The organism is Bacillus sp. V5-8f, assembly GCF_002863565.1.
In the GTDB taxonomy this organism is placed as follows: domain Bacteria; phylum Bacillota; class Bacilli; order Bacillales; family DSM-1321; genus Peribacillus.
On sequence record NZ_PGUW01000024.1, the window covers coordinates 1 to 56,850 of the forward strand.

Consider the following 56,850-nt stretch of genomic DNA (forward strand, 5'->3'; position numbering starts at 1 on the left):
CGGGTTCGAATCCCGTAGGGGTCATCCCAAAAAGGAGACAGTATATTACTTATACTGTCTCCTTTTTCTTTTAATCTATATCTGTTCATTATTTGTGCCGGTTTCGGCGTTCGTTCTTTACGTAACCATCTGATTGTTTAAAAGGAATATCTCCTAATTGAGACTCAATCCCTTCTTCGTCCAATCTGTCTTCGTATTCTTCTTGCTCCTTCGACCTGAACATTTTCGGGTTCTTACCGTCCATATCATTCCCAAGAAAGCTCTCATAATCTTCAGGGAAGGCATCATTTTCATTTTCAGTTTTATATAATGTATCATAGGACTGATGGTCGCCAGTGTAATCCGCTGGAGTCTCTGATGTGCCGAACCGGGCCAGTTCTCCGAAACTGTCTTCTTTATCGTTTATTTCACTGCCATCGCGACGGTTTTCAAAATGATCTCCAAGAGAAGGCTTGAGTACTTGTTCCTCAACTGGACGATCAACTATACGAAGATTTTCAGGTGTGTGTTCCACACAGTATAATGTAGAGGGCACAGCCTGTAGCCGGTCGTAAGGAATTTCCTCACCACATGTTCTGCACGTGCCATATGTTCCATCTTCTATTGCATTCAGGGCGTTATCAACTTTTTCAATTTCCGCCTCCGCATGCTCGTCAATAGCCATATTTCGTCCACGTTCGTATAGCTCCGTTCCCATATCTGCTGGATGATTATCGTATGAACTCAGTTCCCCAACGGATTCGGTTTGACTTGTATTGAACCAGCTTTCTTCATCTTGCTTAATTCTATTTTGGAGCTGCTTCTTTTCATTAAGTAGTTCTTGTTTTAATGTATGAATTTGTTCATTGGTAGCCATCATATGCACTCCTTACCTTTTTATTAAATTCTTGTCTGGAATATAAGTTAAATACCCGAACACGCAGTAAAGGAAACTATGCAAATTTTGCAAGGCTCCAACCATATATGGAATAAAAAATACCCTTGCCTACTGGCAAGGGTATTTACTACTAGATGAAATAGCTGATAAACAGACCGACTGATAAAAGGAAACCAAAAATGGTATTCGTTTGGGCGGTTGCTTTCATCGCAGGCATCATTTGAATTGGGACTGTCTTTCCGATAAATCCTTTTGTTGCCTTAACGGCTTTTGGAATGCTTAGGAACACCAATAGGACCCACGGGGAAACCGTTTCGGTAGCGGTTAGCCCTATCATCCATAAATATGAAACAGAAAACATTATACCGAGTAAGAATACCGCTTTTTTTCGTCCAATTAATATAGCAAGTGTTTTTCTCCCATTTGCCTTATCTCCATCCAAATCACGGATGTTATTGGACAAATTAATCAAGCCAACCAGAATTCCTATAGGTATTGCCACTAGAATGGATAATCTAGATACATTCCCTGCTTGGATGAAAAAAGAAATTAAAATGATTAGAAAGCCCATAAAGAAACCCGCGAAGAGCTCTCCGAACGGTGTAGACGATATAGGAAGTGGACCGCCGGTATATAAGTAGCCAATAGCCATGCATAATAAGCCTATAACAGCAAGCCACCAGGATGATTCTATGCAAATATACACTCCTAGAAGTGTGGCAATTGCGTAAAGAGCAAGCGCCAGTTTTAGCACAGTTTTTGGGGCCATTCCGTCCCTAACGATTGCGCCACCGATGCCAATTGATTCTTCCGTATCCAAACCCCGCTTAAAGTCATAATACTCGTTAAACATATTGGTGGCAGCTTGGATCAGCAAGCTAGCAACAAGCATAGCAATGAACAAAAGGCCATTAATGTCATTGGATTGCATAGCCAAAGCGGTGCCAATTAAGACCGGAATAAAACCGGCAGTCAATGTATGCGGCCGAGTGAGCTGCCAAAGAACCTTCCAGTTGCGTTTAGAATCCTGGAGGAGTGGAGCCGATTCAGTGTGAGTTCTCATTTGCATTGATTCTCTCCCCTGATAATGTATTTCTATTTTGACTGCAACAGATTAAATGTGTACAAATCGTTACAGATTAAGTGTAGAAAAACAAGAGGTTGGTGTCAATGCTTTTTAGGATAAACTCCCCAGATTACCTGCTGATTGCACGTGATTATTCGTAGAAAATGTATATTATTATATAATAAGGAAAAAAGTTGGTTTATCATATATGTAGAATGTTTGAATGTTTGACATAGGGATAAATCGGGGTGTATCTTTAAATAAGTTTGCTAAAGCTTTTTAAAGGAAAGGACAGGGGGATTTTGTTTTGGCCATCTCACACGAAAGTGAGCTGATTGAAGGGCTTCAAAAGGCACTTTCAGAAGCAAAAAGAAAACAGCATAAAGTCCTCTTCAGCGAAGTTGTGGAAGTTGATATTATCAACCCCCTTTCATTTTATCGGGCAGGAAGAGAAAATTATCTCGGTGAACGTTTTTTTTGGCAAGATCCTGCGAAAGAATTGATCATTGCCGGGTTGGGAAAAGCTGAGACAATCCAGGCCGAAGCACGTGGCTCACGGTTTAGGGATGTTGAACATAACTGGTTGGCCCTTATTGGTGATGCAGTTAAAACAGGGATCCTTCAAAAGGCTGGAACAGGGCCATTGTTATTTGGCGGATTTTCTTTTGACCACAAAAAGAGCGATTCCATTTTATGGGATCAATTTGGAGATAATTTATTCTATATTCCTACATTCATGTTGTCTATCGTGAATGGACAAGGCTTTTTAACAACTAATTTAATTTGTTCGCCTGAAGACCATATACAGCTCTTCATGAAAAAGATAAATGAACGGGATACGCTGTTGAACGGAGCGGCGAGTTTGGAGCCTGGAAAACAGGTACTGTTGGAACAAAGGGAAATCTCACCTGACCAATGGAAAGATACCGTTGCGACAACTATAAATGAAATAAAGGAAACAGATTTGGAAAAATTGGTTCTTGCGAGGGAGATGCGGCTTGTTTTTAAAGACCCCGTTTATTCGGAGCGGGTTTTGGAAAACTTATCCCGTGAACAGAAGGCAAGTTTTATATTTAGTTTGGAAGTCGGAAGCGACTGCTTTATAGGAGCGTCTCCTGAACGGTTAATCAAGAAGACTGGCGGGGAGATGTTTTCGACATGCCTTGCAGGTTCGATTGCAAGAGGTAAGGACAAGCAGGATGATGATATGCTAGGGCATATGCTGCTGCATGACCAGAAAAATCTGATCGAACATAAATATGTCGTGTCCATGATCGAACAAGCAATAAAATCTGTTTGCCATTCAGTGGATATACCTAAAAACCCCATTTTAATGAAAAACAGGCACATCCAGCATTTATATACTCCTGTTAAGGGTATTTGCGATGAATTTGTTTCTATCTTCGATGTAATGGATAAGCTTCACCCAACACCCGCACTTGGCGGATTGCCGAAAGAAAAAGCGGTAATCAGGATTCGTGAATTAGAACAACTTGAACGCGGTTTTTATGCTGGGCCAATTGGATGGGCGGATTCTTATGGAAACGGTGAATTTGCGGTAGCTATCCGGTCAGCATTATTGCAGGGGAAAGAAGCGTCCCTTTTTGCGGGATGTGGGATTGTAGAAAGTTCGACGCCTGAAAGCGAATATATTGAAACTTCAATCAAATTTAAGCCAATGCTAAGTGCCCTAGGAGGAATGCTGCATGAATGACAGAAAAGCGTTAACAGCATACACGGCATCATTTATTGATGAACTTGCCTTGAATCATGTGAAACATGTTGTTGTGAGTCCAGGATCAAGGTCAACCCCTCTGGCACTGATGCTTGCTGAACATCCGGATATTACGGTACACATAAATATAGATGAACGGTCAGCTGGTTTTTTTGCTCTTGGACTGGCAAAGGCACTCCGTGAACCTGTAGGTATGGTGTGTACGTCGGGAACGGCGACTGCGAACTATTATCCGGCTATTATCGAGGCCTATTATTCAAGGGTGCCTTTAATTGTACTAACAGCAGACCGGCCTCATGAACTTCGGGATGTAGGAGCGCCGCAAGCCATTAACCAAATTCATTTATATGGAAAACATGTGAAGTGGTTTGTGGAAATGGCTCTCCCTGAAGAATCTGAAGAAATGGTGAGGTACTCAAGAACAATTGGGTCAAGGGCAGTGGCCACAGCTACACAGGAGCCGGCCGGACCGGTACACTTGAACTTTCCGTTTCGTGAACCTCTTGTTCCATTTATGGACGAGGCCAAAAAATTTAGGGAAGGACAGCAAGTTAGTACTTCTACTGTAAATGTACATGGCGGTGAACTTGTGCTGTCTCCTGAAGCATTACACTCTGTTGTTAAGTTAATTGAAGGCTCCAGGCAGGGAATTATCGTATGTGGTGAGCTAGAGAGTGATGAGAAAAGGGCGGCCATTATTTCTTTATCGAAAATGCTTTCTTTTCCGATACTGGCCGATCCATTATCACAATTAAGAAGTGGAAGCCAGAATGTTAACAACATCATTGACTGTTATGATACGTTTTTGCGAGATGAACATGCTTCAAAGCTTCTAGCGCCAGATTTGGTTCTGCGTTTTGGTCCAATGCCTGTTTCAAAATCATTGTTATTATTTTTAAAAAAGCATAAAGGGGCCAAGCATCTTGTAGTAGATAGCGGTGGAGGATGGAGAGAACCTGCTGGTTTAGTATCTGACATGATATATAGCAATGAAGTTTTGTTTAGTAAGGGTGTTTGCGCTGCCATTCAAACAAAAGGAAATACCTCTTGGCTTGAACGATGGAAAAAGCTAAACGTTGCAACGAAGGGAGCCCTTCAAACCATCCTCGATGAAGACGAATTAAGTGAAGGCAAGCTCTTTTTGATTCTTCAGGATTTAATGCCGAATTCATCTCATCTATTCGTTGGAAACAGCATGCCGATTCGGGATTTGGATACATTCTTTTTTACGGGCAAAAAGAAAATCAGGACATTTGCCAACCGAGGTGCCAATGGCATTGATGGTGTAGTATCCACAGCTCTCGGTGTTAGTACGGTATTAGACAACACTGTCTTAGTCATTGGAGACTTGAGTTTTTTCCATGACATGAACGGACTGATGGCAGCCAAGCTGCAAAAGGCCAATATAACCATCTTACTTATCAATAATGATGGAGGCGGTATTTTTTCTTTCTTGCCTCAGGCTTCCGAAAAGGAATACTTTGAAACATTATTTGGGACTCCCCACGGTCTTGATTTTTCCCATGCAGTTGCGTTATATGGAGGAAATTACACAAAAGCCGAGTCTTGGAGCGAATTTGCTTATGCCTTTACGAATTCGTTTGCTATACCCGGTTTGAAGGTTATTGAGGTGCAAACTGTAAGAGATTCTAATGTCGTAAAACACAGAGAATTGTGGAGTTTTGTTTCCCAGGAAATAAAACAGTCATTGTTTGAGGAAAAATAATGAAAATAATCAGTAACGGTGTCGAATATCACATTGAGATAAAGGGGGAAGGAGAGCCTTTGCTCCTTCTTCATGGTTTTACAGGCAACCTGAAAACCTGGCTCCCTCTCGTTCAAATCTTAGAATCCAAGTATCGATTCATCATGGTGGACTTGATTGGCCATGGTAAGACGGACTCACCGGAAGATTATAAGAGGTATTCGATGGAAAAGGCTGCTAAAGATTTGAAAAATATTTTAGAGACTATTGACGTGAAAAAAACAAATGTTCTTGGTTACTCCATGGGTGGCCGCCTTGCTTTAAGTTTTGCTAGATCTTATCCAGAATATGTTGAGAGACTTATTCTCGAAAGTGCATCGCCTGGACTTAGGACAGAAGAAGAAAGAAGCATTCGACAAGAAAGTGACCGAAAGTTGGCCGGACGGATCTTAGAAAAAGGCATTGCCGATTTTATCGATTATTGGGAATCCATTCCACTTTTTGAAAGCCAGAAAAACCTGCCGCTTCAGAAGAAACTAGAAATTCGAAGGCAGCGTCTATTAAACTCGGAAACCGGCCTGGCGGGCAGCCTGCAAGGGATGGGGACGGGATCCCAGCCTTCCTGGTGGGATCAGTTGCAGCACATTGACTTTCCAGTCCTGCTTGTCACAGGGGAACTTGATCAGAAGTTCTGTAATATCGCGGACCAAATGAAAAACGATATAAAAAATTGTGAATGGATAATAATAAAAGGTGCTGGACATGCGATTCATGTGGAAGTTGTCGAGAAGTTTGGTAAAATAGTAAGTGAGTTTTTACAAAGGTATAAAGGAGGAGAAATGAATGGCAATTGAATGGGCAACAGTCAGGGAATATGAAGATATTCTTTATCAAAGCTATAATGGAATTGCACGCATTTCCATCAATCGTCCTGAGGTACATAATGCATTCCGTCCAAAAACGGTAATGGAATTAATTGATGCCTTCTCGAGGGCAAGAGATGATTCTAGTATAGGAGTCATCATTCTTACGGGAGAAGGTGGGAAGGCATTCTGTTCCGGCGGAGATCAAAAGGTTCGCGGCCACGGCGGTTATGTAGGGGAAGATGAAATTCCTCGTTTGAATGTTTTAGATCTACAAAGGTTAATTCGTGTTATTCCTAAGCCAGTTGTAGCAATGGTAGCAGGATATGCCATTGGCGGGGGACACGTGCTTCATGTTGTCTGCGATTTAACAATTGCGGCGGACAACGCTGTATTTGGACAAACAGGACCAAAAGTAGGAAGCTTTGATGCAGGATACGGTTCTGGTTATCTTGCACGTATCGTCGGCCATAAAAAAGCCCGTGAAATTTGGTACTTGTGCCGACAATATAACGCCCAGGAAGCGCTTGATATGGGACTCGTCAATACGGTAGTACCTTTAGACGAGCTTGAAGCAGAGACGGTTAAATGGTGCGAAGAGATGCTTGAAAAGAGCCCTACAGCTCTTCGCTTCCTGAAAGCAGCCATGAACGCTGATACTGACGGGCTTGCCGGCTTGCAGCAGATGGCAGGGGATGCAACCCTTCTTTACTATACAACCGATGAAGCAAAAGAAGGCCGCGATGCGTTCAAAGAGAAGCGCAAACCGGATTTCGGGCAGTTCCCTCGCTTTCCGTGATTAATGTGCACATAGGCAATACTGAAACTAAAACAGCTTGACGGATTTCCGTCGAGCTGTTTTTATACCATTAAACATTAGAAATTCTCTTAAAAGGAGAAAGATAAAAGATGATAACGGGAGAAAGACTTCCAAATTGGCTGAAAAAAAGAGCTGAAATTACCCCTGAGAGGGTTGCTATTGAATTTCGAGATAGACAATATACATTTCGCGAGCTTGATAAATTGGCGGAGGAAAATGCAAGGAGGCTTGTCTCCCTTGGTCTCCAGAAAGGAGATACTTGCGCCTTTTTATTAAGAAACCATATTGATAGTGTGATTATGATTCATGCGCTGTTCAATTTAGGGATTACCATTGTCATGTTGAACAGCAGATTAACAGCTAAAGAATTAAGCTGGCAAATCGCAGACAGCGAGTCTAAGTGGTTAATAACAGAGGGGGGCTTCTCTGACAAGCTTGAAGGGATTGCAGCGGAACTCCCACGGGTCCAAATCTTAATAAAAGAAGAAGTAATGTTGCTTCCTGCTAAGTCCAAGTCATATACCGAGGAAGAATTTGTACTCACAGATGCTGCGACAATCATGTACACATCAGGTACAACCGGAAAGCCTAAGGGTGTGATCCAGACGTTCGGGAATCATTGGTGGAGTGCCATGGGATCTGTTCTAAATCTCGGACTTACAGAAGAAGATTGTTGGTTTTGCGCCGTTCCCATTTTTCACATCAGCGGTCTTTCAATCCTGATGAGAAATGTGGTTTACGGAATGAAGATCATCCTTGTAGAGACATTTAATGAGGAAGAAGCAAATGAAATGATCATGAAAAAAGGGGTTACTATCATATCGGTTGTTGCAGCGATGTTAAACCGGATGTTGCTTGCCCTGGGTGAGCAGCGCTATCCTGACCATTTCCGCTGTATGCTTCTAGGCGGGGGGCCGGCATCTAAACATCTTCTGGAGGAAAGTAAAAGAAAGCGGATTCCGGTTTATCAAACGTATGGTATGACCGAAACATCTTCTCAAATTGTCACCCTTGCGCCCGAGTACAGCATGAAGAAAATTGGTTCTGCAGGGAAGCCATTGTTTCCTTCACAACTGAAAATTGAGGTTGATGGCCGCACTGCATCACCAGATGAACCAGGTGAAATTGTAGTGGCGGGTCCAAATGTAACCAAGGGCTATTTAAACAGGGAGGAAGAAACGAGCCGGGCGATAAAGAATGGCTGGCTGTATACTGGGGATATAGGATATTTAGACAGTGAAGGGTTTTTATACGTAATGGACCGCCGATCGGATTTGATTATTTCTGGCGGAGAGAATGTGTATCCTGCAGAAATAGAGTCGGTTTTAAGCTTGCATCCTGCAGTTTTTGAAGCAGGTGTCTCGTCGATGAGTGACATGAAGTGGGGGCAAATACCGGTTGCGTTTGTTGTCCCGTATCCTGACATGAAGCCGGCTGAAGCTGAGCTTATTGAATTTTGTAGAGATCAGTTAGCACCCTACAAGGTTCCGGGGGAGATCGTTTTCTGCGAGTCTTTGCCGCGGAATGCATCAAATAAACTGCTGCGTCGTGAGCTGAAAAAGCGGCTGGAGGAACGTGGATAACAGTCTGTATTGAACCTAGAAAAGGATAGGTGAAAGGCAATTTTTAAAGCCCCTATTTTTTATAAAATAGGCGAATGTCGCTTTTTTCGGCTGGATGGAACTCTGTATAATATAATTAATCACCATCAGTATAACACCAGAGGCAGGGAGCTGAAGATTTATGAAAAAGCCTTACCTTATAGCTGAAATTCTTTTAAAAAGAGGAATGCCTATTACTGTTGTGAAGGAGATTACTAATCTGGCCGATCATGAAATCCGGCGCTTAAAGATCAGTTCTACTGAGCCGAACACTGCTTTATAATTTATAGACAAACAAAGGACCGGGATTAAGGTGTGAAATAGCGCCGGTTTCCGGTCCTTTTTACGCAGCGCATTTTTATCGCTGCCTTTTCATGATATATTTATTAATCGGCCTGCCAATTCCGCCATATTGAACATCTAAATCCAAAATTCCTGCACCTTTGAGATAATCGAGGTAGCGTCTCGCTGTAACACGGGCAATTCCGATTCCGTCCGCCACCTCCTCAGCGGATAACGGAACCGTCTGGTTATTCAAAAATTCCTTAATCTGGGTAAGCGTGGCTGCATTCAGTCCCTTTGGAAGATTTTCCTGAATAACAACGTATCCATCCTCTTTGGCTGAATCCTTTTGAAACATGATTTTGTCAAGTTCTGTCTGTGATAAAAGGGCATCCTCACTTTGCTGTATACTATATATATAATACTTTTCTAATGTCAATTTAAGCCTGTCAAATTTAAATGGTTTGATCAAATAATCAAAGGCGCCATTCTGCATCATTTTTCGAATGGTTTTCTGGTCATTCGCTGCCGAAATTACAATCACATCGACATCTGTCTGTTGCTTTCTAATTTGATGGATGGTCTCTACGCCATCCAGAATGGGCATAAAGATATCCATGATCACTAGGTCAGGGGTTAAATCCCGGATTTTTTGCAATCCATCCTTACCGTTTGAAGCAACGCCAATTACTTCAAAGCCATCTACCTGCTCGATAAATTGCCGATTCACTTCTTGTACCATTGGATCATCCTCAATAAGAAGAACCTTTATTTTTTCCTTTTCCAAATCGGATCCTCCTTACGTTTTTTCATAGGGAACTTTAAATAAAAAGCAGTTCCTTCATCGGGGCCTGAAGTAACCTGGATTTCCCCGCGCCCTTTTTCTACGATTTGGGCGATCAGGTACAAGCCGATGCCGGATCCGTCCGCTCCTTTGGTTGTATATCCATAATCAAATATGTGCTCTTTAATAGGACCTGGAATACCGCTTCCGTTATCCTCCACAACGATTTCACAACTGTATTCATCCTGGTTTATATATAAATAGACTTGTTTCTTTTCTTGGTTTTCCTCTTTCAAAGCAGCAAAGGAGTTTTCAATCAAATTGCCTAAGATAAGGACGAAATCATGATGGTCAAGATCATCGGGAAAGCGGTCCAAGCTTGTATGCTTGTCGATGAGCAACTCAATTCCTAGTTCTTTTCCTCTAGACACCTTACTGATGAGCAGGCCAGCAAGGCTATCATGATGGATATGTTTGCTCAAAAACCTGGTCAGTTCTTCCTGCTCCTCTGTAACCTGAAAAACATATGCCAGTGCTTCATCAAGCTTTCCGAGCTGGATCAAACCAGAAATTGTATGCAGTTTATTCATGTGCTCATGGTTTTGGACTCTTAAGGCCTCTACAAAAGTCTTCACCCCGGTCAGCTCTTCCGCCAGCTTTGTGGCATCTGTCCGGTCCTGGAAGATTGCGACTGCACCGATCGTACGATTCTCAAGTTTAATTGGCACCCGGTTGGAGACAATGTTTCGATGCTGGACCGAGATCTCTTGATTATAGATGGGATCGGACCGTTTCAAAACTTCAGGCAGCCTCGTGTCATGAATCACTTCTTTTATTTGCTTGCCGATCACATCCCCACTGATTCCAAATAGCTGCATCGCCTTTTTATTAAAAATAGTGATTCGTTCCCGGTTATCGATAGCGATTACACCTTCGTGCATGGCGTTGAACGCGGCTGTCCTCTCAACGAGCATTCTAGAAATCTGATGGGGCTCCAGTTCAAAGGTTTCCTTTTTTATATGCCTTGCCAGGATCCAGGAACCGCATGCTCCAAACAGCAGCGTCAGGAATAAAAGAACGTAAATATCCTCTTTGGATTGTCCTAGTATTTCCGTGAAGGTGGGAAGGATGTTACCTACGAGTACAACCCCTACCTGTTTATTTTCCTTATTCAAAATCGGTACGAAGGCCCGTACCGATGTCCCAAGTTCACCGGTAGCTTTTGATAGGTATTCATGCTCTGCAAAAGCCGCGCTTTCATCTCTGCCATGTGAAACCGTACCTAATTTTTCGTAAACGGGATGGGAGTAGCGGATTTTTTCCTGATTCATAACAACGATATAATCTGCAGCATGAATAACACGCAGGTTTTCGATGACTGGCTGCAGGGAATGCCAGCCTTCAGGTTCTTGAACATAGATTTGAACTTCTGGTAGCTCGGCGATTGTGTGGGCAGTGATCATCGAACGCTTACCGAATTCTTCTTCCTTAAGGGATACAGCATTGCCGAGTAAAATTATGCCGCCTATCAGAATGGAAAAGGCAACAATCCCGAATGAAAGCAACGTGATTTTCCATTGAATTGGCATGTGTCCGGATTTTTTCATGATGCTCTCCTCCAAAATTTCTACAATAATTTTATCATGAAAAAAACGCTGTGATACAATAGATTTATAGATACCCTCAGGGAAGGAGAGGGAAGAATGCGTTCCTTTTTGACCCCTTTATTATTCATATTAATCGGATTGGGAATCGCCTCAGTGATAGCGTTCCAATCGTTCTCGTTAGAAAAGCAGCTGCCTGAAGATGATGAACAACAGGGGCTTAACGGCCAGGTTATTATCAAATTCAGCCATGTGGTGGCGGAAAACACCCCAAAAGGATTGGCTGCCCAACGGTTTGCCAGCCTTGTGGAGAAATATTCGGACCAAAAGGTAAGGGTAGAGGTGTATCCGAACCAATCCCTGTATAGCGACGGGGAAGAGATAGAGGCATTGCAAAGGAATGAGGTGCAAATGATAGCTCCTGCTGCATCGAAATTAACAGAGTTGTCACCAAAATGGCAGCTGCTGGACCTTCCTTTCATTTTCCCGAACCATGATGCGCTAAAGGACGCCTTGGGAGGAGATATAGGAAAAGAGCTGTTGGGCGCGTTGGAAGAGCAAGATATTAAGGGTTTGTCGTTCTGGTCCAATAATTTTAAGCAGATTACCAGCAATTCACCAATCAGGCATCCATCTGATTTTAAGGGAAAGAATTTTCGGATCATGAAGAGCCGTGTGTTGGAAGAACAGTTCCGCCATTTTGGGGCAACTACCTCCATGACTGCCTTTAACGATACTTTCAGAAACTTGGAAAAAAATCAATTGGACAGCCAGGAAAATACAATCTCCAACATTAATTCAAAAAAACTGTACCAGGTCCAAAAATATATGACCATTAGTGACCATGGGTATCTAGGCTATGCAGTCCTGGTGAATAAACAGTTCTGGGACGGCCTGCCAAGGGATATTAAAGAAGATATTGAAAAGGCAATGGCCGAAACAACGGATTGGTTATGGGACAAATCCCAGGAAATGAACACACAGCAAATGCAGGAAATAAAGTCTAATTCTAACATACAGATTTATCAGCTAACGGAGGATGAAAAGAAGGAGTGGATGAGGGAGATGACTGTGGTATATGAAGAGTTTGAGCCATCGATAGGAAAAGACCTAATGGAAAGAGCCCAGCTGATTAGAAATAAGTATACACCGTAGTAGAGCCTTTCGGTTTCATGTAGGTGTTGAAAAGAAAAAGAACGAAATGCACTTTATCCATGCATTTCGTTCTTTTTGTCAGTGTAAAGCGGTTTTCAAGGTTTCCGCGTTTTTGTTCATGAGGCTGAAATAATCTTCCCCATCTTTTAAATCCTTGTCAGTGAGTACGGATAGGTTATGGAGTGTTAAAGATTTTGCGCCGATTTCCTTTCGGATGATTTCTGTCAGCTTAGAGCTCGTGTTTTGTTCGAAAATGACAGAATGGATTCCTTGCTGCTTGGCTGTTTTAATGATTTCTTGTAATTGCTTTTGTGAAGGATCACTTGAAGCGGAAAGTCCCGTGACGCTAATTTGTTTAATTCCATATCGGTCTTCCCAGTACCCATAAGCCCCGTGGGAAACGATGATTTTGTTCGTTTTTGAATTGGCTGTTGCCGTCTTGAACGTTTCGTCCAGTTCCTGTAGTTGTTTTTCCACTTTATTGTAATTATCTTCAAAATACGCTTTTTGCTGTGGCATCTCAGTGACCAGTGCATCCTTTATTAATTCAGCCATTTCTTGCGAATAGACAGGATCAAGCCAAATATGTGGATCTACACCACCATGCTGGTGGTGGTCGCCTTCCCCCTCATGCGAATCTTCGTGGGTATCACCATGTCCATTCGCATGCTCATCTGAATGCTCATCGTTATGCTCGCTGGCATCCCCTTCTGAAGTGCCGTTTTCTTCCTCAAGGTGTACCTTTTCTCCAATGGCCGTCATTTTGACACCTTCCTGCTCCAGAATGGGCTTGGCTTTCGTAACAAATCCTTCGAGATTATGGCCGATATAGAAAAATAGGTCTGAATCTGCCATCTTGATAATATCCTTTTGTGTTGGTTCAAATGAGTGCTCATCAGTGCCAGGAGGATATACTGTGCCCGTTTCAACGTATTTTCCGCCGATTTTTTCGGTGAAGTCCTTAAGCGGATAAACAGTCGTGTAAACCTTTATTGTATCTTTGTTTTCCGTGTTTTCGTTTTCCTTGGAATTACAACCGGATAAAATAAGGACAATAGTTAGGAATAAAAAAAATGCAAGCTTTCTTCCCATTATTTCACACACCTTTTATAATCGTATTGATTCCGATTTAAGACACATAAAGCATCATAAGTATCGAAATTTGTGGTAATTTTCATTTTTTATAAAAACGTAATGATTACGATTTGACTTATGTATCATACATGAATATATAGCAAAAAAGCAAGCATTAAATTGAGGCTGGATCAATTTTCCCCTTTATGCTGCCGCTCGGGCACAGGGTCTATTCCGCCAGGATGGAACGGATGGCACTTCAAGAGGCGTTTCATTGTAAGCCAGCTGCCAATAATCGGTCCGAACCGCTTTATCGCTTCTAGCCCATAGTGGGAACAGGTAGGATAAAATCGGCAAGTTGGAGGTTTAAGAGGGGATATGGCGACTTGATAAAACCGTATGAACCCAATAAATAATTTTTTAATCATGAGGAATCTTCCTTTTCAAACTTTCAATGGATTGGTGTATTTACTATAGCATAATTTGCAGTAAAAAGGATTGCAATCCTCTTGGAAAGCCCAAATGAGAAAGGCTGGATAACCATTTTCGGTGAAAAGGATGAAATAATATGGAATTCGAGGTAAAATAGTAATTACAATGTATTAAGGAGTGATATTCATGCCTTCAGTAGAAAGCTTTGAATTGGACCATAACGCCGTAAAAGCTCCCTTTGTCAGGCATTGCGGTGTACACAAAGTCGGGACCGATGGTGTTGTAAATAAATTTGATATTCGGATCTTCCAGCCAAACAAAGAGGCAATGCAGCCAGTCGCAATCCATTCGCTTGAGCATTTGCTAGCCTATACCATTCGCAAGCATGCCGAAAAATATGAGCACTTTGATATTATCGATATTTCGCCAATGGGCTGCCAAACTGGTTTTTATCTTGTTGTCAGCGGTGAACCAACAGTATCAGAAATCATAGATGTTCTTGAGGAAACAATGAAGGATGCTGTGGAAGCGACGGAGATTCCAGCTGCAACAGAGACACAATGCGGACAGGCGAAGCTCCATGATCTTGAAGCAGCTAAGAAATTGATGCGATATTGGCTCAGCCAAACGAAAGAGGACCTTCATCAGGTATTTGCTTAACTAAATATGCATTAAAAGGTAAAATAGTATTAGAAAAGTTCCTGCCCTTTAGCAGGAACTTTTTTATTGGCCGTGTTTTTTCTTGTTTTCTTCGTCATCCGGTATGGGATCCACGGAATCGATGGTATGCTTGTATCCGTACCCTTTGTTTATAGTTAATACTGATAAAAGCAATACGACGAGCACAATTATTATTCCTATGATCAGTACAATTTTCATGGTTAACTTCCTTTACGTTCAGGTTATATTTATATTTTAGCATTTTAATGTGAACAGAACGATAAAATGTTTTCAACAAAAGGGAAATGGGAAATATAAGTTTGAACAGGAGGATGATACTATGCCAAATAATTTAACAAATGTAATCAACAAGGAAGTCGCCAATTTCACCCTGCTTTACACTAAATTGCATAACTACCATTGGTTTGTGAACGGACCACATTTTTTCGACCTTCACGTAAAGCTGGAAGAATTGTATAACGAGGCAGCGGCCAATATCGATGAAATGGCTGAGAGGCTTTTGGCTATCGGGGAGAAGCCGGCTGCAACGATCAAGGAATACCTGGGATTAACCACGCTTGAAGAAGCAACTGGACAGGAAACAACGGATGATATGATCCAAAGTGTTATAACTGATTTTGAAAAAATATCAAAAGAGCTTGATGAAGGCATTGACCTCGCCAATCAGGCGGATGATGATGTAACAGCCGATATGATGACCGGCATGAAAAAAAGCCTGGACAAGCATGCCTGGATGCTGCGTGCGTATCTAGGAAAGTAAATAAGAAAGTCTATGAAAGCCTTGCGTCTTGCCGCAAGGCTTTTATTTTTTAAGTGAGCATCAGGCGCACAAAAAGCCCTGAAGCAACTTTTCTTCAAGGCTTATTATGTATTATTGTGGTTTTTGTGTTAATGAATATTACGGTTATGATAGGGGGCGGGCTTCGTATCCTCCAGGCCTTCTTTGGCGAACTTTCCTTTTAAAGATTCGATGATATAGATGCCAAGCAGGTTATTTAGTTCCTGGTCATCCATCTCATTCAGCAAGCCCAGAATCTCGTTTCTGTCCAGTTGTTCCAAAACAGCAAATGCAAGCATATCGATATCTTCTTCATCACCAGTTAGTTTATTTCTGTATAAATTATAAAGGTCATCAATTAGCTTCATCACAGTCACCTCGATTGCCTATTCATTTTTATGTAAATATGAATTTCCAAAACCCAGTAAGTGTTATATATATTTTTTACCCTTTATCCAATTCTTTAATCTATTTTTTACATTTCGGGATGAATCAATTATGGGACCCGAATATAAAGAGAGTACCTGCATGTCCGGAATGAAGAGAGTGCATTAAACAAAAACTGTATATATGAAGTGAATAAAGGGGCGATTATTGTGTCTGAAATGAAGAACACCTATTATATTTATGTGGCAAACGGGCAAATATCCAGGGATGGAGAAAGCTCTCCATGGAACTTTAAAATTGAAGCCACAGACGAAGAAATCATTAAACTGAGGGAATATTTTAACCAAAATGCAGATACGGAAATCGAAAATTTCTTCCGTGCTCATGTTCCTTACATACAGTACCACTATGACAGAGAAAATGATGAATACGATAAGACTATCCAAAAAATTTATGGGATGATCTATGAACTGGGAGACGATGAAGCGAAAAATCATATTGAAAGCATGGGAATCCTTCAGGAAAAACCAACCACGGATGGCCTCTTATAACGAGAGGCCGTTCTTTCGGTATGATTAAATGAATATGTTTCATTAGACTTTTCTCAGGTCAAACACTGTCGTCGTTTCGTTCTTGGTTACAAGACGCTTTTTGTTATAAGATTAAGTATAATATGGGTGTTTCTAGCGAATGGAGTTGTTAGTTTGAAAATATTTACGGATGCCCATGGCAACAAGGTTGAATTTTCCCCGGTATGGAATGCATTCGGCGACGCAAACCATGTTTTGGCACTATGCCGTTTTGAGAACAGCTGGGTACTGACGGACCATACCAGGCGCGGGCTTGAATTTCCCGGGGGCAAGAGAGAAAAGGGCGAAACAGTCGAGGAGGCTGTGAATCGGGAAATCTATGAGGAGACAGGAGGAATAACAGGAGCATTACTGTTTCTGGGGCAGTATAAAGTTTATTCACCTAGAGGCGCTTTTATTAAGTCCATTTATTTTGCTGAACTAGACGACATCGTGCGGAAGGAAGATTACCTCGAAACGAATGGACCTGTCCTCATGGACCAGCTGCCGGAAAACTTGAAGGATGATGAGAGGTTTAGTTTCATCATGAAGGATCAAATCGTGCCGCTTAGTTTAAATGTGCTGACAATATTAAAAAAAGAACATAGGGCCGATTCATAGTCCCTTATGTTCCTCTTTAGTTATTTTTTATTAACTTCTTTTCAAGAAGCTCTACAAGCTGGTACATAATGGTGGCAAATACGGCAATGATTAGTAGGGAGAGAAGTACAAGGTTGAAGTTAAATACCTGGAAACCGTAGATAATCATGTAGCCTAACCCTTTTTCTGAAACAAGGAATTCACCAACAATTACACCCACCCAGGAAAGGCCCACATTCACCTTCAAAGTAGAGATGATTGTGGGAAATGATGCCGGCAGGATTGCTTCCTTAAACATTTGCACGCGGCTTGCACCAAAGGTCTGCAGGACTTTTAAGTAATTGGGGTCGACTTCCCGGAATGACGTATAGACTACAATTGTAGTAATGATAATGGAAATAATTGCACCCATTGCGATAATCGATGTCATATTCGGTCCAAGAGCCACAATAAGAATTGGCCCAAGGGCAACCTTTGGCATGGCATTTAAAATTACCAGGTAGGGATCCAAAATTTTGGAAAGCATCGGTGACCACCAAAGGATGGCGGCTAGACCGGTCCCAAGGAGAGTCCCAATCAAGAACCCGAGAAGGGTTTCAAACACTGTTACACTTAAATGGGATGCAAGTGTGCCGTCAATCACCTTTTCGATAAAAAGGGACCATACTTTGGAGGGAGCGCTGAATATAAGCGGATCGATCCATTCCATTCTCGAGAAGGCCTCCCATAAGGCAAAGAAGGTAATGAAGATCAACAGCTGGAAAAAACGTACCCAGCGCCTTTCCCTTCGTAAAGATGCCTTATATTGATTATGGAGGTTATTCATTTGCTTGGCTGAATTCAAGATTCTCTAGCTCCTTCCATATGGTTTGAAATAATTCCGGGTATAGCGGGTGGTTTCTCGCTTCAAAAGGTGACAAGGAGCGCAGTTCAGCTGGTACGGAAAAGGTTTTATGGATTCTTCCCGGCTTAGCAGTAAAAAGATAAATTCGGTCACTCATAGAAATGGACTCTCCAATGTCATGTGTTACGAGGATCGCTGTTTTAGCGAATGCTTTTAAAGTTTCGGAAACAAGGTCTTCGAGCTTTAACTTTGTTTGATAATCTAGTGCTGAAAATGGTTCATCCAAAAGCAATATTTGGGGGTCCACAGCGAGTGTCCGTGCCAGAGCTGCACGTTGCCTCATACCGCCGGATAGCTGTCTAGGAAACTGTTTTTCGACGCCGGATAAACCAACATCCCCGAGCAGCTTCAACGCCTGAATTCTGGTTGGCGCCTCATCCTTTTTTAAAAGCTTTAACCCAAGCATGATATTTTCTTCTATTGTCTTCCATGGGAAAAGATAATCCTGCTGGAGCATATAGCCGATTGAGAATCCTGTATGGCTGTCAATCGGTTTGTTTTCAAGTAGAATGCTCCCGGAAGTGGGCGGAAAAAGGCCGGCAATAATCGATAAGAGGGTTGTTTTTCCGCAGCCACTGGGTCCGAGGAAGGAAATGAATTCCCCTTCCTCGATGTCAAGGCTGATATTTTCTAGGGCGGTAGTGGCTGTTTTTTCTGAAAAATAGATATGGTCAATATTTTTTATCGTTAAAAGACCCATTGTAAAGCCTCCCTTTATTTAGAGACCTTTTCCGCAAATTCTGTGTTTACGAGTTTATTGTAATCAGCTCGCCCAGGAAGTTCCCCTGCCTCCTCCATAATGTCCTGGAGGTTATTCCACTCGTCTTCTTCCAAGATTGGATTTGTTGCAATAGAACCCTGGCTTTTATATCTTTCTACTACCGTTTTTATCGTTTCCAGGTCCGAATCCTCAAAGAATGGCTGAATCATTTTTGCCGTTTCTTCAGCACTTTGCTTTTGAACCCAATCTTGAGCCCTCTTTAACGCACGTGTAAACTTCTCTATCGTTTCCTTATTTTTTTTCAGATAACTTTGCTTTGCCATAAAGGAAGTGTAAGGTACATGACCGGACTCGGTTCCGAAGGAGGCCACGATATGCCCTTTGCCTTCCTTCTCGAATACGCTGGCAGTAGGTTCAAAAAGCTGCACAAAGTCCCCGGTACCGGAAGCAAACGCTGATGCGATGTTAGCATAATCTACATTCTGGATTAGTTTTAAATCCCTGTGCGGGTCGATTCCGTGCTTTTTCAATACAAACTCACCGACCATTTGCGGCATACCGCCCTTCCGTTGGCCGAGGAAGGTGGCCCCTTTTAGCATGTTCCACTCAAAGTTGTCGATTTTTTTTCTGGAAACCAGGAAAGTTCCATCCGTTTGCGTCAGTTGGGCAAAATTAATGACCGGGTCCTTGGATCCTTGGGAATCGACATAAATGGAAGTCTCAGAACCTACAAGAGCAATATCCGCGCCATTTGAAATCAGTGCTGTCATCGTTTTGTCCCCACCAGGCGTTGTCTTTAAATCTATGTCCAACCCTTCTTCTTTAAAAAAGCCCTTCTCAATCGCTACGTACTGTGGCGCGTAGAATATGGAACGTGTTACCTCAGCGACCCTGACCTTTTGCATTTCTTCCTTTCCGCATGCTGCAAGGGAAAAGGCCAAAAGCATTGCGAACAAAAGTATGATACTGGCTCTAACCCGATTTTTCATGGAAATCCTCCTTTTGCAGTTTGATGTATATGTGGTGGTTTAACTTATCGTATTCTGTAAATAAAAATGTGTGAATGCCCATGGAACATTAGGCAGGAGGGAAGAAACGGGATAAATAGGGATGTTTGTTTTAGAATAAAGCATATAAAAAGACGTGAAAGGGGAATGAAGTATGCAGGATGGCACCATTATTGAGAAACGGCGTTTTCCATCTCCTCATCCGGGGATCCATCTTTATTCCATCACTTATATTTCACAGGGACTTAGGGTCAAGGGGCTGCTGGCCGAGCCTGTGAAAGGGGATGTTCTGGATGGGTTCCTCTACTTGCGCGGGGGGATTAAAAATGTAGGAAAGGTAAGGCCAGGCAGAATCATTCAGTTTGCTGCACAGGGATTTATCGTATTTGCGCCTTTTTATAGGGGAAACCAAGGCGGGGAAGGTGATGAAGATTTTGCTGGCGAAGATCGGCAAGATGCTATTTCAGCCTTTAGATTGCTCGAAAACCATCCAAGGGTCAACCCTGATTCCATTCATGTGTTCGGTTTTTCACGAGGAGGAGTAATGGCGTTATGGACGGCAATAAATTGTAAAAATGCGGCTACAGTTGTCACGTGGGGAGGAGTTTCCGACATGTTCCTTACATATGTAGAACGGGAGGACTTAAGAAGGATGATGAAGCGCGTAATTGGCGGGACCCCAAAGAAATGCCCGGAGCAGTACGAATATCGGACACCTTTATTTGAAGCTGATGAATTGGATGCACCTGTCCTTATCATTCATGGAGTTCTGGACCAAAATGTTTCAATTGAACATGCCTACAGGCTGGAAAAAATCTTAAAATCTAAGGAAAAGCCTGTGGAGAGTTGGTATTTTGAAGATTTCACACATTATTTCCCACCGATAATGAATAGGCAAATTGTTGAAGATTTAACACAATGGATGAAACAACGCCGAAAAAAATGATACTATAAAAATATATGATGAAGGAGGCCAAGATTATGGGGATGCCTTTAGAATTAAACACCATGATTGTAACCAAGGGCCGCGAGCACAGGGTAGAAGAAAATATGTTCACTCTGGAGAAGGAAGGTTATCGGTTGTATCCGCTGGATATACCAATGGATGTCCGAAAAACAATCCAGAGCGAAACAAGCGGGACTGGCTTGATTCAGAAGGTAGAATGGTCTCACGGCCGGACGGTGATCACTTATAAGCTTGTATCGCTCAATTCGACAAATTAATTGCTGAAGGGGACATCAAAAGAGGAGGCACTAAAAATAAAAGGGAAGAAGCCGAAATTGGCCTCTCCCTTTCTATAATCACTAATTTGGGTTGGATAAGAATTTATCCTTTTGGACCGCCTAGATGTTCGATATCCCCTGGAACACTTGAAAATTTCTTAAAGTTTGCACGGAATTTAGCAGCTAGCTCGCTTGCTTTCGCTTTATAAGCTTCTTTATCTTCCCATGTCTTGATTGGCTGAAGCACTTCGTCCGGAACGCCTGGCACATGGAGAGGGATATCCAATCCGAAGATATCATCATGGACGGTCTCCACGTTTGTTAATTCCCCTTCGAGTGCCGCCTGGATCATCGCACGTGTGTAAGCAAGTTTCATTCGGCTTCCTGTGCCATATTCTCCGCCGGTCCATCCTGTGTTAACCAGGAATACCTTCGATCCGTGCTGGTCGATCTTTTCTCCTAGCATCTCTGCATAGCGCGTTGCCGGAAGTGGCAGGAATGGTGAACCAAAGCAGGTTGAGAAAGTTGCTTCAGGAGATGTAACCCCACGCTCGGTACCAGCTAGCTTGCTCGTGTAACCGCTTAAAAAATGGAACATCGCTTGCTCCTTCGTCAACTTGCTGATTGGAGGCAATACGCCAAAAGCGTCGGCAGTCAAGAAGATAATGGTATTTGGATGCCCAGCAACACTAGGGTCAACAATATTGTCAATAGCCTGGATACGGTAAGCCGCCCGAGTGTTTTCAGTCAAAGAGTTGTCATCGTAATCTGCAATCCTTGTATCTTCATCAATCACAACATTTTCAAGGACTGCTCCGAAACAAATTGCATCAAAAATTTGGGGTTCTTTTTCACGGGATAAGTTGATGCATTTTGCATAGCATCCACCCTCGATATTAAATACACCATTGGAAGACCAGCCATGTTCATCATCACCGATTAACTTACGGTTAGGATCTGCAGAAAGAGTAGTTTTTCCTGTTCCTGATAACCCAAAGAACAGGGCAACATCGCCTTCCCTGCCTACGTTGGCTGAACAGTGCATTGGCAAGATTCCCTGTTCAGGGAGCAGGTAGTTCATCACCGAGAAGATGGATTTCTTCATTTCCCCAGCATATTCCGTGCCACCTATCAAAACAGTGCGGTGCTCAAAGGAAATAATGATGAAAGTCTCCGATTTGGTTCCATCGATTGCAGGGTCCGCTTTGAAATCGGGTGCTGAAATAACGGTGAATTCTGACTGATGGTCCTCCAGTTCTTCATCGGTAGGGCGGATAAATAGTTGATGAGCAAACAAATTATGCCAAGCATATTCATTAATGATCTGGATTGGCAGTCGGTATTTCTTGTCAGCACCGGCAAAGCCGTTAAAAACGAATATATCATCCTTTTGTTTTAAATGATGGATTACTTTATCATAAAGATTAGCAAATACTTCTTCAGATATCGGCTCATTTACAGCTCCCCAGTCGATCTTATCCTTGATCGAGGATTCTTCTACAATATATTTATCCTTAGGGGAACGGCCTGTATATTTTCCGGTTTCAGCTTTAACTGCACCCGTTGAAGTAAGTACGCCTTCTTTTCGGCTTAATACTTTTTCGACTAATTGAGGTACCGAAAGTTGTACATTCACGTTGCTTCCGGCTAGTAAATTGTGTAACTCATTTGAAATGCCAACAGAATTCATTATGAGATACCTTCCTTTATACGTTTTTATTTAATATTACGATTAGTATAACACATTTATTTAAATAGTCTATACTAATAGTAATAATTTTGTGACTATTTTTTAAAGGCCTGAATAAATTGATTAAACAGCATATCGGCAGGAGTTTAAAGTCTTTCTCAAAGAATTTCTTGGCATGTTTGTACGATCATGTAGAGGGAAAAGAATAATACAGTCGAAAAGGTTGTGAGATGGATGAGCGATATTGCATTATACGATGCTGATTGTATTCTTTGTCGTAAAACAAAGCAAGCAGTTTCAACGTTTGATTGGCTTAGGAGCATCAATTGGGTATCCCTGCAAGAATATGAAGAACAAGATCATTCCATCCAATTTAATAGGAAGCAATTGCGGGAAGAGATGCATTTAGTCACGAAAAAAGGAAAGGTTTTGAAGGGTTTTTACGCTGTGAGAAGGATCATGATAAAGTGCCCTCTTTTATCTCTTTTTGGTGTACTAGGATATATCCCTTTCGCTCCGTTGATTGGTGTTCCCCTATACCGTTTTATTGCTGCACGGAGATATTTATTTTTAGGGATAGAATGCAAAGATGGAAAGTGTTCATTATAAATAGGTGATGTTAGGGATAAATCTTTTATAAAAAAGAACAGTCATACTATTTGACTTTTTTGGTTATTTTGCTATGATTTTACTTTGTACGGATTCTCTTATCCCGAGTTGGTGGAGGGGACAGGCCCTTTGAAACCCGGCAACCTGCCGTCGGAACCATGTAAGCGCCAGAACGGAGCTTCACATGTGAATGATGGCGATGGTGCTAACCTGGTGCAAGGTATATAACCCTTGAACGATAAGAAGAAAGGATAGATGTAACGACTACAAACCTTTCCTCTATGAGTAGGAAAGGTTTTTTTTGTATAAAGTATGTAAAGAGACGTGATCATGAAGGGTGTCATATTCAAGATATTCTTTACTCTTTGCTTCATCTATTAGAGACACTTAAAAAGGGAACGAGCTCCGTCAAAAAAAACAGGCCTAGGCAAAGAAAATCATAGGGTTAATGCGGTATTCCGCAGCCTTTTGCCTTAGTTGCTAGAAAGCCTAAACATATTTATCTTCTTAAGGAGGAAACCAGATGTCAAAGAAACGTCGTCTATTTACTTCAGAGTCTGTAACTGAAGGTCATCCGGATAAAATTTGTGACCAGATTTCAGATTCAATATTGGACGCGATCCTTGCAAAAGATGCAAACGCTCGTGTTGCCTGCGAAACTTCAGTAACCACAGGTCTCGTACTGGTAGCGGGAGAAATCACCACTTCTACATATGTAGACATTCCTAAAATCGTTCGTGAAACAATTGCCGATATCGGCTATACACGTGCAAAGTATGGATTTGATTCACAAACTTGTGCCGTACTGACATCCATCGATGAACAATCAGCGGATATCGCAATGGGAGTTGATCAGGCACTTGAAGCCCGTGAAGGACAAATGACTGAGGAGGAAATTGAAGCGATTGGAGCAGGGGACCAGGGATTGATGTTTGGTTTTGCTTGCAACGAAACGAAAGAGCTTATGCCCCTTCCAATTTCATTGGCACACAAGCTATCCCGAAGGCTGACTGAAGTCCGTAAGGAGGAAATCCTTCCATACCTTCGCCCAGATGGGAAAACTCAGGTTACTGTTGAGTATGATGAAAACGATAAGCCTGTGCGCATCGACACAATTGTTATTTCCACCCAGCACCATCCTGAGATCAGCCTGGAACAAATTCAGCGCAACATCAAAGAACATGTTATCATACCCGTAGTGCCTGCCGAATTAATTGATGAAAATACAAAATATTTCATAAACCCTACAGGCCGCTTTGTAATCGGAGGGCCTCAAGGTGACGCAGGTCTTACAGGCCGTAAGATCATCGTTGACACGTACGGTGGCTACGCTCGCCATGGCGGCGGTGCGTTCTCTGGTAAGGATCCAACTAAAGTGGACCGCTCTGCAGCATATGCAGCCCGTTATGTAGCAAAAAACATTGTGGCAGCCGGTCTTGCGGAAAAAGTTGAAGTGCAGCTTGCTTACGCAATCGGTGTTGCCCAGCCGGTATCGATTTCCGTTGATACTTTCGGAACTGGAGCAGTAAGTGAAGATGTTCTAGTGGATCTAGTACGCGCTAATTTCGACCTGCGGCCAGCCGGAATTATAAAAATGCTCGACCTTCGCCGCCCGATTTACAAACAAACAGCAGCATACGGTCATTTCGGCCGCAATGATATCGATTTGCCATGGGAGCGCACGGATAAAGCTGAAGCACTAAAATCACAGGCGAAGTAGAACGGAGCAAAAGCTAACGTTAGCTATAGCCTCGTTATTTAAGAGCAAGCATAATAAAGAAGAGGACTTACGCTGCTGTAAATCCTCTTCTTTTTCACATGAAAATGCGACGCTGGAAGCACATGCTGCAATAGAAGCAGTGACTAAATGTGACAGAGTTATTTCATACTAAGATAGTACAACCATAGAGTGATGCGCAGGTTATATGTGTTCGGCTTTTTTATATAACTGTGCTTTTTCCGCATATTCTCTGCAAATTCGATCCATGTCTTTTTTGTCTTCATCATTTAATTCCCGGATCACTTTTGCAGGCCTGCCAAACGCAAGGGTATTTGGAGGAATTACTTTGCCTTGTGGAACAAGGCTTCCCGCACCAATAAACGCCCCTTCACCGATTTCGGCATTGTCGAGAATGATTGAACCCATACCAATCAATGCACCTTTTTTTACTTTGCAGCTATGCAGGATTACCCCGTGGCCGACAGAAACCTCATCTTCCAAAATAAGTGGATTATTTGGGCTTTGGTGCAATACACTGTTATCTTGAATGTTCACCTTTTTACCGATGATTGTCGGGGCTACATCCCCACGGATTACACAATTAAACCAAAGGCTGGACTGCTCGCCAATCGTTACGTCGCCGGTTACCACTGCATTATCTGCAATGTACGCGCTTTCGGCGATTTGGGGTGAGTTGCCTTTATAAGAGTAAAGAATCAAGTTGAAGTCAAATCCTTTCCGTAGTATGTATTTTTTCGGTATTATTTTGATTATAGCGGTTTATTCGATTTTTTTACCACTGGCATACTTGATTATCCTCATATTTTATAGGGAATAGGAACAGGTGTAGAATGCCATTCATTTTGATTTAAGCAACCTGAGTATCAAGCAGATGTCAAAGGAGGATTTCCTATGTGGAAATGGGAGGTAGACGGCAAGGATGCAAAAGCCGTTATTATCATAATACATGGTGCGATGGAGCACCACGGCCGTTATAAGTGGCTTTGTGAAATGTGGCGGTCGGCAGGGTACCATGTAATTATGGGAGACCTTCCTGGGCAGGGAATGACCACACGTGCGTTTAGGGGACATATTGATTCCTTCGAAGATTATTTACAGGAAGTAAGGGGCTGGATAACGGAAGCCTATCAATATTCACTGCCCGTGTTCTTGTTGGGACACAGTATGGGCGGCCTGGTGGCAATTAGGCTTTTGCAGGAGGACGAGCTGGACCTTGCCGGCGTGATTCTTTCATCACCCTGCTTGGGCCTTCTCCAGCAACCCTCAAAACTGCTGAATACCCTGTCGCATGGACTGAATATTACTTTCCCTAAATTCAGGGTCGATGCGGGGATTACACCTGACATTGCTACAAGGAATCCGGATATCATCGAAGAAGATAAGAATGACAGCCTTTATGTAACAAAGGTGTCGGTTAGATGGTACCGGGAGCTGGTACATGCTATGAAACAGGCATTTGAGGATATTCCCCAATTCCAGGATGTCCCGCTTCTCGTTATGCAAGGCGGGGACGACCGGATCGTAGACAAAAAATCTGTGCGGGAATGGTTCAATTATAATGGTTGCAGTGATAAACAGTACAAAGAATGGCAGCAGCTATACCATGAGATTTTTAACGAACCGGAACGGGAAAGTGTATTCCAGTACGCATTAGGCTTCGTGGAAACTCGTTTAAAAACAATAGGGTATATCATTTAACGAATTTAATCTTCTTTGTAGTAAAATCTGCCGCTAATAGGCTGTTTGCTAGAATTTTTGCATTTGCCTTTCTGGAAAGCTGAAGATCACATGCACCAAGTGCATAGTACCACAGATAGGCTGTGTCTCCTCGTGTTATGTACTTGTTTAAATAAGCAAAAAAGGATCATTTGTTAAAGCGTACTTGTAGTTGAACCTAAAGTGAGGTGTAGCGGATGTCGGTGCCAACGAATCCTTTGGCATTAATGAAAGATGTATATCGTGATGTCTTTCCTATCGTACATAAAGAACTTCGCTACTGGACGAAAAGAGCGAAGGAGATTCCAAATCCCGAATTAAGGAAACAAGCCCTGGATAGTATTTCATCTAAAACATTCCATTGTGAAGGTGGATCCATTCTGGCGTTAATTTCTGAGGGGAAAAAGGAAGAAGCAATCCGATTTATTGTGGCCTATCAAACTATAAGCGATTATCTTGATAACTTATGTGATAGAAGCACCTCGTTAGATCCAGATGACTTTAGAGCATTGCATGAATCCATGCATCATTCTCTAGACACCAATGCTTCGTCGTCCAATTATTACCAGTTTCGGGAAGACCAGGAGGATGGCGGATATCTCATAGAGCTTGTGGGTACCTGCCAATCGGTGTTAAGGCAAATCACGCGTTACACTGAGATTCGGCCCTATTTACAAGAGCTTTGCTCCTATTATAGCGATTTGCAGGTTCATAAGCATGTATGCGTCGAAGAAAGAATCCCAAGGCTTCAAACATGGTTCGACAGGTATAAAAGCCAACTTCCGGCCATGTCCTGGTATGAGTTCTCTGCTTGCTCAGGCTCCACTTTGGGGATTTTTTGCCTTGTTGCCTATAGTTTGAGGCCGGATTTCGAGTCCGAGTATGCCGACGCAATCAGGGAAGGGTATTTTCCTTACATACAAGGTTTGCACATATTACTGGATTATTTTATAGATCAGGAAGAAGACAGGCATGGTGGCGATCTGAATTTCTGTTTTTATTACAAAGATGATAAAGAGCTGTTTGACCGTTTTATGCATTTTGTAAAAAAATCGAACCAATATTCAAGCAAACTGCCCCATAAACGATTCCATCAGTTGATCCATAGGGGTCTTTTAGGCCTTTATTTATCGGATGATAAAGTGAAAGCCCAAAAAAGCGTCAGTGTACTGGCAAAGAAGTTGGTACGCTTTGGGGGCTTTGATTCAATGTTTTTCTACATTAACGGCAGGGCCTACAGGAACCTGCAAAAAATAAAACCAGCTGGCTTTTTCGGCCAGTAAGTATGAAAGTCTGCTTTCTTAATTAGAGAGCAGACTTTTTTGCCGTTTTTCTAAGGCTACTATAAAGGGAGGTTGGTTAACCTGGTTGATAAAGCTGTATTGTAAGACATGCGCCGTTTCCTGAGGAAGATTTGAAACAAATTGCAAGAGCCGATCTTTTTCAATGGCCCCTTCAGGGTGTCCGTGATAAATCACAAGTACGATGATGCCTCCGGGAGCCATGATTTCAAGAAGCTGAGTAATCGAGGAAATCGTGGTTTCTGCTTTTGTCACGATGTTTTTGTCTCCACCGGGCAAATAACCAAGGTTGAACACAGCACCAGTGATTTTCCCATAGCTGGTTTTGGGTAAGGAGGATTTTACATTTTCATGTCCCGTGGCAAATAGGGTACAATGGGCCTGAAAATTCTCGGACTCCAGCCTCCTGGAAGTCGCAGCAATCGCTTCTGCCTGAATATCAAAAGCGTACACATGCCCCTGACTCCCACAAAGTTTTGCAAGAAATAAGGTATCAAAACCATTACCGGCGGTGGCATCGACAGCAATATCTCCGGGGCCAACAGCTTTTTCAAGAAGTATTCGTGCATAGGGAAGAATTCGATCCAGTTTCATTTATATGTTCACCACCTGGTCTGTGTAATATTTTCCCTGCCAGCTATTGCGTTTTTTTAATTCCGCATCAATTGCATTCAGCACTTGCCATTTATTCACACTCCACATTGGCCCAATCATCAGGTCAATTGGTCCATCCCCTGTAATTCTATGGACAATCATTTCAGGCGGGAGGATTTCCAGTTGGTCGCAAACAAGTGAGATGTAGTCTTCAAAAGAAAGGAATTGCAGCATCCCTTTTTCGTATTGTTTCACCATAGGCGTTCCTTTTAAAAGGTGAAGCAAGTGGATCTTTATACCCTGAACGTCAAGCTTTGCAACTTCACGGGCAGTATCCATCATCATGTCATAGCTTTCAAGCGGAAGGCCATTGATGATATGGGAGCACACACGAATGCCATGCTTTCGAAGTTTCTTGACTCCTTCGACATAGCAATCATAATCATGTGCTCGGTTTATAAGAAGTGCCGTGCGTTCATGTACAGTCTGCAGCCCCAATTCCACCCATAAATAAGTGCGTTGGTTCAATTCAGCTAAATATTCCACGACATCATCAGGGAGGCAATCCGGGCGCGTAGCAATGGAAAGGCCCACAACGCCTTTCTGGCTAAGAACTGTTTCGTATTTCTCTTTTAATTCGTTCAGCGGGGCATGGGTGTTTGTGAAAGCCTGAAAATAAGCCACATATTTTCCATCCTTCCATTTCCCGTGCATTTTTTCGCTTATTTTTTTAAATTGTGTTTCTAAATCTTCCGCCCTGTTGCCGGCAAAATCCCCGGAACCGGCTGCACTGCAGAATGTACAGCCACCGTGTGCAACGGTGCCGTCGCGGTTTGGACAATCAAATCCGCCGTCCAAGGCTACTTTAAAAACTTTATGTCCGAACTCCTGGCGTAAATGATAGTTCCAGGTATGGTATCGTTTATTATCAAGCGCATAATGAAAAGAGTTAGGCTCAATCAATCCGAAAGTCTCCTTTTTCGCTTACTATTTTGAGTGTTCTAGTCCATGGCATCTGGCCACCAAAATACATGTTATCATGAACTGCAAAGCTTATCCAAACCGTTTTTCTATGGAAGTACTTAGATCCCTTGCCCGGTCCACGGGTGATAATCCGGTCGGAAAGAGGCAAAACTAACCGGGATGATACCAATCATCAAAATCGAATACAAAAGGAGTGGATACGATTGGCAACACGACAGTCTGTTGAAAATTGCATCCAGCAATGTGAAGATGCTCTCCGGAATGCCATACATGAGTACAGGGATGCTTCCAGGCAGGAACATGACAGCACCTATGATGACCTCAACTTCTCCGAGGCTCAAATGGAACTGGAGAATGCGGTAAACGCCATTTCAGTGTTAAATAATAGTGCGAATGACCAGCAGAGGGAACAACTTCACCGAATGAGGCTTCAAGTGCAGCAGATGCAAAACAGGCTAATTCTCCTGAATCATGACCGATAAAATATCCTACAAGATGGGCTGGCGGAAGAGCCAGCCCATCAGCTCATATTAGGAGCCAATCTTAGGTATATCCCTGAAAATTATAAATAATTATTCTTTATGCTTACGCAGAAAAACTATTGCAGTGAGGTTTGAAAAGCCCTAGAATTGTTTTGGTTAATAAAGCATCATTAGAGAAGGAGCTATTTTATGCCCCGCGCATTATGGATATTAATCATAGGAATGGCGTTGAATGTTACGGCGTCTTCATTTCTATGGCCGTTAAATACAATCTTCATTCATGACCATTTCGGAAAGTCACTATCCGCCGCAGGAATAATCCTGATGGCGAATGCTCTTGCCAGTGTTATTGGAAATCTGGTGGGAGGAAGCTTATTTGATAAAATAGGGGGATACAAAACTTCCCTGGCCGGTGTTTTCATTACAGTAGCTGCATCAATCGGACTTGCAATAAACCATCAATGGATTCCTTATATCGTTTTATTGACAATATCAGGATTTGGAACTGGTATTATTTTTCCCGCTATTTTCGCCATGGCGGGGTCATGCTGGAAAGAAGGCGGGAGAAAAGCCTTCAACGCAATTTACGTTGCCCAAAACCTTGGTGTAGCCTTGGGATCGGCTCTTGGTGGAGTCATCGCTTCTTTTTCATTCGATTATATCTTCACGGCCAATATGGGAATGTACCTGTTATTCATGGTGCTTGCTATTTTCGGTTTTAAAGGAATGGAAGGGGACGCAGGTGGCCAAATGTCCCTTTTAAATGAACAACAGCCAATGAAGAATCAAAAAAGGTTATACGCTTTATTGACTTTATGCCTTGGCTACTTTTTATGCTGGGTGGGTTATGTTCAATGGCAATCTACCATTGCGGCATATACACAAGAAATCGGCATCTCGCTCAAACAATACAGCGTATTATGGACCATTAACGGGGCTTTAATCGTATTGGCACAGCCTATTGTATCTATGGTAATTAAATGGTTTGCAAAATCGTTAAAGATTCAATTGGTCACCGGCATGCTGATTTTTATCATGTCTTTTTCGGTAGCTGCCAATGCGGATGGGTTCTCCGGCTTCCTAACGGCAATGGTGGTCCTGACGATCGGTGAGATGTTCGTTTGGCCTGCTGTACCAGCTGTTGCGGACACACTGGCTGTGAGGGGGAAAGAAGGGTTTTACCAGGGAATCGTAAATAGTACTGCTACCGGCGGGAGAATGGCCGGGCCTCTTGTGGGCGGTTTCCTAGTCGATGGGTACGGTATGAACATGATGTTTTCTGTGTTGTCTGTTTTCTTTATTATGGCAATCTTAACTACACTGTGTTATGACCGGATACTTAAAGGAGCCCGTCAAGGGGCCGAACCTGCATCACATGCCCATAAATAGATTTTATCTGGTGAATTATTATTTTAATAAATAGACACATCTTCCCGTGCTTTTGAATATATAAATGAAAACCTGGCAAGAATCTTTACTGGATGTATTGCTTTTGAAAGAAAAATTTACTAGAATACCTATATAATCTAATATTCACAAATTGATGATGACAAGGAGTAGTAACGATGGGAGCCCGTATGAGAGAGTTGGCGGACGGTGCAAGCCAACCGGGAGAAGTCGTGAACTCGCCTTTGAGTTTCAGGTATGAACGGACAGTAATGCCTGACGGAGCATCCACGTTACGGATTTGAAAGCGGGGCGGATCAATTTTTTCGCCAATTTGGGTGGTACCGCGGGAAGATGTACATAATCCTCTCGTCCCTTTTGGGATGAGGGGTTTTTTTATTAATTATAAAATATGGATGGGTCATATGTATCTGATGTAATGGCGACGTACAAAAATGTTCTAGTGCCGACGAACATATGAAAACGTGCCGATCTTTTTCGACCGGCGCCCAGCCAGGTGCGAAGCTCAAGTATTTTTTGCTTCAGGTTTTGTTAAATTCTGCTGCTGATATGGACGTACGTCAAAGAACGTGGTGATGTTTAACGGGCGTTATTAATAGGCATAAGTCCTTTTCGATATATTTCAGACATTAGGAGGAACACAAATGAGTTTCAACCATAAAAAAATCGAAAAAAAATGGCAAAAATTTTGGGAGGAAAATAATACGTTCAAAGTGAACGAAGAGAGCGGTAAACGAAAGTTCTATGCGTTGGATATGTTTCCGTATCCATCAGGGGCAGGCCTGCATGTTGGGCATCCTGAGGGCTATACAGCAAGCGATATTTTATCCAGGATGAAGAGAATGCAAGGTTATAAAGTACTACACCCAATGGGATGGGATGCGTTCGGGCTGCCCGCTGAGCAATATGCACTCGATACAGGGAATGATCCGGCAGAATTTACAGAGAAAAATATTAGTACCTTCAAGCGGCAGATTCAGTCCCTTGGCTTTTCTTATGATTGGGATCGTGAGATTAATACGACCGATCCGGAGTATTATAAGTGGACTCAATGGATTTTCTTGAAGCTTTATGAAAAGGGTCTAGCCTATATTGACGAAGTGCCTGTTAACTGGTGTCCTGCGCTTGGTACCGTTCTAGCCAACGAAGAAGTCATTGATGGGAAGAGCGAGCGCGGAGGCCATCCTGTAGAAAGACGCCCAATGAAACAATGGATGCTAAGGATTACGGCTTATGCAGACCGGTTGCTTGATGATCTTGAAGAAGTTGATTGGCCGGAAAGCATTAAAGATATGCAGCGTAACTGGATTGGCCGCTCGGAGGGTGCAGAAGTAACTTTTGCAATTGACGGCCATGATGAGTCCTTTACCATATTCACCACCCGTCCGGACACATTATTTGGAGCTACCTATGCAGTGCTTTCTCCTGAACATCCTTTTGTTGAGAAAATTACAACTGCAGACCAAAAAGCAGCGGTTGATGCTTATATTGATGAAGTGAAAAATAAGAGCGATCTTGAAAGAACGGACTTAGCGAAGGATAAAACCGGCGCATTTACCGGCGCTTATGCGATTAACCCGGTCAACGGAGAAAAAATGCCGATCTGGATTGCGGATTATGTGTTGATGAGCTATGGCACCGGCGCTATTATGGCGGTTCCTGCTCACGATGAGCGGGACTATGAATTTGCGAAGAAGTTCGGGATAGAAATGAAGGAAGTCGTTGCCGGTGGTGACATTGAAAAAGAGGCTTATACAGGAGACGGCAAGCATGTCAATTCCGGTTTCCTTGATGGAATGAATAAAGAAGAAGCGATTAAAGCAGCGATTGGGTGGCTTGTCGAAAAAGGAATCGGTGAAAAGAAAATCACATTCAGGCTTCGTGATTGGCTTTTCAGCCGCCAGCGATATTGGGGTGAACCAATTCCGGTCATCCACTGGGAAGATGGCAGTGTGGAAGCAGTTAAAGAGGAAGAGCTGCCTGTGCTTCTTCCGAAGACTACCGAAATAAGACCGTCGGGCACAGGGGAATCCCCGCTTGCAAACATTACTGAATGGGTGAATGTAACGGATGAAAATGGACGTAAAGGTCGTCGTGAGACAAACACAATGCCGCAGTGGGCAGGCAGTAGCTGGTATTTCCTTCGTTACATCGATCCGAAAAATCAGGACGCTATTGCGGACTTTGAAAAGCTGAAGGAATGGCTTCCTGTTGACATCTATATTGGCGGAGCGGAGCATGCTGTTCTTCACTTATTGTATGCACGCTTCTGGCACAAGTTCTTATACGATATCGGTGTTGTTCCTACAAAGGAGCCATTCCAGAAGTTATTCAACCAGGGAATGATCCTGGGAGAAAACAACGAGAAGATGAGCAAATCAAAAGGCAATGTCGTAAACCCGGATGAGGTTGTTGAAAGTCATGGTGCCGATACTTTACGCCTTTATGAAATGTTCATGGGACCATTGGAAGCGTCGATTGCCTGGTCAACTAACGGTCTTGACGGCTCCCGCCGATTCCTGGACAGAATCTGGCGCTTGCTTGTCAATGAAGATGGATCCTTAACATCTAAGATTACCGATAACGATGACAGCGGAAAATTGGAAAAAGTGTACCATCAAACCGTCAAAAAGGTTACTGAAAACTATGAAGAGTTGAAGTTCAATACAGCTATTTCACAATTGATGGTATTTATTAACGATGCATATAAAGTGGATACACTGCCTAAGGCTTATATAGAGGGATTTGTCAAGTTGCTTTCCCCTGTGGCGCCGCACATTGCTGAAGAGCTATGGGAAAAGCTTGGCCATACCGAAAGCATTTCTTACGAAACATGGCCGGCGTATGATGAAGCCAAACTTGTCGATGATGAAGTAGAAATCGTAATTCAAATCAATGGCAAGGTGAAGGCGAAGTTGATGGTGCCGACTGACACTACAAAGGAAAAACTGGAAGAGATTGCAATGCACGATGATACGATCAAAGAACAGATTGACGGTAAAACCGTACGGAAAGTCATTGCAGTACCAGGTAAGCTCGTGAATATTGTCGCTAACTAAGAAAACCGCTTGCTCCTATTACAATATGTTCCACTTCTGTGGGTGAGTGGTTAAGAATACCAAACAGGCAGTTCCATATGGAACTGCCTTCTTTATGTTTTAACTGCAAACGGAATGTATTTATTCATTTTTATCAATCATCGAATCAACCGCTTTTTCAAACTTCTTCAATTTAGTCCAGAAATCTATTATCTCCGCTGCTTCAAAATATAAAAAATATTCCTTTATCCATTCGTTATGGGAACGCAAAACCTCATTAAAAAGTTCAAGGCCTTTTCCTTCGATTTCAAGCATCACAACGCGTCTATCCTCATCTGAATGACTTCTCTTAACATACTCCAGTTTTACTAATTGGTCGATTAAAACTGTAATGGCACTAGGCTTTACATTCATATGTTCAGCCAGGTGAGTCACTCTAACTGTTCCACTCTTTCTCAATATCATCAATATATAGAATTGTGGAGGCGTCAATCCAAACGGATGAAGGCTTTTTTCAACTACTGTACGCAATTTCTTTCTGATCCGGAAAAAACTCATCTCAATTTCATTGGTAACATCCCACTCAATTTCCAGCCTTCTCACTCCCTAAGACTCTCTTGTTTCTTTTTTTTAAATGTAATGAAATTATCGTTTATTGTCAAACGCCCCTGACAAAGGACAGGGTAATTTTTCCTCCTTATTATTCAATAGTTTGTTGTTGACATATTTATTTAACCTTATTAATATTTATATTTGTTAAATAAATAATTTTAGATATCGAAAGGAGAAGAAATATGAGTAAAGGACGTTTAATTCTTATTAATATTATTGGGATTATCATTATTTTTGCTTTAGTTGCGGGGGGTGGCTATTACTACTACCAGAATGCCAATTATGTAACAACTGATGAAGCAAAAGTAGCGGGTGATCTTTCTACGATTGTTGCACCTGCAGCAGGGCAGCTGAAGGATTGGAATGTTCAAGAAGGGGATGTTCTTAAGAAGGACGCAAATGTCGGCAATGTGTCAGGACCGGATGGTTCAACTGCCATCAAAGCTGTTTCAGAAGGAACAATCGTTAAAGAGCAGGCAACCAATAGTCAATTGGTCCAGGCAGGCCAGGTACTTGGCCAAACAATCGATATGAAGAATCTTTATATTACGGCAAATATTGAAGAAACATCAATCCAGGACATTGAAGAAGGAGACAGTGTGGATATTACGGTCGATGGCGACCCTGACACAACTTACGAGGGAACACTTGAAAAAATAGGGTATGCTGCGAATTCAGTATTCTCATTAATGCCTCAGCAAAATGCCAGCGGCAATTATACAAAGGTGACCCAAAAAATTCCTGTTAAAATTTCAATCAAAGCACCTTCTGACAAAGTACTTCCTGGCATGAATGCAGAAGTGAAGATCTCAACGAAGTAATGAAAGTATGAATCTTTGAATGAAAGGAGGTTGCCTTAATGGCTGCACAAGCTATAGACAATCGTGATGAAGGAATTGGGCAATACCTGCCGATTCTCGGAATATTAATGCTTGGCTTATTTATTGTAATCTTGAATCAAACCCTGTTAAGTGTCGCGATGCCAAGGATGATGACAGATTTTAACGTGGGCGCGACCACAATCCAATGGCTTTCAACTGGGTTTATGCTGGTGAATGGGGCCTTGATTCCCCTCTCGGCATTTTTGATTGAACGGTTTGGTACCAGGATCTTGTTTATTTTGGCAATGGTCCTTTTCACAATTGGCGCCTTTATTTGTGGAATCGCGCCGACCTTTTCAGTAGAGCTGACCGGCCGTTTAATCCAGGCAGCAGGAGGCGGTATCCTTCAACCATTGGTCATGACGATCATCATGTTCATTTTCCCTCCGCATATGCGCGGACGCGGAATGGGGATATTCGGGCTTGCGATGATGTTTGCGCCCGCTATTGGCCCGACTCTTTCCGGATGGGTGATAGAACACTATAATTGGAGAGTTATGTTCTACGCAATGGTCCCTTTAGGGGCATTGGTGGTAATTATCGCCTTTTTTACTCTGAAAAATGTTATTGAACCAAAACTCGTCAAGCTGGACTTGTTGGGTGCTTTTTTATCCCTGTTAGGGGTAGCTTCCCTTCTGTACGGTGTCAGTGAAGCCGGAACCGACGGCTGGGATGACATTATTGTCATTTCAACCATAGCGATTGGTATTATTTCGATCATAGCTTTTGTTGTTCAGCAGCTAAGATCCGAGAAGCCACTGCTGGATTTCAGGGTTTTTAAGTATGATATGTTTTCACTTTCCAATGTCATTTCAGCGATCATAACAGTTGCCATGTTTACCGGCCTGTTCCTGCTTCCGCTTTATTTGCAGAACCTCAGGGGCTTCACACCGCTGGAATCTGGGATATTAATGCTGCCGGGTGCGCTTGTTATGGCTGCAATGTCGCCGATTTCAGGGATATTGTTTGATAAGGTGGGGCCAAGGCCGCTCGCCATAACTGGCTTGCTTATTACCATTGTCACTACGTATGAATTTACAAAATTAACGCCCGAGACTGCCTACTCCACCTTGCTGGCTATTTACATGATCCGTTCCTTAGGGATGTCCATGTTAATGATGCCAATTATGACAGCCGGGATGAATCAGCTGCCAAAGCATTTGAACAGCCATGGAACCGCCATGACAAATACGATCAGGCAGGTTAGCGGGGCAATTGGAACAAGTCTGGTGACGACGGTTTATACGAACCGCACATCATTCCATGCCGAGAATTTTGGTCAGGAGATGTCCCTTACGGATCCATCTTTTGCCCAAACCTTTCAAAACATGGTTCAATCCATTATGTCAGCCATGCACCAAACAGCGGAACAGGCACAAGCTACGGCGATGCAATTAATCAATGGGCAGATTCTGATTCAATCGAATGTACAGGGAATGAACGATGCCTTCTGGTGGGCCACCGGTTTCGCTGTAGCAGGACTTGTATTAAGCCTGTTTTTAAGGGATGTACGCAAGGATAAGGTTCGGGAAGAAATACAAAGTGAAAATGATGTAAAACTGCTTCCCTCCCCTATTAATGAATCGAAGTAAATTAAATTCTGTCCAGGAGGTTTGCACATATGAAAATTTATGTTGTTTATGACAGTGAGGGTGAACATACGAAGGTACTTGCCGAATCGATTGCTGAAGGGGCCGGAAGGGTTGAGGGTGCAGAAGTGTTTGTCGATCATGTAAGCACAGCCGATATTTACAATCTTTCAGAAATGGATGCCATTATTTGGGGGTGTCCAGGTCATTTCGGTACAATCAGCTCGGGCTTAAAATCCTGGATTGACAGGTTGGGATATTTGTGGGCAGAGGGAAAGCTGGTCAATAAAGTAGGCGCGGTTTTTTGTACTACTGCCACTGTGCACGGAGGAATTGAGGCTACCATGCTAAATTTAATCACCCCAATGCTTCATCAGGGCATGATCGTGGTAGGGCTTCCTGGAAGTCTCCCGGAAAATGCATTATATGGATCCTATTATGGTGTTGGTGTAAGCTGTCCACCCGACAGTCCTGAAATCATTTCAAAAGACGGCCTCGTGTTGGGAAGAGCATTAGGAGAACGCGTGGCTTCTGTCACTCGTTCATTTATCCATGAACGATAGGAGGTCTTGAAGAAGATGGCAATGATTATATTTCTGGTCGTCGCTCTTCTGGTTGCAGCCGGTTTAGTTTCTTTAAATATCAGGGCTGTGTCACACCGTAGCGATAAGTCTGTTCAGCACACAACCCAAGATAACCCAGGGCCGCAGCCTCTTTCTGAAACCTCTGTGATAGCAGCTGATAGAGATGAAACAACAGATGTTCATAGTGAAGAAGACTTTGATGATTCAGGCAAAAAAGGTACTATGGTTGCACAGATGAAAGAGGGCAGCGAGCAGGGGGCCCGGAAAATGAAGGATTCCGATTACCGATTGGCATTAAAAAAAATGCAGGGTACCCCACAGGAAGAATTGGAAGCTGACCATAAACAAGTAATGAATGATGATGATTTTAGAAATACGCTCAAGGAAATTAGCAAAAAACAAAAATAACACAGCGTGCATGAGTTTAATAAGGGGCCCCGGGAAGCGGATAAAACTGCTTTCCGGTCAGCCCCTTTATTTATTTCATGGCGGCTAAAAGTTTGGTTCGCGGCAAGGATATTGGTATAATGAAGGAACGAAATTTATAAGTAAGAGGTGCCGATATGGAAGAGATCAAAACGATTACGCCCGAAGAACTAGAGAAAAAGCTGGAGGCAGGAGAAAAGCTTGAATTAGTTGATGTCCGTGAGGATGAGGAAGTGCGCCATGGCATGATTGAAGGGGCCAAGCATATCCGTATGAGCGAGATTCCTGCCAATCTTGACTACTTTGATAAAGATAAAGAGTATATTTTTATTTGCCGTTCCTCCGGCCGAAGCCATAATGTATGTGAATATATGCACGACCAGGGCTATAAAGTGCGCAATATGGTCGGCGGTATGTTAAATTGGAAGGGCGAAGTAATTGTAAAATAAATTCAGATAAATAGTATATATTTTCTGAAATTTGACAATCCTGCTCTAAAAAAGGCAGGGGAAAGCATGATCCAGGTAAAACTGTTTGATTACGAGCATGAAAAAGATTTAGAGGATGAAATGAACTCCTTTCTTGAAGGAATCCGAGAAAATCAGATTGTGGATATTAAATATAATGTCTCGGCGAGCGTTGAAGAGGAAGATGACCAGATTTACTGTTTTAGCGCCATGGTTATTTATAAAACAAAATAATCTGAAACACTTCAATCTTAATCGGGTTGAAGTGTTTTTTGTTCCGCTAGCATGAAATTTTTATAAAGCGTTCTGATTTGCTAATATTAATATGAAGGTTAAGTTATATATAAAACGGTTCTTAATATATTGGAGGTTTTCTTTCTTATGAAAGTAGTAAATAATATTACAGATTTAATTGGCGGGACGCCTGTTGTCCGTCTAAATAGATTAGTCCCAGAAAATGCGGCTGATGTCTATGTAAAGCTGGAAATGTTCAATCCTTCCGGCAGCGTAAAAGACCGGGCGGCTTTTAACATGATCAAAGCTGCTGAGGAAGAAGGTCTCTTGAAACCGGGTGATACAATCATTGAGCCGACAAGTGGGAATACCGGGATTGGACTGGCGATGAGCGCAGCGGCAAAAGGATACCGGGCGATATTAGTAATGCCAGACAATATGACTAAAGAGAGAATCAATATCTTAAAAGCTTACGGAGCGGAGGTTGTTTTGACTCCCAGCGAACGAAAAATGCCCGGGGCTATTGAAAAAGCTCTTGAGCTGCATAAAGAAATTCCTGGAAGCTTTATTCCGCAGCAGTTTGAAAATAAGGCGAATCCTGACATCCACCGAAAAACGACAGCCATTGAAATTTATGAACAAATGGACGGGCGCCTAGATGCCTTTATCGCCACGGCCGGCACGGGAGGAACCATTACCGGTACGGGGGAAACATTAAAAGAAAAGATTCCAGGTTTATTTATTGCTGTTGCTGAACCTAAAGGATCACCGGTTTTATCAGGAGGAAAACCTGGACCGCATAAACTTGTGGGTACAAGCCCAGGCTTTGTTCCAAACATTTTAAATACAGATGTTTATGACGAGATTATCCAGGTTGCCGATGAAGAGGCTGTTGATACTTTTAAACGCCTGGCAAGCGAGGAAGGGATTTTTGTAGGACCTTCTGCTGGAGCTGCCGTATTTGCGGCAATTGAAATTGCTAAACGTTTAGGAAAAGGAAAAAAAGTTCTATGTATTGCCCCGGATACAGGAGAGCGCTATTTAAGTATGGAACTTTAGAAATTAATGAATGAAATGAAAAAGCCAGCATGAGTTGCATGCTGGTTTCATATTGTTTAAGAGTGATTTTTATAAAGGGCTATGGGAGATAGTTCTCCCACCCTCATTATTCGTTTGCTCAATCATGCAATACCTTATCCAGTTATACCCTTGTTTTTGAGTCGAAAATCCCGTTAGGTGTTAATTCCGGGAACCTTTTGGTGGCACTGTAATTACTGCCGCTTTCGTTTTTGGCCCGAAAACACCATCCACTGCGACACCATATCCGAGCTCATTCAGACCTTTTTGCAACGTAATAACCGCTGTGCCGCGGCTGCCTTCTTTCAGTTTCCCTTCCTCAAATCCATAAGAGTTGATATCTTTCGACAGCGAGGTATGTGTTTTTGGCCCGAAAACACCACAACAGCAGGAACCCCCATAAATAAAACGGATGCGGACAATGCTGCGGAAGCCATTGCTTTCCACTCTTCCATAAACATCTTCCCCTTTCGTCTTCAATCACTTATGAAACGGAAAGAAGGAAAATTTTGTTTCATGTTTTCAAATGTTTTACAAAAAAGTAGCTCTGTCACATTTGGGCTTGATTCTGGCTGTAGATAGCGGCATTTTGTCCGGCGAGGCGTCCGGTAACAAGGGCAGAAGTAATATTATAACCCCCTGTGTATCCATGGATATCCAGTATTTCACCGCAGAAGTACAGCCCCTGCATAAATTTTGAGCTCATTTCCTTTGGATGTATCTCCTTTACTGAAACTCCCCCGCCTGTTACAAACGCTTTTTCCAGCGGCTGGGTTCCATTTACGGTAAATTGGAAGTCTTTGCAAAGCCCTGCAAATGCCCGTAGCTTATCATGGGAGACTGCTCCGCCATTTTCCTGTATGTCTATTCCGCTTCGTTCTAAAAGAAAATGAAGATACCGTTCCGGAAGAAATCCCTTTAAAATGTTTTTCAAAGCTTTCTTAGGTTCGCTTTTCACTTCTTTTAGGATTTCCTGGAACAGATCCTCCTGAGTTTTTTCGGGCAGTGCATCCAGTCTCATTGTTACATGTGTCAGGTTCCACTTTTTCATCGCCTTCACGACAAATTGGCTGCAGCGAAGGACGGCAGGTCCCGATATTCCAAAATGGGTAAAGATCATATCCATTTTATGTGTAATTAATGGTTTGCCTTTTGGGTTTAAAACACTTAAGTTAACATCCCGCAGCGACAGTCCCTGCAATGTTTTTTGCCTAATGAAAGGTTCGTCGCTGAGCAGCGGCACCTCGGTAGGGAACAAGTCGGTGATTGTATGGCCTGCTTTTTTTGCCCAGGCGTATCCATCACCGGTTGATCCGGTATGGGGCACAGACTTTCCTCCAACAGCGATGACAACGGAGGAGGCCTCGAAATACTGCCCGGACTTAAGGAGGACTCCTCCGGTTTTCCCATTTTCATATACCACTTCCGAAACCGGAGAGTTTGTATATACAGTCACTTTTAATTCATTCATCCTTCCTATAAGAGCATCCACGACGCTATGCGCCTTATCGTTGGCGGGGAACATCCGCCCGTGATCCTCTTCTTTTAACGCCACGCCAAGGCGTTCAAAAAAGGAAATAATATCTTCATTATTGAATTCCGAGAATGCGCTGTATAAAAATCGTCCGTTTCCCGGTATATTTTTAATGATTTCATCAATGGTGAGCCGGTTTGTAACATTACATCGCCCGCCTCCTGAAATGGCAAGCTTTCTCCCGAGCTTCTCCCCCTTGTCAATCAGAAGCACCTTTGCCCCTTTTTCTCCGGCCGCTATTGAAGCCATCAACCCGGAAGGCCCGCCCCCGATTACAATTACATCATATTTCATTTAGAATCCCTCATTACTTTCATTTTAAGTCCTTCCATTATAAAACAAGTCGTCAAAAAATAAAAAAGGGGGTTATAAAAAAGCAGATTCATTCAACTCACAAAATCAGCTGATAAGTTATCCAGTGATTTGTTCTTGTTATGAATCTGCTCATTTGCTACACTTCTTGGGAAATGAAAACATGCTCCAATGAGCCGAATTGTGGTAAGATTAAGAGCGTGCGAACTTAACTGAATATAGGCAGGAAGGGATTGTATGTTTTCAAAGCTATTAAAAGGGGCGTTTATATTAACCCTTGGTTCCGTATTATCCAAAGTTCTGGGTTTGTTATATGTAATCCCGTTTGATGCCTTGCTGGGCGAAGATGGGGCAGGACTTTATTCATTTTCGTATATTCCATATACAATCTTTATTAGTTTAGCAACGGCGGGAATGCCTCTTGCCGTTTCAAAAACAGTCTCGAAATATAATGCGATTGAAGAGTATGCCGTTAGTCAACGCCTATTTAGATCAAGCCTGAAGGTGATGATCGTAACCGGTTTTTTGGCATTTTTGGCGATGTATGCTATAGCACCTGGATTGGCGCAACTTGGTACCGATGGTGACATGAAGTTTTCTGCAGAAGAGGTTACAACTGTCATCAGGGCAGTCAGTTTTGCACTGATCCTCGTTCCCGCCATGAGCATTATACGCGGTTTCTTTCAGGGGCATCAGGATATGAAGCCGACAGCTGTATCACAAGTCATCGAACAGTTGGTGCGTATTATTTTCCTTTTAAGCGGTGCCTACGTTGTTTTGAAAATAATGGATGGTGATCTAGTAACAGCAGTCAGTGTCGCAACATTTGCAGCTACAGTAGGTGCAATCGGCGGCTTAGCTGTGCTTTTACTGTATTGGAAAAAACAAAAACCTTATTTAAAAGAGCTTTTGGCAGCTGATAAGGGAACCATGGAAATTTCATTAGTTGAAATATACAAAGAAATTTTTGTTTCATCCATTCCTTTCATTATGGTCGGTATTGCAATGCCACTTTTTCAGTTTGTGGACAACCTAACCTTCAGCAAGGCGATGGCATCCATTGGATTGGAAAAAATCGCGGCCTCAGCTTTTGGAATTTTGAACTTTAATACGCAAAAATTGGTTGTCATCCCAATGACGCTAGCGACTGCTTTTTCGATGGCTCTTTTACCATCCGTTACTGGTGCCTTTGCTGGAGGTAATATGGATTCATTCCGCCGCCAGCTTGACCAGGCCTTCCAAATATTATTATTTATTACGATTCCGGCCGTAATCGGGATGTCCATATTGGCAGGTCCCATTTATACAGCATTTTATGGGCATAATGAACTTGGAGCCGACATCCTGGCGGCTTATGCACCAACTGCGATTCTGTTTGCTTTATTCTCGGTATCGGCTGCCGTTCTGCAAGGAATAAACGAGCAAAAATTTACTGTTTTAAGCCTGCTGGTAGGCTTGTTAATAAAATTAAGCCTGAATATCCCATTGATAAAGCTGTTTGAAACGGCCGGATCCGTATATGCAACTACTCTTGGCTACCTGGCTGCCTGCTTGCTAAACTTGGCATTCATTCACTATTTTACCGGCTACAGCTTTAAGCTTGTTATAAAAAGGGTCATTTTAATGTTCATGTTCGCTGGCGCTATGGCATTGGTGGTATGGGGTATGGAGGCATTGTTGACACATGTGTTAAATCCAAGAGGATGGTGGCAAGCCATTGTAATTTCTGTCATCTGTGCGTTATTCGGTGGAGTCGTGTACGCTCTTCTTTCATTAAAGAGCAAATTGGCCCACAAGCTTTTCGGAAGCCGGATTGAAAGAATTCAAAAAAGATTAAACTTATAAGCTGAAACAGCGCGTTGCGTGCTTTGGAACATATAACAGAAGCCTTGCCTGTAATAAGCGGCAAGGTTTTTTTCTCAGGAGGATTTTATGAGAATCGATAAACTTTTGGCCAATATCGGCTATGGAAGCAGGAAGGAAGTAAAGAAACTACTGAAATCGGGATCGGTTAAAGTAAATGATATGGTAATCAAGGATGCAAAAGAGCATGTAAATCCTGACTCTGACATAGTCACTGTCCATGGTGAGGCGGTTGAATACCGTGAATTTATTTACCTGATGATGAACAAGCCTCAGGGGGTCCTGTCGGCTACAGAAGACAATTATCAAGAGACGGTCATTGATATCCTTGAGCCAGAGGACGCCGTTTTTGATCCATTTCCTGTAGGTAGACTCGATAAAGATACAGAAGGCTTGCTGCTGCTTACCAATGATGGCCAGCTGGCCCATCAGCTGCTTTCTCCGAAGAAACATGTACCGAAAACGTATTTTGCGGTCATTGACGGCGAGGTAACCAATGACGATGTCCTCGCTTTCCGGAATGGAGTCACACTGGATGACGGATATGAGACTATGCCCGCGGAGCTGAAAATCGTTAAATCTGGGATGCGTTCGGACATTGAACTAACCATTACTGAGGGCAAGTTCCACCAGGTAAAGCGGATGTTTGAAGCGGTAGGAAAGAGGGTCGTCTATTTACAGCGCATCAGCATGGGCAGCCTCGTGCTTGATGAAGAATTGGAACTTGGGCAATATCGGGAGTTGACGGATGATGAAATTGCAGAGCTCAAATCCGGATATAACGGAGAATAAAAAAATGAGGCAAATCCGTTTGGAGCGCCTCATTTCAAATATAATTGGACTTTTCAGCCCCTGTCAGGAAGACAGGGGTGTTTCCCATATTGGAAGGTTTTATATTTAAGTGTTACATGCGATGCCTTTTCAGTTTACGAGGAAAGCTTTACCTTTTTGCTGGTAGTTGTCCAAAGACCACGGCTCGGGCTTTTTACTAAGTCATTGTAAGCTAACACATTCAAATCGCGCTGTATCGTCCGAGGAGTGATGCCAAATTCTTGTACAAGCTCCTGAGTAGAAACCGTACCGTTATCGCTGATAAACATATAAACGGATTTAATACGGGTTAACATGCGATTTGTTGAAGGTTTCAAAAAATCACTCCTATTCATTTTTACCTGATTTGATAAAACGAATCGAAACTGCCTACACCATAAAAACCTATGTACTTGCTTTTACCACCCTGGAACTCCTCTAAAACAAACTGAAAATGCCAGCTGCATTTGTTAATATTGTACCCCTTTAACGCGCGAAATTCCAGGATAAAAAACCTGAATTGACAAAAGATTAAAGAAACTTAACGATTTGTTAATGAACCCTTTTTTAACTTAAAAAACATACTGCTGCGCAAAGTGAAACGAAATACAGTCGATGACTATCATGTTTGTTGTTATCTATTTTTATGAAAGATAATTCATTTTATGCAGGGAGACCTATACTGAATCCTAAGCAGGAACTAGCCTTTTCGAGGAGGAATTCTAATTAAGATTAAGATCGGAATTTGTGAAGTTCACCGGAGTTAATAAAGGAGGTGGGTTAATGACATTGCAAAATGTTGTAATGAAACAAGCAGGCACGGTACGAGATAAATTGTTTACGAGGATTTTTGAGGCAGATTTGGAGGAATATACAACTGAGGTAAGCGTTATTGATCTGTAAAAAAGGCTGTTCCGAAGGCAATTAAGGTCCGGAGTCAGACAGTTTTATGGAAAGTCCATTTGGCAAATAACATTCATTTCAACAAATTACGAAGAGAAAGGCGGCCTTACATGAGGGGACAATGCAATCTTTGCAAGCGGGAAAACATAGAACTTACGATTCACCATTTAACGCCCAGGGAAGAGGGAGGATCGCATATGCCGACTGCAATGCTCTGCAAGGCTTGCCACAAGCAAATCCATGCTATCTACTCTAATCGCGAGCTAGCCACCCGGCTAAACACCATTCCACTCTTGTTGGATGATGATGAAATGAAAAAATATATAAAGTGGATCAGAAGGCAGCCAGCGACCAAGGCGGTAAGAACGAAAAAAAGAAGCTGTAAAAAAACAGATATCAAATTTTATCGAATGTAAAACGTAATAATCATCAAAAAGATTAAAGTAATCATTTATAAACCAAATTTGTTCATTGTTATTCCGGATTCTATACATAATGTGATACATCTAAAAGCTGAACAGCATGGATAAAAATCTTTTCTTTTTGGTTTTTTTTAGGGGATTCGCCTGATCAAAAACAAGCAAATCAGCCGTATGGTTTTTCTTTATTTCACCTTGAAGTTTTTCCAGCGCGGCCAATCGTTCATGTAGCATTTTTACTTCTTGTTGCAGTTCTTCGATTTCCCGCCGGTGCTGCAAAAGCTGATACGTTGCGACGCTATCTGCTTTGTTATCCAATCTTTTCTCAAGATCCTCCATTTTGGCGGCTAGACTGTCATTCCCGGATTCGCTGTTGTCAGCGCTCTTTACTTTGCCCTTTCGCAATGTTCCTGCATTGACCTCAATTTCCTGCAGGACCATTCCACTGGTCAGCTGGTCTTTTATGTTCTCTAATAGCTCAATATCTTCTTTTGAAAAAATATAATGGCCTTGATCATTGCGTTCCATATTCAATTCAAGGTGTTTGATCCAACGCTTTATCGTGCTTTGTGACACACCTAACATCTTTGATACAGTGCTTGTATTCATTTTATTTCACCTCAAGATGTACATTCTCCTTTCGCTTTTAGTTTTCCTGTGGAGCTGACAAAACAAGTGTCCCTTCGCCAAACAAAGTGGAATTCGCTGATTTTTCTCCAAAAGTTAGCGACATTTTTCTAAAGAGGGGACAGAACATATGTAAGGGGATGCATAGGAGTCGTTACTCACCATCATCCCCGTATTTGTTACATAAGGGCTCTTTGTGCCAGCACGACATCCGTTTGCAGGATATTGCTTAGGTTGTACGAATCATATAATCCTTTTTCATACATGTAATAGAATATTCGCCCGTGCGCCTTAATTGCGACATTGAGTTGTTTTCTCAATACCTCCCGGAGCATTGGAGTAGCTGTTTCCGTTATGGCAATAGCGTAATTTCTTACGCTTGATTTTGCAAATGCTAGCAAATCCCCTGCGAAAAAACTATCTCCATATTCGCGGTATTGGCTCGATTCACCAGGCTTTGGGGCATATGGATAAAATTGAAGAAGCTCTCGAACACTGGTTTCAAGCTCCTGAATGGTTTGGCGATAGATCCGTTCCAATTGGTCATCGTTAATTTCCTTTAAACTTTTTTTCATTTTCATTAAGCCGATTGAGTTAAATGCCACCAATTCATGCAGCTCAAGTGTTTCGTGCCAGCCGAGTGTTTGCGGATGGGGTTGGTTCATTTTATCAAATCTCCTTTTTCCGTTAAATCCTTCTTAACATATGTAAAGGACAAAAAAATGGAGCCTAACCTATCATCAAAATCAGAGATTGTTTTTTGAAAGATGATGAAATGATAAAATTAAGATGTTTAGAAGGTAACAAAACCGAGAATTCAAAACTCATGTTAAAAATGTAACACAAAAAAATTTAATAGAATGGAGCTGATGATTCGTGACACAGATAAATTGGCAGAAAGAGATTGAAAGCCGGAAGGATGAATTGCTTAAGGATACACAGGCTCTTCTGAAAATAAAAAGTATATTGGACGAGGATAATACGACAGATGATGCGCCACTCGGGCAAGGTGTCAAAGCGGCACTTGATTTCATGCTGCAATTAGGTAAAAAAGATGGTTTTATTATAAAGAATGTTGGCAATGTATCAGGACATTTAGAAATGGGTCAAGGGGAAGAGCTGCTGGGCATCCTTTGCCATGTAGATGTAGTACCTGAAGGCGATGGCTGGAGCTCGGATCCGTTTGCTGCAGAAATCAGGGACGGAAAAATTTATGCGCGTGGTGCTATTGATGATAAAGGACCGACTATGGCAGCTTACTATGCGATGAAAACAGTGAAAGAGCTCGGCCTGCCATTGAACAAACGGGTGCGCATGATTATCGGAACGGATGAGGAGTCGGATTGGAGATGTGTGGAGCGTTACTTTGAAACGGAAGAAATGCCGTCCATTGGATTTGCCCCTGATGCGGATTTCCCAATCATTAATGCCGAGAAAGGAATTTGGGATTTTGCGATTGTACAGAACGGAGAAGGTGATAAGCCTTCAGGTTTTGGAATAGATGTCGCTGAATTTACCTCGGGAAGAAGGGTAAATATGGTTCCGGATTATGCGATTGCCCGCCTGGTTGCAGATGGGAAACAGGAAAATATTTCGCGGCTTTTTAGGTCTTTCCTTCAAAAACACGAGCTGAATGGCAATGCAGCAATAGAAGGAAATCATGTAATCCTTGAGCTTGAAGGAGTTTCTGCACATGGCATGGAGCCCAATAACGGATTGAACGCAGGATTGCATCTGTCAGCCTTTTTATCGGGTCTGGAAATTTCAGGGCATGCAAAGAAATATTTTTCATTCATTCATGATTACTTATTTGGCGATTCCCGCGGGAACAAGCTTGGAATTGCCTACAGTGACGAAATTTCAGGAGATTTAACCTTAAACGCAGGCACTTTAAGCTATTCGCGGGAAAAGGGCGGACGTGTCGGTTTTTCTATGCGATATCCGGTTACATATAAATGGGATGAAGGCAAAGGAGAATTGGAAGGGAAAGTGGAAAGCCTGGGATTTGCAATTGAGAGTCACACTAATTCTGCACCACACTATGTGGAGAGTGGCAGCTTCCTTATACAGACACTGAAAAGGGTTTATGCAGAGGAAACAGGCGAAAGCGCAGAACTGCTCGCAATAGGAGGCGGAACTTACGCAAGATCTCTTGAAGAAGGTGTGGCATTCGGGCCCCTCTTCCCCGGCAAAGAAGATATCGCCCACCAGAAGGATGAATATATAGACATAACTGATATGCTCAAGGCAGCAGCAATATATGCCCGCGCCATATATGAGTTAGCCAAATGATGTAACGTGGAGTTAATACGGGGTCAGTCCCCCGGTGCGGTAACGCGTTGCAGAGCTAGGGGACTGACCCCCTGCAAAAGGGAGAGTGTGTAAAGTGGATAAAATAATTTTCAACGGTAAGATCGTTTTTATGTCTGATGCTCACGTTGATATTGAGGATCGCGGTTATCAATTTGGAGATGGTATATATGAGGTGATCCGTGTATACAATGGCCGGCTGTTTACCGCCAAGGAGCATCTGAATCGTCTCCTGGAAAGCGCTAAAAATATTCACCTTGATATTCCTTTTACTGTTTCCGAAATGGAAGACCAACTACATCAGCTTGTCCAGGAGAATGGGCTTCAATTCGGGACAATATATATGCAATTTACAAGAGGAGTGTCACCGAGGAACCATGCGTTCCCGACGCCAGCCGTTAACCCGGTATATGTTGCCTATGCAAAACCTGTGCTCCATTCGCCGCAACATGCCACCACGGGTGTGAAAACGGTTTTGGCAGAAGATATCCGCTGGCTGCGGTGTGATATTAAAAGCTTGAACCTTCTTGGCAACATACTTGCGAAACAGAAGGCAGCTGATGCAGGATGCTTTGAGGCGATCCAACACCGAGACGGAATCATTACGGAAGGCAGCTCATCGAATGTTTCTATTGTCACGGGTGGTACGATAAAAACACACCCGGCAACAAATATGATTTTGAACGGGATATCAAGACAGGTTATGTTACGGATTTGTAAGGATAATGGAATTCCCTATTCCGAGGAGGCTTTTACCTTGGAAGAGCTTCTGGCCGCAGATGAAGTCTTTTTAACGGGAACGACAATCGAGGTTCTTCCAGTCATTGAAATTGACGGTAAAGCTGTCGGTGAGGGCCAGCCCGGTCCTATAACAAGAAAGCTTCATAAATTCTTCAAGGACCAAGTGGAGAAACAATGCAGGCCCATACAATAGGCTGCCATTAAGAATGAACATATAATCCCTGCTGTCATTAAGGCGGGGATTTTTAGCGATGAACATCTATATCTGTTGGACGTATACAAGAATTGAAATCACGCCACCTGTCAACTTGTATTATGTAAGGAATAAGAGCAGGGGAGATGTTTATCCTAGAATTTATAAGGAAAAGGAGGGTGTACTCATGAACACAAATTATTTTTTTGCCTTGACATTGCCTGACGAAACGAAAGAATATATATATGATATGACTGAGGAAATCAGGACGGACTTCCCTTTCAAAAAATGGCTTCATAAAGCCGATTATCATATTACTCTGGCTTTTCTGGGGAATGCCGTGGACGATATGAGAAAGAAGTCGATGGAGCTCGTAAAGAAGAGCCTATCCGATGAAGGGCCTTTTTCTCTCTCGGTGCACCGGATCGCCACGTTTGGTGAACAGCATAGCCCGAGAATTCTTTGGACAGGTGTAACTGGTGAGGAGAGGCTATTTCAAATCCAGCAGAAGGTTTATGACGCATGCCTTCAGGCTGGATTCTCGTTAGACAAGAAACCATTCAAGCCTCATATCACTATAGCAAGAAAATACATAGGAGACCGGAGCTTTGACCTTGAAGAGCTTCAGGTAAAGGCAGGACGCGATTCGATAGGCCAGCATTCTTTTACTATCTCTACTGTTTCCCTTTACCAAAGCCACTTCGGCGCCTCTCCGTCTTATGAACCGATTTTTACAATACCTTTAGAGTAGCTTGGTCCGTGTTCGTATGGAATCAAACGGCCAAGTATAATATTAATGTTAAAAGACTGGTTGTGATGAACATGGGACAGCTTATTAAATTGCAGGATTATATCTCAAGGTACGAACAGGATTTATATCGATATCCAACGCAATTTGTCCGTCTAAAGAAGCAGCAATGGGAAAAAATAAAGTCAGCCTTCCTGGCCGGGGAATTGGAGCAGTTTTCTTTCCAGGAACCGCCAGGGAGCTTGGAAGAGGAGTGGGGGACGGATACCAAAACCGGGTTATTTGGGAAAGTAAAGGGGATTTTTTCTAGGGGGAGTTCGAAGGATCAAATCTCTGTGAGTGGCATCCAAGATGCTTCTGGCGACGAGGAAAATTTTTTTTCCCTTCAACTTCCTTCTAATGTTGCTAGCCTTGATGAATTAAAACAAATTTACTTGAACCAGTTATTCCGCTTTCAGATGAAATGGGGAAGCTCGACGATGTATGAAAAGTCGTTTGTCGATCAGTCATTCTTCTTGGATGAAAAGCTGCGTTTCTTTTTGCAGCGTTTTCCTGATACGTTTCTATTATTATATAAACCTGTTTTTTTACTGAAAAATGCTCCCGTCGAGGTTGACATCATTCTAATTAGCCCGACTGATGCGTGGTGCATCACCTTCCTTGAAGCTGAAGATGATGCAGTCTTTACGGGGTCCAGCGAAAGGTTCTGGTTGAAGAGGCATCATCAGCACAATGAGAGAAAAGTATTAAACCCGATACTCGCCGTAGAGCGTATGGAGAAGATCGTTAAGCAGCTTTTTTCAATATATGATGTTAACCTGCCAATAAAAAAAGCGATTTTATCCCGCAACGGATTTATTGATTATCCTCTTGTGCCTTATGATTTGACGCTCATTGATAAGCGGGCATTTCCGGAATGGTTCCAAAGAATGCGGAGTCTCTCCTCACCCTTGAAACATCAGCAATTAAGGGCTGCACAGGCTCTGCTTGACTATTGCCAAACCACGTCAAGCAGACGGCTTGAATGGAATGGAGAACAGGATGTGAGCGAGGAAGAAAACAGGTTTTAAGGCGACGTGTAAAAAGGGACAGTGAAACGTAAAATGGACTTATCGGAACTTATCTTAGGTTTTGCAAGTAAAATTGTAGGTTTTTCCTGTTAAGTAATGAATGATACTACTTGACTAAGAAACAGCTTTTCTACTAAAATTCAATAAGATAGCTATTGTATATGCTCAATGGCTGTCTTTTTTATTTTTCATAAAATGCCAAAGGAAAAGGAACTTTGTGCCGAAGCAGTTTGTGCCGTGGCGAAAGTGATTCTGCTTCCTAACCATGGAGCCCCGCGCATTTTTTATCTCGCGAAGAAATTGAAGGTGAACCTTTTGGAACATTTATTCGGTCAGGAGTGGGAAATAGTTCCCGCTGGAGGAGCTACAGGAGAAGCCTTCATTGCCCGCAAGGATAATGAGCAAAAGCTTTTTCTGAAACGGAATACATCGCCTTTCCTGGCTGTATTATCAGCGGAAGGAATCGTGCCTAAGCTGGTATGGACAAAGCGCCTTGAAAATGGAGATGTGATAACGGCGCAGCATTGGCTGAATGGAAGGGAACTCACCCATAATGAGATGAATGGCGGGCAGGTAGCAAAGCTACTGAGGAAAATCCATCAATCCCGGCCATTGCTAACAATGCTGAAAAGATTAGGTAAGTCCCCGTTGCGCCCTGAAAGCATCCTGACACAATTAGAATCCAACCTGGAACGTGAACTTGTCGCCATTCCCGTGGTTTTTCAAGTGATATCCTTTTTGCAAAATAACTTGTTATTAGCGGAATGTGAAGAACTGGTTGTCTGCCATGGCGACGTTAACCATAACAACTGGCTTACTACTGATTCAAATGAGTTATTCCTAATAGATTGGGACGGAGCAATAATTGCCGACCCAGCCATCGATCTCGGGATGCTGCTATATTCCTACATTCCGAAAGAGGAATGGAGGGAGTGGCTTACCCGATATGGAAAGACGCTCGATGCAAGCCTTGAAATGAGAATGAAATGGCATGTGGCTGCCCAGGCGCTTTCCTCGATACAGTGGTATAAAGATAAAAATCGATTAGAGGAAATGGATCGCATTATCAACCAGTTGCCTAATATCCTCGAATTGTGATTAATAAAAGCGGCCAATCTCATCAACCCACTGGTTCAAGTCGGTTTGGTGAGATGTGATATGTGCTTGCAAATCAGTTGAATTGACTCCGTCTTGGCTGTAACGGTATATTTCTTCCAATATAACCCGGATGTTGTCGTTTATGTTTGTATTCACCATTAAGGATTTTACAAGCCGTTCCACTTGCTCGCATTCGGACACCGAACCGCAGCAATCGCTTTGTTGGTTGTATAAAATATCCTTTAATAAATAAATCTGGTTTTCATGAGAAAGCGGCATTTTGTCTCGACCTTTCTTAATTAATAGGATTATGTCTTTTATGTTGTGACTTGTGAAGACATTTAATACGTGAGAATGCGCGGAAACCGTCAGCACATTTTAGCTGCGGTTTTTTCGTTATTAGGAGTATGTATGTTTTACACAAGTACAGATACCTATCTAAGAATTATGAGCATACTCCAGAGTGTCGTGCTTTTATTCCGGTAGAGATCAACCTTGACAAAGGATATCTGTGCCAATGAAAAGAAGAGGGTTATTTGCGTATTGATTTATTACACGCCCTCCACTTTTTTATGTGCGAATGTCCTCGGCGCACCTTGCAGAAATCCGGCTAGTCATGGTATGGTTTGGAAAGTATATAAGATATAGAGGTGTGTAATTAATGCGTTTACGAAACAAGCCCTGGGCTGAAGAAAAACTGGCTGCCTATCCACAGTATGTCGTCCAGCAGCCTGAGAGCCATAAAGGGAAATGGCGGGAACTATTTGGGAATGACCATCCGATTTATATAGAAGTAGGGACTGGAAAAGGCCGCTTTATTACTGAAATGGCAAAGCAAAATCCTGATGTTAATTTTATTGGCATTGAGTTGGCGAAAAGTGTGATTGTTTCTGCGTTGGATCGGCTGATTGAAGCCGAAATACCGAATTTGAAACTCATGAACGTTAATGCCAATGATTTGCGTGAATATTTTGCAAAGGGCGATGTGAACCGTATATATTTAAACTTCTCGGATCCATGGCCAAAAAAACGACACGAAAAACGCCGTCTGACATATGAAACCTTTTTACAGGTATACGAAGATATCCTTCCTGAAAAAGGAGAAATCCATTTTAAAACGGATAATCAGGGTTTATTCGAATCTTCGTTGATGAGCGTTTCCCGTTACGGTATGCTGCTTACTTTTGTAAGCCTTGATTTACACAACAGCGATTTTCAAGGCAATATCATGACAGAGTACGAAGAGCGTTTCTCACAAAAAGGAAAAAGAATTTACAGGCTGGAAGCACAATTTCGTTAGAATATTGGACAATATGCGATCCTTTGATAGGATCGTTTTTTTTGTTTACAATATGTTCATACTATTTAAATTTTGCGACAATCACGTTACACTTAAATTAATTAGGAGGGAGATTATGGAATCCTTAAATGCTGGAGAAATCAAACTGACTTGGCTCAATGGCGGGGTTATCCATTTAGATGGGGGAGCCATGTTTGGAGTTGTACCGAAGCCACTTTGGTCAAAAAAATATCCCTGTAATGACAATAATCAAATACAATTGCGAACAGACCCAGTTTTAGTGCAAGCGGACGGTTTGAATTTGCTAATCGAAACAGGAATCGGCAATGGGAAATTCGATGAAAAACAGCTTAGGAACTATGGAGTTACAAAAGAATCCAGTGTGGAAGAAAACCTGCTTGAATTTGGGCTTTCAACGGATGATATTGATTATATCCTTATGACACACATGCATTTCGACCATGCTTCCGGTTTGACAAAACGTGTGGGCGGCCAGTGGAAGCCGGCCTTTGAAAATGCAAAAATTATCACGTCACAGATAGAATGGGACGAGGTGCAAAGCCCTAATATCCGCTCCCGTAATACCTACTGGAAAGAAAACTGGGAAGCGGTCGCCCACCTTGTTCGTCCGTTTGAAGGGGAAAAGGAAATCCTTGATGGAATAAAGATGATACATACCGGTGGACATAGTAACGGGCATTCTATTATTGTGATGGAAAATGGAGAGGAATGCATCATCCACATGGCCGATATCATGCCTACGCATGCCCATGCCAATGTGCTCTGGGTACTAGCCTTTGACGATTATCCAATGGATTCAATTTCTCAAAAACAAAAATGGATGGCAAACGGTTTGGAACGGGAAGCCTGGTACACCTTCTATCATGACGATTATTATCGTGCAATAAAATGGGATAAGAGTGGAAAACGGGTACTGGAAGAAGTCAAAAGGAAAGGATGATTAGGCTGGTTTTTCTTAACCAGCCTGTACAATGTTTTAAATATTGCGTTTGAATACCGCGGAAATCTTTCAACCGGCAAGTTATTCGGAGGCAAAATAATCATTTTTGAGTCAATTCAAGAATCGTCCCAGTGGAGGCATCAGCCACGAATTCAAACTGCTCCCGTTTGCCATCCAATTGACGGGTAATACCGCCCTTATATACCTTGTATTCCAGATTGAATTTTTCATAATTTTCAGGAGTCATGACGATCCAAGACCCGTAAATCTTTCCATCTTTTTTAACCGCAGATTTTACGTTTTCCAGCACTCTTTCAGGAGAAGGGCTGCCGGTCTCATCAATTATTTGTTTTGCAGCATACCCGGCGGCAAATCCGACGGCTGCTCCTAATAGCAAGGCTCTCCAGTTCATTTTAGTCCCCTCCAAAAAAGGTAATTGAATGTTTCTCTATAGTATACAATATAAATCGGTGAAGAAATGCGCAAGTGGAAGCCCGTGACAATATTCTGTAAAATAGGGGTATACATAAATCAAATTAAAATGAAGGGGTAGAGATATGGATCAGGAAACATTACATTTGTTCAAAACATTGACGGAATTGCCAGGAACTTCTGGAAATGAACATGCCGTAAGAAAATTTATGCGTTCTGAATTGGAAAAGTATTCGGATGAAATCGTACAGGATAAACTAGGAGGCGTTTTCGGGGTAAAAAAGGGTGATGTGAGCGGACCACGAATTCTCGTTGCTGGACATATGGATGAAGTAGGGTTTATGGTGACTTCCATTACGGAAAATGGAATGATTCGCTTCCAGCCTCTTGGCGGCTGGTGGAGCCAGGTGCTGCTGGCACAACGTGTACAGATTATTACAGATAACGGTCCGATTATCGGTGTAGTTGGATCGATTCCGCCTCATTTGCTTGACGAGAAGCTCCGTTCCAAGCCTATGGAAATGAAAAATATGCTGATAGATATTGGGGCGGATGATCGGGAAGATGTGAAGAAGATAGGTGTTAAGCCTGGGCAGCAAATTGTGCCTATCTGTCCATTCACCCCTCTTGCAAATGAGAAGAAGATCCTTGCAAAAGCATGGGATAACCGATATGGCTGCGGCCTTGCGATTCAATTGTTAAAGGATTTAAAAGATGACACGCTGCCAAACATTTTATTTTCGGGAGCGACGGTGCAGGAGGAAGTAGGGCTAAGAGGGGCGCAAACAGCCGCTTCCATGATCAAGCCGGATATATTCTTTGCTTTGGACGCAAGCCCTGCAAATGATATGTCGGGTAGTAAATCAGAATTCGGGCAGTTAGGCAAGGGGGCTTTATTGCGGATTTTTGACCGTTCCATGGTTACTCATAAAGGAATGCGTGAATTTATCTTGGATACAGCTGAATCCAATAAAATTCCTTACCAGTATTATGTTTCTCAGGGCGGGACAGATGCTGGAAAGGTGCATATTGCAAATGAAGGTGTGCCGAGCGCTGTGGTCGGAATCTGTTCCCGATATATCCATACTCATGCTTCTATGATCCATGTCGATGATTATGCGGCAGCGCGTGAGCTTATTGGAAAGTTAGTCCGAGCCTGTGATAAAAGTACAGTCGAAAGCATCAAGAATAACGGGTAATGGGGCGGTTAATTTATGATAACAGTGGC

At 42.5% G+C, this 56,850-nt stretch carries 62 protein-coding genes, 1 riboswitch and 1 other annotated feature (1 of these 64 only partly in view); of the genes, 39 read left to right on the forward strand and 23 right to left on the reverse strand.

Annotated features, from left to right (window positions below; translation table 11 throughout):
• Positions 1-88 precede the first annotated feature (88 nt).
• Together CUU64_RS18895 and CUU64_RS18900 are read right to left on the reverse strand one after the other, a co-directional pair.
• Positions 89-856 (reverse strand): TraR/DksA C4-type zinc finger protein, encoded by a 768-nt coding sequence (locus tag CUU64_RS18895; protein WP_101635228.1) that lies wholly within the window; start codon positions 854-856, stop codon positions 89-91.
• 151 nt (positions 857-1,007) lie between these two features.
• A complete protein-coding gene (locus CUU64_RS18900; protein ID WP_257985606.1) occupies positions 1,008-1,940 on the reverse strand; it encodes a 1,4-dihydroxy-2-naphthoate polyprenyltransferase in 933 nt (310 codons plus the stop codon).
• 310 nt (positions 1,941-2,250) lie between these two features.
• Here CUU64_RS18900 and CUU64_RS18905 point away from each other — a divergent pair, with 310 nt between their 5' ends.
• From CUU64_RS18905 to CUU64_RS22220, 6 genes are all read left to right on the forward strand, one after another.
• Positions 2,251-3,657, forward strand: a complete 1,407-nt coding sequence (locus tag CUU64_RS18905; RefSeq protein WP_101635230.1) for an isochorismate synthase — start codon at positions 2,251-2,253, stop codon at positions 3,655-3,657.
• The gene (gene menD / locus CUU64_RS18910; protein WP_101635231.1) at positions 3,650-5,404 is read left to right on the forward strand and encodes a 2-succinyl-5-enolpyruvyl-6-hydroxy-3-cyclohexene-1-carboxylic-acid synthase; all 1,755 of its coding nucleotides are present in this window, start codon (positions 3,650-3,652) and stop codon (positions 5,402-5,404) included. The genes CUU64_RS18905 and menD overlap by 8 nt, the downstream gene beginning before the upstream one ends.
• Positions 5,404-6,237, forward strand: coding sequence for a 2-succinyl-6-hydroxy-2,4-cyclohexadiene-1-carboxylate synthase (gene menH, locus CUU64_RS18915; protein ID WP_101635232.1), 834 nt, complete (start codon positions 5,404-5,406; stop codon positions 6,235-6,237). The genes menD and menH overlap by 1 nt, the downstream gene beginning before the upstream one ends.
• Complete coding sequence (menB, locus tag CUU64_RS18920; protein ID WP_101635233.1) at positions 6,227-7,045, forward strand: 1,4-dihydroxy-2-naphthoyl-CoA synthase; 819 nt, start codon at positions 6,227-6,229, stop codon at positions 7,043-7,045. Before menH ends, menB begins: the two co-directional genes overlap by 11 nt.
• 110 nt (positions 7,046-7,155) lie before the next feature.
• Positions 7,156-8,649 carry an o-succinylbenzoate--CoA ligase gene (locus CUU64_RS18925; RefSeq protein ID WP_101635234.1) on the forward strand — a complete coding sequence of 498 codons (1,494 nt, stop codon included), beginning with the start codon at positions 7,156-7,158 and terminating at the stop codon, positions 8,647-8,649.
• Between the two features lie 160 nt (positions 8,650-8,809).
• Complete coding sequence (locus tag CUU64_RS22220; protein ID WP_180954679.1) at positions 8,810-8,950, forward strand: hypothetical protein; 141 nt, start codon at positions 8,810-8,812, stop codon at positions 8,948-8,950.
• Positions 8,951-9,025: 75 nt separating this feature from the next.
• Here CUU64_RS22220 and CUU64_RS18930 read toward each other — a convergent pair whose 3' ends face one another.
• Positions 9,026-9,736, reverse strand: a complete 711-nt coding sequence (locus CUU64_RS18930; protein ID WP_180954680.1) for a response regulator — start codon at positions 9,734-9,736, stop codon at positions 9,026-9,028.
• Positions 9,718-11,340 (reverse strand): ATP-binding protein, encoded by a 1,623-nt coding sequence (locus tag CUU64_RS18935; RefSeq protein WP_101635235.1) that lies wholly within the window; start codon positions 11,338-11,340, stop codon positions 9,718-9,720. The genes CUU64_RS18930 and CUU64_RS18935 overlap by 19 nt, the downstream gene beginning before the upstream one ends.
• A 96-nt stretch (positions 11,341-11,436) precedes the next feature.
• On the opposite strand from CUU64_RS18935, the gene CUU64_RS18940 reads away from it, so the two are divergent.
• Positions 11,437-12,492 carry a DctP family TRAP transporter solute-binding subunit gene (locus CUU64_RS18940; protein ID WP_180954681.1) on the forward strand — a complete coding sequence of 352 codons (1,056 nt, stop codon included), beginning with the start codon at positions 11,437-11,439 and terminating at the stop codon, positions 12,490-12,492.
• Between the two features lie 78 nt (positions 12,493-12,570).
• On the opposite strand, the gene CUU64_RS18945 is transcribed toward CUU64_RS18940, so the two are convergent.
• Both CUU64_RS18945 and yidD read right to left on the reverse strand, forming a co-directional pair.
• Positions 12,571-13,584 (reverse strand): metal ABC transporter solute-binding protein, Zn/Mn family, encoded by a 1,014-nt coding sequence (locus CUU64_RS18945; RefSeq protein WP_101635236.1) that lies wholly within the window; start codon positions 13,582-13,584, stop codon positions 12,571-12,573.
• Positions 13,585-13,757: 173 nt separating this feature from the next.
• The gene (yidD, locus tag CUU64_RS18950) at positions 13,758-13,994 is read right to left on the reverse strand and encodes a membrane protein insertion efficiency factor YidD (RefSeq protein ID WP_101635237.1); all 237 of its coding nucleotides are present in this window, start codon (positions 13,992-13,994) and stop codon (positions 13,758-13,760) included.
• A 190-nt stretch (positions 13,995-14,184) separates the two neighbouring features.
• On the opposite strand from yidD, the gene CUU64_RS18955 reads away from it, so the two are divergent.
• Positions 14,185-14,658, forward strand: a complete 474-nt coding sequence (locus CUU64_RS18955) for an S-ribosylhomocysteine lyase (protein ID WP_101635238.1) — start codon at positions 14,185-14,187, stop codon at positions 14,656-14,658.
• 63 nt (positions 14,659-14,721) lie between these two features.
• Here the strand turns inward: CUU64_RS18955 and ytzI are convergent, their stop codons facing one another.
• Positions 14,722-14,877, reverse strand: a complete 156-nt coding sequence (gene ytzI, locus CUU64_RS18960) for a YtzI protein (RefSeq protein WP_101635239.1) — start codon at positions 14,875-14,877, stop codon at positions 14,722-14,724.
• Positions 14,878-14,998: 121 nt separating this feature from the next.
• On the opposite strand from ytzI, the gene CUU64_RS18965 reads away from it, so the two are divergent.
• Positions 14,999-15,439, forward strand: coding sequence for a Dps family protein (locus tag CUU64_RS18965; RefSeq protein WP_101635240.1), 441 nt, complete (start codon positions 14,999-15,001; stop codon positions 15,437-15,439).
• Positions 15,440-15,567: 128 nt separating this feature from the next.
• On the opposite strand, the gene CUU64_RS18970 is transcribed toward CUU64_RS18965, so the two are convergent.
• Positions 15,568-15,825 carry a DUF6154 family protein gene (locus tag CUU64_RS18970; RefSeq protein WP_101635241.1) on the reverse strand — a complete coding sequence of 86 codons (258 nt, stop codon included), beginning with the start codon at positions 15,823-15,825 and terminating at the stop codon, positions 15,568-15,570.
• A gap of 237 nt (positions 15,826-16,062) precedes the next feature.
• Between CUU64_RS18970 and CUU64_RS18975 the strand changes: the two genes are divergently transcribed.
• Positions 16,063-16,395 carry a hydrolase gene (locus CUU64_RS18975; protein WP_374702742.1) on the forward strand — a complete coding sequence of 111 codons (333 nt, stop codon included), beginning with the start codon at positions 16,063-16,065 and terminating at the stop codon, positions 16,393-16,395.
• A 153-nt stretch (positions 16,396-16,548) separates the two neighbouring features.
• Entirely contained in the window at positions 16,549-17,034 is a 486-nt protein-coding gene (gene ytkD / locus CUU64_RS18980; protein WP_101635243.1) for an RNA deprotection pyrophosphohydrolase, read from the forward strand.
• Between the two features lie 16 nt (positions 17,035-17,050).
• Here ytkD and CUU64_RS18985 read toward each other — a convergent pair whose 3' ends face one another.
• From CUU64_RS18985 to CUU64_RS18995, 3 genes are read right to left on the reverse strand one after another with little or no spacing between them, the layout of a single operon-like run.
• Positions 17,051-17,839, reverse strand: coding sequence for an ABC transporter permease (locus CUU64_RS18985; protein ID WP_101635457.1), 789 nt, complete (start codon positions 17,837-17,839; stop codon positions 17,051-17,053).
• A complete protein-coding gene (locus CUU64_RS18990) occupies positions 17,832-18,617 on the reverse strand; it encodes an ABC transporter ATP-binding protein (protein ID WP_101635244.1) in 786 nt (261 codons plus the stop codon). Before CUU64_RS18990 ends, CUU64_RS18985 begins: the two co-directional genes overlap by 8 nt.
• 14 nt (positions 18,618-18,631) lie before the next feature.
• Positions 18,632-19,627 carry an ABC transporter substrate-binding protein gene (locus tag CUU64_RS18995; protein WP_101635245.1) on the reverse strand — a complete coding sequence of 332 codons (996 nt, stop codon included), beginning with the start codon at positions 19,625-19,627 and terminating at the stop codon, positions 18,632-18,634.
• Positions 19,628-19,799: 172 nt separating this feature from the next.
• Between CUU64_RS18995 and CUU64_RS19000 the strand changes: the two genes are divergently transcribed.
• Together CUU64_RS19000 and CUU64_RS19005 are read left to right on the forward strand one after the other, a co-directional pair.
• Entirely contained in the window at positions 19,800-20,591 is a 792-nt protein-coding gene (locus tag CUU64_RS19000; RefSeq protein WP_101635246.1) for an alpha/beta hydrolase family protein, read from the forward strand.
• Between the two features lie 35 nt (positions 20,592-20,626).
• On the forward strand, positions 20,627-20,869 hold the full coding sequence (locus CUU64_RS19005; protein ID WP_101635247.1) for a DUF2584 domain-containing protein: 243 nt from the start codon (positions 20,627-20,629) through the stop codon (positions 20,867-20,869).
• A 103-nt stretch (positions 20,870-20,972) separates the two neighbouring features.
• Here CUU64_RS19005 and pckA read toward each other — a convergent pair whose 3' ends face one another.
• Positions 20,973-22,559, reverse strand: coding sequence for a phosphoenolpyruvate carboxykinase (ATP) (gene pckA, locus CUU64_RS19010; RefSeq protein ID WP_101635248.1), 1,587 nt, complete (start codon positions 22,557-22,559; stop codon positions 20,973-20,975).
• Between the two features lie 234 nt (positions 22,560-22,793).
• Here pckA and CUU64_RS19015 point away from each other — a divergent pair, with 234 nt between their 5' ends.
• On the forward strand, positions 22,794-23,168 hold the full coding sequence (locus CUU64_RS19015; protein WP_101635249.1) for a thiol-disulfide oxidoreductase DCC family protein: 375 nt from the start codon (positions 22,794-22,796) through the stop codon (positions 23,166-23,168).
• 95 nt (positions 23,169-23,263) lie between these two features.
• A riboswitch (SAM riboswitch) is annotated at positions 23,264-23,413 on the forward strand.
• Positions 23,414-23,691: 278 nt separating this feature from the next.
• Positions 23,692-24,888: a methionine adenosyltransferase gene (metK, locus tag CUU64_RS19020; RefSeq protein WP_101635250.1), complete on the forward strand. Its 1,197-nt coding sequence runs from the start codon at positions 23,692-23,694 to the stop codon at positions 24,886-24,888.
• Positions 24,889-25,089: 201 nt separating this feature from the next.
• Here the strand turns inward: metK and CUU64_RS19025 are convergent, their stop codons facing one another.
• A complete protein-coding gene (locus CUU64_RS19025) occupies positions 25,090-25,605 on the reverse strand; it encodes a gamma carbonic anhydrase (RefSeq protein WP_101635458.1) in 516 nt (171 codons plus the stop codon).
• A gap of 195 nt (positions 25,606-25,800) precedes the next feature.
• Here CUU64_RS19025 and CUU64_RS19030 point away from each other — a divergent pair, with 195 nt between their 5' ends.
• Positions 25,801-26,607 (forward strand): alpha/beta hydrolase, encoded by an 807-nt coding sequence (locus CUU64_RS19030; RefSeq protein WP_101635251.1) that lies wholly within the window; start codon positions 25,801-25,803, stop codon positions 26,605-26,607.
• Between the two features lie 215 nt (positions 26,608-26,822).
• A complete protein-coding gene (locus tag CUU64_RS19035) occupies positions 26,823-27,908 on the forward strand; it encodes a tetraprenyl-beta-curcumene synthase family protein (RefSeq protein WP_101635252.1) in 1,086 nt (361 codons plus the stop codon).
• A gap of 18 nt (positions 27,909-27,926) precedes the next feature.
• Here CUU64_RS19035 and mnmM read toward each other — a convergent pair whose 3' ends face one another.
• Together mnmM and mnmL are read right to left on the reverse strand one after the other, a co-directional pair.
• Complete coding sequence (gene mnmM / locus CUU64_RS19040; protein ID WP_101635253.1) at positions 27,927-28,520, reverse strand: tRNA 5-(aminomethyl)-2-thiouridylate-methyltransferase MnmM; 594 nt, start codon at positions 28,518-28,520, stop codon at positions 27,927-27,929.
• Positions 28,521-29,483, reverse strand: a complete 963-nt coding sequence (mnmL, locus tag CUU64_RS19045; RefSeq protein WP_101635254.1) for a tRNA modification radical SAM protein MnmL/YtqA — start codon at positions 29,481-29,483, stop codon at positions 28,521-28,523.
• Positions 29,484-29,707: 224 nt separating this feature from the next.
• Here mnmL and CUU64_RS19050 point away from each other — a divergent pair, with 224 nt between their 5' ends.
• The 3 genes from CUU64_RS19050 (at position 29,708) to leuS (ending at position 34,452) form a co-directional block, all read left to right on the forward strand.
• A complete protein-coding gene (locus CUU64_RS19050) occupies positions 29,708-29,986 on the forward strand; it encodes a YtzC family protein (protein WP_101635255.1) in 279 nt (92 codons plus the stop codon).
• Positions 29,987-30,175: 189 nt separating this feature from the next.
• Positions 30,176-31,375: an MDR family MFS transporter gene (locus tag CUU64_RS19055; RefSeq protein WP_101635256.1), complete on the forward strand. Its 1,200-nt coding sequence runs from the start codon at positions 30,176-30,178 to the stop codon at positions 31,373-31,375.
• Positions 31,376-31,523: 148 nt separating this feature from the next.
• Positions 31,524-31,752: a binding site (T-box leader), on the forward strand.
• A gap of 285 nt (positions 31,753-32,037) precedes the next feature.
• Positions 32,038-34,452: a leucine--tRNA ligase gene (leuS, locus tag CUU64_RS19060; RefSeq protein ID WP_101635257.1), complete on the forward strand. Its 2,415-nt coding sequence runs from the start codon at positions 32,038-32,040 to the stop codon at positions 34,450-34,452.
• A gap of 120 nt (positions 34,453-34,572) precedes the next feature.
• Here leuS and CUU64_RS19065 read toward each other — a convergent pair whose 3' ends face one another.
• Complete coding sequence (locus CUU64_RS19065) at positions 34,573-35,034, reverse strand: MarR family winged helix-turn-helix transcriptional regulator (RefSeq protein ID WP_101635258.1); 462 nt, start codon at positions 35,032-35,034, stop codon at positions 34,573-34,575.
• 191 nt (positions 35,035-35,225) lie between these two features.
• Here CUU64_RS19065 and CUU64_RS19070 point away from each other — a divergent pair, with 191 nt between their 5' ends.
• The 7 genes from CUU64_RS19070 (at position 35,226) to cysK (ending at position 40,283) form a co-directional block, all read left to right on the forward strand.
• A complete protein-coding gene (locus tag CUU64_RS19070) occupies positions 35,226-35,864 on the forward strand; it encodes an HlyD family secretion protein (RefSeq protein ID WP_101635259.1) in 639 nt (212 codons plus the stop codon).
• A 38-nt stretch (positions 35,865-35,902) separates the two neighbouring features.
• A complete protein-coding gene (locus CUU64_RS19075) occupies positions 35,903-37,516 on the forward strand; it encodes a DHA2 family efflux MFS transporter permease subunit (RefSeq protein ID WP_101635260.1) in 1,614 nt (537 codons plus the stop codon).
• Between the two features lie 29 nt (positions 37,517-37,545).
• Entirely contained in the window at positions 37,546-38,076 is a 531-nt protein-coding gene (locus tag CUU64_RS19080) for an NAD(P)H-dependent oxidoreductase (RefSeq protein WP_101635261.1), read from the forward strand.
• 15 nt (positions 38,077-38,091) lie between these two features.
• The gene (locus CUU64_RS19085) at positions 38,092-38,505 is read left to right on the forward strand and encodes a hypothetical protein (RefSeq protein WP_101635262.1); all 414 of its coding nucleotides are present in this window, start codon (positions 38,092-38,094) and stop codon (positions 38,503-38,505) included.
• Between the two features lie 155 nt (positions 38,506-38,660).
• Positions 38,661-38,972 carry a rhodanese-like domain-containing protein gene (locus CUU64_RS19090; RefSeq protein WP_101635263.1) on the forward strand — a complete coding sequence of 104 codons (312 nt, stop codon included), beginning with the start codon at positions 38,661-38,663 and terminating at the stop codon, positions 38,970-38,972.
• Between the two features lie 66 nt (positions 38,973-39,038).
• Positions 39,039-39,224, forward strand: coding sequence for a sporulation protein Cse60 (locus CUU64_RS19095; RefSeq protein WP_101635264.1), 186 nt, complete (start codon positions 39,039-39,041; stop codon positions 39,222-39,224).
• Positions 39,225-39,371: 147 nt separating this feature from the next.
• The gene (cysK, locus tag CUU64_RS19100; protein ID WP_101635265.1) at positions 39,372-40,283 is read left to right on the forward strand and encodes a cysteine synthase A; all 912 of its coding nucleotides are present in this window, start codon (positions 39,372-39,374) and stop codon (positions 40,281-40,283) included.
• 180 nt (positions 40,284-40,463) lie between these two features.
• On the opposite strand, the gene CUU64_RS19105 is transcribed toward cysK, so the two are convergent.
• Together CUU64_RS19105 and CUU64_RS19110 are read right to left on the reverse strand one after the other, a co-directional pair.
• A complete protein-coding gene (locus tag CUU64_RS19105) occupies positions 40,464-40,781 on the reverse strand; it encodes a peptidoglycan-binding domain-containing protein (protein WP_101635266.1) in 318 nt (105 codons plus the stop codon).
• A 70-nt stretch (positions 40,782-40,851) separates the two neighbouring features.
• A complete protein-coding gene (locus tag CUU64_RS19110; RefSeq protein WP_101635267.1) occupies positions 40,852-42,129 on the reverse strand; it encodes a BaiN/RdsA family NAD(P)/FAD-dependent oxidoreductase in 1,278 nt (425 codons plus the stop codon).
• 255 nt (positions 42,130-42,384) lie between these two features.
• Here CUU64_RS19110 and CUU64_RS19115 point away from each other — a divergent pair, with 255 nt between their 5' ends.
• Both CUU64_RS19115 and CUU64_RS19120 read left to right on the forward strand, forming a co-directional pair.
• The gene (locus CUU64_RS19115; protein WP_101635268.1) at positions 42,385-43,992 is read left to right on the forward strand and encodes a putative polysaccharide biosynthesis protein; all 1,608 of its coding nucleotides are present in this window, start codon (positions 42,385-42,387) and stop codon (positions 43,990-43,992) included.
• Between the two features lie 87 nt (positions 43,993-44,079).
• The gene (locus CUU64_RS19120) at positions 44,080-44,802 is read left to right on the forward strand and encodes a pseudouridine synthase (protein WP_101635269.1); all 723 of its coding nucleotides are present in this window, start codon (positions 44,080-44,082) and stop codon (positions 44,800-44,802) included.
• A 134-nt stretch (positions 44,803-44,936) separates the two neighbouring features.
• Here the strand turns inward: CUU64_RS19120 and CUU64_RS19125 are convergent, their stop codons facing one another.
• Positions 44,937-45,158 (reverse strand): DeoR family transcriptional regulator, encoded by a 222-nt coding sequence (locus CUU64_RS19125; RefSeq protein ID WP_101635270.1) that lies wholly within the window; start codon positions 45,156-45,158, stop codon positions 44,937-44,939.
• A 675-nt stretch (positions 45,159-45,833) separates the two neighbouring features.
• On the opposite strand from CUU64_RS19125, the gene CUU64_RS19130 reads away from it, so the two are divergent.
• Positions 45,834-46,139: an HNH endonuclease gene (locus CUU64_RS19130; protein WP_101635271.1), complete on the forward strand. Its 306-nt coding sequence runs from the start codon at positions 45,834-45,836 to the stop codon at positions 46,137-46,139.
• 90 nt (positions 46,140-46,229) lie between these two features.
• Here CUU64_RS19130 and CUU64_RS19135 read toward each other — a convergent pair whose 3' ends face one another.
• Together CUU64_RS19135 and CUU64_RS19140 are read right to left on the reverse strand one after the other, a co-directional pair.
• Positions 46,230-46,751, reverse strand: coding sequence for a MerR family transcriptional regulator (locus CUU64_RS19135; RefSeq protein ID WP_101635272.1), 522 nt, complete (start codon positions 46,749-46,751; stop codon positions 46,230-46,232).
• 197 nt (positions 46,752-46,948) lie between these two features.
• The gene (locus CUU64_RS19140; protein WP_101635273.1) at positions 46,949-47,434 is read right to left on the reverse strand and encodes a spore coat protein; all 486 of its coding nucleotides are present in this window, start codon (positions 47,432-47,434) and stop codon (positions 46,949-46,951) included.
• 211 nt (positions 47,435-47,645) lie between these two features.
• Between CUU64_RS19140 and pepV the strand changes: the two genes are divergently transcribed.
• From pepV to CUU64_RS19165, 5 genes are all read left to right on the forward strand, one after another.
• A complete protein-coding gene (pepV, locus tag CUU64_RS19145) occupies positions 47,646-49,061 on the forward strand; it encodes a dipeptidase PepV (RefSeq protein WP_101635274.1) in 1,416 nt (471 codons plus the stop codon).
• A gap of 94 nt (positions 49,062-49,155) precedes the next feature.
• Entirely contained in the window at positions 49,156-50,013 is an 858-nt protein-coding gene (dat, locus tag CUU64_RS19150) for a D-amino-acid transaminase (RefSeq protein ID WP_101635275.1), read from the forward strand.
• 187 nt (positions 50,014-50,200) lie between these two features.
• A complete protein-coding gene (gene thpR, locus CUU64_RS19155; RefSeq protein WP_180954682.1) occupies positions 50,201-50,764 on the forward strand; it encodes an RNA 2',3'-cyclic phosphodiesterase in 564 nt (187 codons plus the stop codon).
• Between the two features lie 71 nt (positions 50,765-50,835).
• On the forward strand, positions 50,836-51,831 hold the full coding sequence (locus tag CUU64_RS19160; RefSeq protein ID WP_101635459.1) for an NERD domain-containing protein: 996 nt from the start codon (positions 50,836-50,838) through the stop codon (positions 51,829-51,831).
• A 315-nt stretch (positions 51,832-52,146) separates the two neighbouring features.
• A complete protein-coding gene (locus tag CUU64_RS19165) occupies positions 52,147-52,929 on the forward strand; it encodes a phosphotransferase family protein (protein WP_101635460.1) in 783 nt (260 codons plus the stop codon).
• On the opposite strand, the gene CUU64_RS19170 is transcribed toward CUU64_RS19165, so the two are convergent.
• The gene (locus tag CUU64_RS19170) at positions 52,930-53,208 is read right to left on the reverse strand and encodes a YtzH-like family protein (protein WP_101635277.1); all 279 of its coding nucleotides are present in this window, start codon (positions 53,206-53,208) and stop codon (positions 52,930-52,932) included.
• Positions 53,209-53,590: 382 nt separating this feature from the next.
• On the opposite strand from CUU64_RS19170, the gene trmB reads away from it, so the two are divergent.
• Both trmB and CUU64_RS19180 read left to right on the forward strand, forming a co-directional pair.
• On the forward strand, positions 53,591-54,229 hold the full coding sequence (gene trmB, locus CUU64_RS19175) for a tRNA (guanosine(46)-N7)-methyltransferase TrmB (protein ID WP_101635278.1): 639 nt from the start codon (positions 53,591-53,593) through the stop codon (positions 54,227-54,229).
• A gap of 115 nt (positions 54,230-54,344) precedes the next feature.
• A complete protein-coding gene (locus CUU64_RS19180) occupies positions 54,345-55,190 on the forward strand; it encodes a YtnP family quorum-quenching lactonase (RefSeq protein ID WP_101635279.1) in 846 nt (281 codons plus the stop codon).
• A 100-nt stretch (positions 55,191-55,290) separates the two neighbouring features.
• On the opposite strand, the gene CUU64_RS19185 is transcribed toward CUU64_RS19180, so the two are convergent.
• Entirely contained in the window at positions 55,291-55,602 is a 312-nt protein-coding gene (locus CUU64_RS19185; RefSeq protein WP_101635280.1) for a PepSY domain-containing protein, read from the reverse strand.
• Positions 55,603-55,747: 145 nt separating this feature from the next.
• Between CUU64_RS19185 and CUU64_RS19190 the strand changes: the two genes are divergently transcribed.
• Positions 55,748-56,821 (forward strand): M42 family metallopeptidase, encoded by a 1,074-nt coding sequence (locus CUU64_RS19190; RefSeq protein ID WP_101635281.1) that lies wholly within the window; start codon positions 55,748-55,750, stop codon positions 56,819-56,821.
• Between the two features lie 18 nt (positions 56,822-56,839).
• Positions 56,840-56,850, forward strand: partial view of a DUF84 family protein gene (locus CUU64_RS19195; protein ID WP_101635461.1) — the 5' end (the start) only. The gene runs 520 nt beyond the window's last position; 11 of the gene's 531 nt are visible here — the first part of the coding sequence; it begins with the start codon at positions 56,840-56,842; its stop codon lies off the right edge, out of view.

Coding starts and splice junctions, on each gene's coding strand:
- CUU64_RS19135 (WP_101635272.1), bottom strand. CDS start 46,751: ATGAATACAAGCACTGTATCAAAGATGTTAGGTGTGTCACAAAGCACG.
- ytzI (WP_101635239.1), bottom strand. CDS start 14,877: ATGAAAATTGTACTGATCATAGGAATAATAATTGTGCTCGTCGTATTG.
- CUU64_RS18965 (WP_101635240.1), top strand. CDS start 14,999: ATGCCAAATAATTTAACAAATGTAATCAACAAGGAAGTCGCCAATTTC.
- CUU64_RS19070 (WP_101635259.1), top strand. CDS start 35,226: ATGAGTAAAGGACGTTTAATTCTTATTAATATTATTGGGATTATCATT.
- CUU64_RS18975 (WP_374702742.1), top strand. CDS start 16,063: ATGAAGAACACCTATTATATTTATGTGGCAAACGGGCAAATATCCAGG.
- mnmM (WP_101635253.1), bottom strand. CDS start 28,520: ATGAAACTGGATCGAATTCTTCCCTATGCACGAATACTTCTTGAAAAA.
- CUU64_RS19005 (WP_101635247.1), top strand. CDS start 20,627: ATGGGGATGCCTTTAGAATTAAACACCATGATTGTAACCAAGGGCCGC.
- CUU64_RS19055 (WP_101635256.1), top strand. CDS start 30,176: ATGCCCCGCGCATTATGGATATTAATCATAGGAATGGCGTTGAATGTT.
- CUU64_RS19075 (WP_101635260.1), top strand. CDS start 35,903: ATGGCTGCACAAGCTATAGACAATCGTGATGAAGGAATTGGGCAATAC.
- CUU64_RS19000 (WP_101635246.1), top strand. CDS start 19,800: ATGCAGGATGGCACCATTATTGAGAAACGGCGTTTTCCATCTCCTCAT.
- CUU64_RS19180 (WP_101635279.1), top strand. CDS start 54,345: ATGGAATCCTTAAATGCTGGAGAAATCAAACTGACTTGGCTCAATGGC.
- CUU64_RS19030 (WP_101635251.1), top strand. CDS start 25,801: ATGTGGAAATGGGAGGTAGACGGCAAGGATGCAAAAGCCGTTATTATC.
- CUU64_RS18945 (WP_101635236.1), bottom strand. CDS start 13,584: ATGGGAAGAAAGCTTGCATTTTTTTTATTCCTAACTATTGTCCTTATT.
- CUU64_RS18955 (WP_101635238.1), top strand. CDS start 14,185: ATGCCTTCAGTAGAAAGCTTTGAATTGGACCATAACGCCGTAAAAGCT.
- metK (WP_101635250.1), top strand. CDS start 23,692: ATGTCAAAGAAACGTCGTCTATTTACTTCAGAGTCTGTAACTGAAGGT.
- CUU64_RS19170 (WP_101635277.1), bottom strand. CDS start 53,208: ATGCCGCTTTCTCATGAAAACCAGATTTATTTATTAAAGGATATTTTA.
- thpR (WP_180954682.1), top strand. CDS start 50,201: ATGAACACAAATTATTTTTTTGCCTTGACATTGCCTGACGAAACGAAA.
- CUU64_RS19090 (WP_101635263.1), top strand. CDS start 38,661: ATGGAAGAGATCAAAACGATTACGCCCGAAGAACTAGAGAAAAAGCTG.
- CUU64_RS18995 (WP_101635245.1), bottom strand. CDS start 19,627: ATGAAAAATCGGGTTAGAGCCAGTATCATACTTTTGTTCGCAATGCTT.
- CUU64_RS18940 (WP_180954681.1), top strand. CDS start 11,437: ATGCGTTCCTTTTTGACCCCTTTATTATTCATATTAATCGGATTGGGA.
- CUU64_RS18925 (WP_101635234.1), top strand. CDS start 7,156: ATGATAACGGGAGAAAGACTTCCAAATTGGCTGAAAAAAAGAGCTGAA.
- CUU64_RS19080 (WP_101635261.1), top strand. CDS start 37,546: ATGAAAATTTATGTTGTTTATGACAGTGAGGGTGAACATACGAAGGTA.
- CUU64_RS22220 (WP_180954679.1), top strand. CDS start 8,810: ATGAAAAAGCCTTACCTTATAGCTGAAATTCTTTTAAAAAGAGGAATG.
- CUU64_RS19160 (WP_101635459.1), top strand. CDS start 50,836: ATGGGACAGCTTATTAAATTGCAGGATTATATCTCAAGGTACGAACAG.
- CUU64_RS18990 (WP_101635244.1), bottom strand. CDS start 18,617: ATGGGTCTTTTAACGATAAAAAATATTGACCATATCTATTTTTCAGAA.
- CUU64_RS18935 (WP_101635235.1), bottom strand. CDS start 11,340: ATGAAAAAATCCGGACACATGCCAATTCAATGGAAAATCACGTTGCTT.
- leuS (WP_101635257.1), top strand. CDS start 32,038: ATGAGTTTCAACCATAAAAAAATCGAAAAAAAATGGCAAAAATTTTGG.
- CUU64_RS19120 (WP_101635269.1), top strand. CDS start 44,080: ATGAGAATCGATAAACTTTTGGCCAATATCGGCTATGGAAGCAGGAAG.
- CUU64_RS18985 (WP_101635457.1), bottom strand. CDS start 17,839: ATGAATAACCTCCATAATCAATATAAGGCATCTTTACGAAGGGAAAGG.
- CUU64_RS19095 (WP_101635264.1), top strand. CDS start 39,039: ATGATCCAGGTAAAACTGTTTGATTACGAGCATGAAAAAGATTTAGAG.
- CUU64_RS19115 (WP_101635268.1), top strand. CDS start 42,385: ATGTTTTCAAAGCTATTAAAAGGGGCGTTTATATTAACCCTTGGTTCC.
- cysK (WP_101635265.1), top strand. CDS start 39,372: ATGAAAGTAGTAAATAATATTACAGATTTAATTGGCGGGACGCCTGTT.
- CUU64_RS19015 (WP_101635249.1), top strand. CDS start 22,794: ATGAGCGATATTGCATTATACGATGCTGATTGTATTCTTTGTCGTAAA.
- CUU64_RS19185 (WP_101635280.1), bottom strand. CDS start 55,602: ATGAACTGGAGAGCCTTGCTATTAGGAGCAGCCGTCGGATTTGCCGCC.
- CUU64_RS18895 (WP_101635228.1), bottom strand. CDS start 856: ATGGCTACCAATGAACAAATTCATACATTAAAACAAGAACTACTTAAT.
- CUU64_RS19035 (WP_101635252.1), top strand. CDS start 26,823: ATGTCGGTGCCAACGAATCCTTTGGCATTAATGAAAGATGTATATCGT.
- yidD (WP_101635237.1), bottom strand. CDS start 13,994: ATGATTAAAAAATTATTTATTGGGTTCATACGGTTTTATCAAGTCGCC.
- CUU64_RS18900 (WP_257985606.1), bottom strand. CDS start 1,940: ATGAGAACTCACACTGAATCGGCTCCACTCCTCCAGGATTCTAAACGC.
- pckA (WP_101635248.1), bottom strand. CDS start 22,559: ATGAATTCTGTTGGCATTTCAAATGAGTTACACAATTTACTAGCCGGA.
- menD (WP_101635231.1), top strand. CDS start 3,650: ATGAATGACAGAAAAGCGTTAACAGCATACACGGCATCATTTATTGAT.
- CUU64_RS19140 (WP_101635273.1), bottom strand. CDS start 47,434: ATGAACCAACCCCATCCGCAAACACTCGGCTGGCACGAAACACTTGAG.
- CUU64_RS19190 (WP_101635281.1), top strand. CDS start 55,748: ATGGATCAGGAAACATTACATTTGTTCAAAACATTGACGGAATTGCCA.
- menH (WP_101635232.1), top strand. CDS start 5,404: ATGAAAATAATCAGTAACGGTGTCGAATATCACATTGAGATAAAGGGG.
- CUU64_RS18970 (WP_101635241.1), bottom strand. CDS start 15,825: ATGAAGCTAATTGATGACCTTTATAATTTATACAGAAATAAACTAACT.
- CUU64_RS19130 (WP_101635271.1), top strand. CDS start 45,834: ATGAGGGGACAATGCAATCTTTGCAAGCGGGAAAACATAGAACTTACG.
- CUU64_RS19110 (WP_101635267.1), bottom strand. CDS start 42,129: ATGAAATATGATGTAATTGTAATCGGGGGCGGGCCTTCCGGGTTGATG.
- trmB (WP_101635278.1), top strand. CDS start 53,591: ATGCGTTTACGAAACAAGCCCTGGGCTGAAGAAAAACTGGCTGCCTAT.
- menB (WP_101635233.1), top strand. CDS start 6,227: ATGGCAATTGAATGGGCAACAGTCAGGGAATATGAAGATATTCTTTAT.
- CUU64_RS19085 (WP_101635262.1), top strand. CDS start 38,092: ATGGCAATGATTATATTTCTGGTCGTCGCTCTTCTGGTTGCAGCCGGT.